The sequence below is a fragment of the Abyssibius alkaniclasticus genome (genome assembly GCF_020447305.1).
GTDB lineage: Bacteria > Pseudomonadota > Alphaproteobacteria > Rhodobacterales > Rhodobacteraceae > Abyssibius > Abyssibius alkaniclasticus.
In genome coordinates this window covers 1247456-1304517 of record NZ_CP095732.1, presented here as the reverse complement: position 1 = coordinate 1304517, position 57062 = coordinate 1247456, and the positions used below count along the sequence as shown (strand labels likewise).

Genomic DNA, 57062 nt, shown 5'->3' with positions numbered 1-57062 from the left:
CGCTTCCGGCGTTCCGGCCATTTCAGCTTCCAGCCGAAGGGCGGAAAACGAGCCATAGCCCAGAAGCTGTGCGCGCTCGGCGCGCAGTTCCAGCATTTCGCGGGCAATGGCGCGATTGTCGGTCGCCCCGCCATTGGCGCCGCGCGCCTCCCAGGCCTCAAAGGCCAGCTTGCGCAAATCACGCCGGTTGGAGAATTGCAAGAACGGCATGATCAATGCGCGTGACAGGGTCAGGCAATGCCCCTTGTGCCCACGCTCGCCCGCCGCTGCGGCCAGGGCCTCAACCAGATCTTCGGGCAGGCCGGCCAGATCATCGGCGGCAAGCGGCATTTCCCAGGCCGCCTCGTCCTTCAGCAGGTTTTGCGTAAACTGCGTGCCAAGGCTGGCCATACGCGCGGCAATTTCCTTGAGCCGCGCAACCTTCTCCGCCGCCAGATGCGCACCCGCCCGGCGGAACATGCGCAGATACTGCTTCAGCACCTCCTCCTGCTCGCCGCTCAGCCCCAGATCGGCGCGCTGCGCATCCAGCACCGACAGACGCGCATAAAGCCGCTTGTCACTTGCAAGTTCGCTGGCAAACCGCGCTTGCTGCGGGGCCAGATCGCGTTCCAGCGCCTGCAATTCGGGGCTGCTATCTGCGCTGGAGATATTGTCGAACACGCCCGAAACCCGGCTGAGCAGCGCATCGGCGCGCTCCAGCGCATCCACCGTATTGGCAAAACCGGGCGCTTCCGGATTTGTGGCAATCGCCTCGATATGCGCCCGCGCTTCGGCAAAGCCTGCCGCAAACGCCTCGGCATAATGTTCGGGCTTGATTTCGGCAAAGGGCGGCATCCCGAAAGGCGCGCTCCAGTCCTGCAACAGCGGGTTCATACGCGGCTCCTATTGGTGGGTGTTCTTGCGCATATGGCGCTCCAGCCGGCGCAGCGCAAGCGACAGGCCGATCGTCATGGCAAGGTAGATGAAGGCGACTATATTATACGCCTCGAAATAGCGGAAACTTCCGGCAGCATAGGTTTTGCCAAGCTGGGTGATGTCGGCCACGCCCAGCACCGACACAAGCGAGCTGTCTTTGACCATTGCCACAAAATCATTGCCCAGGGGCGGCAGCACCGTGCGAATGGCCTGCGGGAACACGATCAGCCGGAAGCGTTGCCAGCCGTTCAGCCCCAAAGCCTCGGCCGCCTCGATTTGCCCCGGGTCGACCGATTGCAGCCCCGCACGAAACACCTCGGCCAGAAAGGCGCCATAGCCTATCATCAGCGCCAGTATTGCGCGCCATTTCATCGACAGATCGCGCGGGCGCATGGCTTCAAACCCCAAGGGCTCGATCAGCGCATTGATGGCCACCACAAAGACCGGCGCGGCCACAAAGGCGATGTAGAACAGCAGCACCAGAATCGGCACGCCGCGCACGACTTCGATGTAGAAGCGCGCGATCTGGCGCAGCACGATGAACCGGCTCAGCGCCGCCACGGCAAGGCCAAGCCCCAGCACCGTGGCCAGCGCAAAGGCCACCAGCGCAACCTCGATGGTCATCGCAATGCCCTGGGAAATGCGCGCATAGACCTGCGCATACAGCTCATCGACCGCCACGCGATAGGCGAGATACAGGCCAATCAGCACCACGGCGACCAGCCAATAGGGAAAATCCTTGGGGGGGTTTTTATTCATGACAAAGCGGCGCGGCAGGCAAACCCACCGCGCCCGGTGGCCTTACTGGCCAATCTCATATTCAAGGAACCACTTGATGTTCAGCGCTTCCAATGTGCCATCGGCGGCCATTGCGGCAATTGCGGCATTCATCGGGCCGACAAGGTCGCTGCCACGTGGAAAGATAAAGCCGAAATCTTCAACGCCCATCGGCGCGCCCACCAGTTTGAACGTGTCGGGGTTGGCGCGCACATAGCCATTGCCCGCCGTGCCATCGGTCAGCACAAGGTCGACATCGCCATTGCGCAAGGCTTCGATGCTCACACCAAAGGTTTCAAACAGCTTGATGCGCGGGTTGGCCTCATCGCCATCCAGCACCTCGTAAACGGCGGTATAGAACGGCGTGGTGCCGGCCTGCGCGCCGACCAGCAGATCGGGGTTGGCGGCAAAGCTTGCGCCATCGCTGAAACGCTCTTCATCGGCGCGCACCAGCATGAACATTTCGCTGCGCATGTAAGGCTCGGAAAAATCGACCATTTCGCGACGGTCATCGCGGATGGTGATGCCGGTCATGCCCATATCGAACTGGCCTTCCGAAACGGCGGGGATCATCGCATCCCAGCTGATGTTCTGGTAGGTCACGGTAATATTCAGCCGCTTGGCAATTTCGGCCATCGCGTCATATTCCCAGCCGATCGCCTCGCCGCTGCTCGGGTCGATGAATTGCAGCGGCGGATAGGCGTTTTCCGTTACCACCACCACTTCGCGGCCCCCTAGGTCGGGCACATCCTGGGCCATCGCGGGCAGGCTGATCGCCGCCATCGCCGCGCCGAGAATCATATGTGAAAGTCGCATAATCCGCACTCCGTTTTGAAAATCCGGCACCAGCTTGCCCCAAGGGCGTGGCTGGGGCAAGTGCATCTCAAAATGCGGCTTTGATTGGCGCGCATGTCGGAAGCAGCCGCCATCTGGTCGGGCGCTCGCAAGTTGCGCGCGCCGTTCTGCATGATAGCTTTACCAAATCATCAGGAATTGGAGCGAGCGATGAAAACCCAGGTCAAAGCATTGGTTGTTGGCGGCGGGGCCGTAGGGGCGGGCATTGCCTATCATCTGGCCAAGGCCGGCTGGGAATGCGTTCTGATCGAGCGTGACGAGCTGACATCCGGTTCCACCTGGCACGCCGCCGGCCTTTTGCCGCTGTTCAACATGGGTTACGCCACCAGCCATATCCACCAGTATTCGGTTGATTTCTACAAAACGCTGGAGGCTGAAACCGGGTTGAATGCAGGCTTTTCGGTGGTGGGCAACCTGCGCATGGCCCAAACGCAAGAGCGTATGGACGAATACATGCTCTATGCCTCTACCGCCGATTCGGTGGGCATCAAGTATGAATTCCTCACGCCGGATGACATCAAGGCCCGCTGGCCGCTGATCCGCACGGATGACCTTAAAGGCGCGCTTTACCACACCGAAGACGGCTATATTAACCCTGCCGATGTCACCCAGGCGATGGCCAAGGGCGCCCGCCAGTTGGGGGCCGAGATTTACCGCAAGCTGCAGGTCGACAGCTATGAATGGACGGGGTCCGAATGGATCGTGCGCGGCACCAAAATGGTGGAGCGCGGCGGCAATCTGGTGGCCGGAGAGGACAGGTTTGAAATCCGCGCCGAACATGTGGTGACAGCCACCGGCAACCACGCCCAGCGCACGGCCAAATTGCTTGGCATCAAGATCCCCGCCATTCCGGTTGAACACCAGTTCATCGTTATGGAGTCCGACCCCGCGCTGGTGGAATGGCGCAAGACCAACCCCGAACACCCCGTCATCCGCGACGCCGATGCGCAATCCTATGTGCGCGAGGAACGCGGCGGCTGGATTTTGGGCGTTTACGAGAAGAACGCCCCCGCCCGGTTTGAATATGGCGTGCCCGACAGTTTCCGCGCCGACCTGTTCCCGCTCGATCTGGAGCGCATTGAGAGCCAGTATATGGCGATGATCCACCGCATCCCCTCATGCGAGAACAGCGGCTTGAAGGATGATTTCAACGGCCCGATCTGCTACACCCCCGATGGCAACCCGCTGGTCGGCCCCGCGCCCGGCCTGCGCAATATGTGGCTGGCCGAGGGCTTTAGCTTTGGCATCACGGCGGCTGGCGGCACCGGCTATTACCTTGCGCAGATGATGGTGAATGGCGAGGCTGAAATCGACATGGCGTCGCTCGACCCCAAGCGTTTTGGCGATTGGATGACGACTGAGTATGCCATGCGCAAGAACGAGGAGTGCTATGACCATGTCTACATCCTCCACCACCCCGATGAGGAACGCCCCGCCGCCCGCCCGCTCCGCACCTCGCCCGCCTATGACCGGCAAGCCGCGCGCGGCGCGCAGTTCGGTCAGGTAAACGGCTGGGAACGCCCGAACTATTACGCCCCCATGGGCTTCAATGATCATGATAGCCGCAGCTTCCGCCGTGGCGGCTGGTGGCAATATGCGGTTGAGGAAGCCAAAGCCATCCGCAACGGCGTCGGGTTGATCGACGCCACGGCGTTTACCAAACATATCGTCAAAGGCCCCGGTGCCACGGCTTTCCTTGATTGGTTCACCACCAACAAGCTACCGAAAGTGGGCCGCATCAACCTCACCTATGCGCTGACACCAACCGGCACGACCCGCACCGAATACACCATCGTGCGGCTTAAGGATGACGAGTATTATCTCGTCTCTGCTGGCGCGTGGACAGCCTATGACGCCGATTATCTGCGCAAATGCGTGGCCGACAAAGAGGCCGCGTTTGGCCGCATCGAGGTGCAGAATGTCACCACACAATGGGGCGTTTTCGCCATTGCGGGGCCGAAATCGCGCGACGTGCTGAAAAAACTCATCCGCGATGCCGACCCAGAAACCGCGCTGTCCAACAAGCGCTTCCCCTGGCTGTCTGCCCGGCAAATCGAGCTTGGCATGTGCCCCGTCAACGCCATCCGTGTGGCCTATACCGGCGAGCTGGGCTGGGAGCTTCACCACCCGATCGAAATGCAGAACTACCTGTTCGACCAGCTTGAGAAGGCCGGGGCGGAATTCGGCATGAAGCTGGTTGGCGCGCGCGCGCAAAACTGGCTGCGCCAAGAAAAATCCTACCGCGCCTTTGGCACCGAGCTTGGCCGCGACGCCACCCCGCTGGAAGCCGACCTGCCCCGCTTTGTCGACCTGTCCAAAGACTTCCAGGGCAAAGCGGCGATGGAGGCCACCGGCATCCGCGCCAAATGCGTCACCCTGCTCATCGACGGCCCCGCCGATTGCGACCCCTGGGGCCGCGAGGCGCTGTTTGATGGAAATACCAAGATCGGCCGCCTCACCTCGGGCGGTTACTCCGTGCATTTCGGCAAATCCATCGGCATGGGCTATGTGCGCCCCGATCTGGCCACGGTCGGCCAGAAGCTGAAGGTCAAGATGCTGAACCAGCTTTGGGATGCCGAAGTGGTCGAAGACAGCCCCTATGACCCGGCGAATGCCACAATCCGGATTGATGGCTAGGCCCTGCCGCGCCCCCTTGGGCTGATCAAAGATCAGCCCGGGGGCTTGGCGGTGGCGGCGCGGCCAGGGCAGCACCAGATTGCCGCTCACGCCCGCGCCGCTTGCCGATGTTGCCCCTGGTTGCAACTCCTTCAGGGTGGCGTTCAGGCCATGCTAGCCGGCGTCACGTGCCACGGTGCAGGGCAGCGCGGGTGCGACATTGCACATTGCGCACCAGTGCCGCGCTGCCACCGCCAAGCCCCATCGCCGATCTTTGATCGGCGGTGCGGCGCGGGAGTATCTGTGCTGCTACAGGCGCGCCAGAGCTTGCGCAAACACATCACCATCCACGTTGCCCCCCGTCACCACCACGGCCACGGCTTCGCCCTCAAGCTGATCGGCCTGAAACAGCGCGGCGGCCAGCGCCACGGCCCCGCCCGGTTCGGCCACGATTTTCAGGCGTTGAAAGGCCAGCGCCACGGCGCGCAGCGCGTCTTCATCCGGCACCGCCAGCCCCGGTCCGCAATGTTCCTGCATGATCGGGAATGTCAGCTTGCCCGGCCCTGGCGTGACGATCGCATCGCAGATCGAGCGCGCCTCCGGTGCATTGCCCTCGATGCGGCCGGACATCAGCGAACGGCGCACATCGTCAAACCCCACAGGTTCGACCGGGCGCACGCGCAACCCCGGCGCGACTTCGGCCAAGGCCAGCGCCACGCCCGAGGTCAGCCCGCCGCCACCACAGCACACCAGAACATCGCCCGATGTCATGCCCGCTTCGGCCAGTTGCGGCCCCAACTCCAGCCCCAGCGTGCCCTGACCGGCAACAACCAAAGGCTCGTCATAGGGGCGGATCAGCGTCAGCCCGCGCGCGGTGGCCAACGACTGGCCAATCGCGTCGCGATCCTCGCCAAACCGGTCATATAACACCACCTCGGCCCCAAGGGCGCGGGTGTTCTCAATCTTCAGCCTGGGTGCGTCAGACGGCATGATAATCACCGCCGCCACCCCGTGCAGCCTTGCGGCCAGCGCCACGCCCTGCGCATGGTTGCCGCTGGAATAGGCGATAACCCCGCCCGCGCGCTGCGCATCGCTCAGCCCCGACAGCGCCGAATAGCCGCCGCGAAACTTGAAGCTGCCGGTATGCTGCAGGCATTCAGCCTTCACCAAAACCCGGCGCCCGGCGATCTCGTCCAGAAACGGAGAGGACAGAACCGGCGTTTGCCGCACATGGTTCGCACTGCGCGCCCGCGCGGCGTGTATCATCTCGATCCTGCTCATACCTGCTCCAACACTGCGTGAATTGCGGCCAGCGCCTGCGGCTCATCCAGAAACGGCACATGGCCACGGTTTGGAACCTCGGCGCTGATCAGCGCCGGGCGGCGGGCCTTCATTCTGGCAACGGTCTCGACGCTCAGCAAATCGGAATTTGCGCCGCGGATGACCGCCAGCGGCGCTGGCAAAAGGTCGAAGAATGGCCAGAGGTCGGGCGCGGGTGTTGCGCTTTGCTCAATCACCGCGTCGCGGATTTTGGGATCATAGGTCAGCCCGATGCCATCATCGCGCACATCAAACCAGCGCCGGGCCAGTGTCTCCCACTTTTCCGCCGAAAGGCCGGGGAAGCCTGCGCCCATCGTGGCGCGCAGCGCGGCTACAAGCTCGGGCAGGCTTTGGGCGCGCGGGGCGATGCCGAGGTAATCCATGATCCGCCCCAGACCATCGGCAGACAGTTCGGGGCCGATATCGTTCAGCACGACGCCAGCCAGCCGCTCGGGCGCGGTTGCAGCCATCACCATCGCCTGCAACCCGCCACGCGAAGTGCCGATGACAACCGCCTTCTCCACCCCCAGAAAGTCGAGAAATGCCAGTGAATCCGCCGATTCCGCGGCTATATTGTAACTTGAAGCATCTTGCGCCCAGTCAGACCCGTGCCGCCCGCGCGGGGTCAGGCGCAGCAGGCGCACGCCGGAAAGCGCGGCGGCAAGTTCGTCGAAATCGCGCAAATCGCGGGTCAGGCCGGGCAGGCACAGCACGGCGGGGCCTTGGCCCTGATCGGTATAATCCAGCCGCAGCCCATCGGCTGTGACAAAGGGCGTCACCGCGCGGCCGCCAGTTCAGGAATGCCGGTCAAATCGCGCATCACATGGTCGGGCGACCAGTCAAACCGGTCAACCGGGTCATTCGCGCGGTTCACCCAGACGGTTTGAAACCCGTAACCCGCCGCGTGCGCCGCATCCCAGCCGTTGGACGAGACAAACAATACCTCGCTGGGCTGGCTGCCGAAATGGCTGCCAACAAGGTCATAAACCCAGCGATGCGGCTTGAAAACGCCCACATCCTCCACGCTCAGCACCACATCAAGCCATTGTGCAATGCCAGCCGATTCAACCGCCGCATCCAGCATGTCGGGCGAACCGTTGGACAGGATGCCCGTGACCATGCCCCGGTCTTTCAACGCGGCCAGCATTGGGGGAACTTCGGGAAAGGCCTTGAGCTTCCAGTAAAGATCGAGCAGGCGCTGGCGCAAAGACTCCGAGGCAAACCCATGCGCTTCAAGCGTGTAGTCGAGCGAATCCTGCGTGACCTGCCAAAAATCCTTATGGGCGTCGGCCACGGCGCGCAGCCATGAATATTGCAACTGCTTGTCGCGCCATGTGCGGGCAATTTCCGGCCATTTGGCGGAAAATTCCTCGTTTCCTGGCTCATCCGCCACTTGCCGCGCGGCGGCCGCAACGTCGAACAGGGTTCCGTAAGCATCAAAAATACAAGTTGTAATCGGCATAAAGCCTCCCCTTTGCGGTGCATTTTGTCACGCAAATCGCATGTGGAAAACCCCTATAAGCCCCTTGCGGGCCCTGCGTGCAAACTCTGGCTTGAGAAACCGGAAAGCTGCCCGGGCCGCGCAAAACAAGTTGGACTCGCCGCACCGGGCGGGCTGGCGCAGCAATGCGCAAATCAGCAACATCCGCCCATGTCACTCATATTGGCTGGCGGCAGATGAGGACAGCCCCCCGCTGGCCAAGCCGGGCCGGGGCAATGTGCCGTCAGGAAAATCATTTTCATTTTTTGGGGTGTCGGGTGTAGTCTGCCCAATATTATTTCAGTTTGGAGCATTTATCATGGCCGTCAGCATTCCTACACATGCACAATGGAAGAAGTTCAAGACAACGCACGGGGTCGGCGCGAACGCTGTCAGCTCTGTAAATGTCGGCAAGTCGCTTGATGCGTTTCACAAGGTCTATGGCCGGGATTTCGCAAAGAACGCCGCCGCCGCCGCCGAATGCTACAAGGCGCTGGCGACCTATCTGGCGAAATTTCCCGACAAGTCGGCAAAGGATGCCAAGAAGTTCAAATCGGAATTCGAGAAGACCTATGTGAACATGGCCTCTGCCGCGAAGGAAGAATTTTCGGCGATGGCGGGTGAGGTGAAGGCCTTTGCCGGGCGCGTGGCGCAATTATTGGCGGCGGCAGGAAAGCTGAAGGCTGGCGGACCGCTGAACGATCTTCAACTGTTCCGCCAAGGGCCGGTGCGCGGGATGCTGGCCGCGGCCACGCAGGTCAAAACCTATGACCCAAAGGATTTCGTGAAGCTCTGGAAGCATATCGACGACACGATCAACAAGCTCGACGCCAAACATTCGCAGGATATTCTGGACAAGGTCGTCAAGCTTTGCCACGTCACCGCCAAGACCTCGATGGACCTTGGCAAGAAAGGCGGTTTGTTCTAGGCGAGGTTTTCCGGCTGCGCCATGCCCATGACATGGTAGCCACCATCGACATAGATCACTTCGCCGGTTGTATGTGCAGACATATCCGAACACAGGAACATGCCCATCGCCCCGCAGCTTTCCAGGCTGGCATTGCTGCGTAGCGGGGCGTTTTCCTCGGTTGCGCGATAAACCTTGCGCGCCCCGCCAATCGCGGCCCCGGCCAGGGTTTTCATCGGGCCGGGGGAGACGGCGTTGACGCGGATACCATCGGGGCCAAGATCATTTGCCAGATAGCGGACCGTGGCTTCAAGCGCCGCCTTGGCCACGCCCATCACATTGTAATTCGGAATAACCCGCTGACTGCCCATATAGGTGAGGGTGACAATGCTGCCGCCCTGCTTCATCAAGGGGGCAGCGCGCCGCGCCACATCGACCAGCGAATAGCAGGAAATATCCATCGAATTGAGGAAATTCGCGCGCGTGGTGTTCAGGAAACGGCCGGTCAGCTCGTCCTTGTCGGAATAGGCGATGGCGTGGATCAGAAAGTCGATGCTGCCCCAGCTTTTGGCCAATGTGCCAAAGGCGCGGTCCAGCGATGCGGAATCCTGCACATCGGCCTCGATCACCATGTTCGAGCCAAGGCTTTGCGCCAAGGGCAGCACGCGCTTGCCAAAACCTTCACCCTGATAGGTGAAGGCAAGCTCCGCCCCTTCGGCCGCAAGCGCCCTTGAAATTCCCCAGGCGATAGAACGGTCATTGGCGACACCCATCACCAGCCCACGTTTGCCGCGCATCAATTCAGCCATGATCATTACCCATGAAATTTAGAGAGCGCGAGCGTCGCGTTCGTGCCGCCGAATCCGAAGGAGTTCGAAAGTAGTGTATCGTGATCCACATTGTCGCGCCGCGCCATCACAATTTCCGAAGGCTTGAGGGCCGGATCGAGAGTCTGGATATTGGCGCTGGCGGCAATGAAATTATGCTGCATCATCAGCAGGCAATAAATGGTTTCCTGCACGCCGGTTGCCCCAAGGCTGTGGCCCGTCAGTGATTTGGTTGAAGATACGGGCGGGGTGGCACCATCGCCAAACACCCGGCGGATGGCGTCGATCTCCGTGATATCGCCAGCCGGGGTGGAGGTGCCGTGGCTGTTGATATAGGAAACCTTGCGGTCCCCAATCGTGCCAAGCGCGAGCTTCATAGATCGCTCGCCCCCCTCGCCCGAAGGCGCGACCATGTCATAACCATCAGAAGTGGCCCCATAGCCCGTGACTTCGGCGTAAATTTTTGCACCGCGCGCCTGTGCGTGCGAAAGCTCTTCCAGCACGACAACCCCGCCACCACCGGCAATGACAAAACCGTCACGGTCGGCATCATAGGCGCGGCTGGCCAGTTCCGGCGTGTCGTTGTATTTGGAGGACATTGCGCCCATCGCATCGAACAGGCAGGACAGGGTCCAATCCAGCTCCTCGCCCCCGCCGGCAAAGACAACATCCTGCTTGCCAAGCTGGATTTGCTCGACCCCGTTGCCAATGCAATGCGCCGAGGTGGAGCAGGCCGAGGTGATGGAATAGTTCACACCCTTGATCTTGAAAGGCGTCGCCAGACAGGCCGAGTTGGTCGAGGACATGCCGCGCGTAACCATGAACGGCCCCATGCGTTTGGGCGCGCCGTTTTTCAGCACAATCTGGTGGGCGTTGAACAGGTTCTTGGTGCTTGGCCCGCCAGAGCCCATGACAAGCCCGGTGCGTTCGTTGGAGACATCGCTGTCTTCCAGCCCGGCATCGGCAATCGCCTGTTCCATAGCGATGAAATTATAGGCCGCGCCATCGCCCATGAAGCGCAGGTTGCGCTTGTCGATATGGGCGCTCACATCGATATTCGGCATACCATGCACGCGCGAGCGAAAGCCGTTTTCAGCGTAACTTTCAGCAAAGCTGATGCCCGAACGACCGGTTTGCAATGAATCAAGCACTTCGGTCGCCGAAACGCCGATTGACGAGACGATTCCCAGCCCTGTGATGACAACGCGACGCATAGCGGATTTCCTTTGCTTTGGTCAGATCAGTCTTGCGACAGGCCAACTTTCATGTCGAGCGCGGTATAAACATGCACATCATCGGCATACATACGCCCATCGGCGCGCCCAATTTTCAATTTACGGTCGATCACCCGCACCATATCCACCTCGTAACGCACGAGCCTAGTTTCGGGGGTGACCATGCCGGTGAATTTCACCTCGCCCACACCCAGCGCCATGCCGCGCCCCTTCATGCCGCGCCAGCCAAGGTTGAAGCCGGTAATCTGCCAAAGCGCATCAAGCCCCAGACAGCCGGGCATGATCGGGTTGCCGACAAAATGGCAGGGGAAGAACCACAGGTCGGGCTTGATATCGAACTCGGCAACAACATGGCCCTGACCGTGCGGGCCGCCATCGGCGGAAATTTCGGTGATGCGGTCCATCATCAGCATGGGCGGCATGGGCAATTGCGCATTGCCGGGGCCGAACATTTCGCCGCGCGCGCATTCTAGCAGCCCGTCATAGTCTATGCTGGTGGGGCGGTGTTGCATCAAGCCCTGCTCCTTAGTTCTTTGCGCCAGTGTTGGCTCTTTCCCTATCACCCGCAAGGGTTGGCGTGCAAGCGTGCCTGCCTGCACAATATCGCCGCATATCGGCGGCTGATAGGCTTTTCGCTGGAACTATATGGGGTTTTTGCGCTAATTAAACAGTAAGGCGGGAAATATTATGCCACATGAGCAAAAAAACCAGCTGCGCCCGCATGAGCGGGCCGCCGATTGGCTAACCGATGCCGGGCTGCGCCCAACCCGGCAACGGCTGGCCTTGGCCACGCTGCTGGTGGGCGACGGGCGCGACCGCCATGTCACCGCCGAAAGCCTGCACGAGGCGGCGGCTTCGGGCGATCAATCGGTCTCGCTGGCCACGGTTTACAACACGCTGCGCGCCTTTTGCGGCGCTGGCCTGCTGCATGAAATTACCGTCGACGGGAACCGCACCTATTTTGACACCCGCACCGACCATCATCCGCATTACTATTGGGAAGATGACGGGCGGCTGTCGGATGCGCCAAATTCGGCCATACAAATTGAAGGCCTGCCAACCCCGCCGGAAAACACAGAAATTTCGCGCGTGGATGTGGTGATTCGTCTGCGCCGACGTTAGCGGGCGCAGACGATCCGATACCTTGAAATGGTTGATGGGGCCAAAGCGCAGCCTTGTGGCCGGGTTTATGGTTCTGTCGGCTCTGTATATTGGCCCTGTGGCAGGTCGGGATAAATCGCATTCGGGTAAATGCAGCCGGACAGGGCGGCTGTTATGACGAACAAACAAATGACGCGCATCGTTAAACTCCTACAAAGATGATGCCCTCTTTTAGCAAAAAAGAAGGCATCATGCATTCATAAAAGTTTAGTATAATTAATTTCGATGCATCCGGTTGGTAATAAGATCGTCAACCACGCCCGGGTCTGCAAGCGTAGATGTATCCCCAAGGCTGCCATACTCGTTTTCGGCGATCTTGCGCAGAATCCGCCGCATGATTTTGCCTGACCGAGTCTTTGGCAGGCCCGGCGCCCATTGGATGAGGTCGGGGCTGGCGATGGGGCCGATTTCCTTGCGCACCCATAGCACCAGCTCGCGCTTCAGCTCGTCGCTGGGCTCAACGCCGTTCATCAGGGTGATATAGGCATAAATCCCCTGCCCCTTGATGGCATGAGGATAGCCGACAACCGCAGCCTCGGCCACTTTTGCGTGCGCGACCAGCGCGCTTTCCACCTCGGCCGTGCCCATCCGGTGGCCCGAGACGTTGATCACGTCATCAACCCGCCCGGTGATCCAGTAATAGCCATCGGCATCGCGCCGACAGCCATCGCCGGTGAAATAATAGCCTTTGTAATCGGCGAAATAGGCCGAAACGAAGCGGTCATGGTCGCCAAATACCGTGCGCATCTGGCCGGGCCAACTGTCTTTAACGCAAAGCACGCCCTCGGCCTCGGTCGCAGTTTGCTCTTCGCCTGTTGTGGCATCAAGAATAACCGGCTGCACGCCGAAGAACGGTTTGGTGGCAGAGCCGGGTTTGGCGGCAATCGCGCCGGGCAGCGGGGTGATCATGTGGCCGCCGGTTTCGGTTTGCCACCATGTATCGACGATGGGCAGCTTTCCCTTGCCGACCACCTCGTTATACCAGTTCCAGGCTTCGGGGTTGATCGGCTCGCCCACCGTGCCCAGCAGTTTCAGGCTGGACAGATCGCAGCCCGACACAAAGCTGTCGCCCTGCCCCATCAGCGCGCGAATGGCGGTGGGGGCGGTGTAGAACTGGTTCACCTTGTGCTTTTCGCACACCTGCCAGAAGCGCGAGGCATCGGGCCAGGTTGGCACGCCTTCGAACATCAGCGTGGTCGCGCCATTGGCCAGCGGGCCATAAACGATATAGCTATGGCCGGTCACCCAGCCGACATCGGCGGTGCACCAGTAGATATCGCCATCATGATAGTCGAACGTGTATTCATGGGTCATCGCGGCATAAAGCAGATAGCCGCCCGAGGAATGGACCACGCCCTTGGGCTTGCCGGTAGAACCGGAGGTATACAGCACGAAAAGCGGGTCTTCGGCATTCATCACTTCGGGCGCGCAATTGCCACTGGCCGCCGCCATTTCGGCGAGCAGGTCGATATCGCGCCCCGCAACCCATGTGGTTTGCCCGCCGGTATGTTTGACAACCAAACAGCGCACGGAATCGCTGCAATGCAGAAGGGCGGCATCGGCATTGGATTTCAGCGGCGTTTTGCGCCCGCCGCGCGGGGCTTCATCGGCGGTGATCAGCACCTTGGCGCCGCTATCGTTGATGCGGTTGCCAAGCGCGTCGGGCGAGAAGCCCGCAAACACCACGGAATGCACGGCACCGATGCGCGCGCAGGCCAGCATGGCATAGGCGGCGGCAGGGATCATCGGCAGGTAAATGACAACGCGGTCGCCCTTGCCCACACCCTGGGCGCGCAGCACATTGGCCAAGCGGCTGACCTGGTCGTGCAATTCGGCATAGGTGATGTGCTTGGCGGGGGTGGCGGGGTCGTCCGCCTCCCAGATGATTGCGGTCTGGTTGCCGCGCGTGGCCAGATGCCGGTCAATGCAATTGGCGGCGACGTTCAATTCGCCATCTTCAAACCATTTGATCGACACATTTTCATAGGCGAATGAGGTGTTCTTGATGGTTTTGGGCGCTTTCACCCAATCCAGCCGCGCCGCCGCCTTGCCCCAGAACGCATCGGGGTCGGCTATTGATTCTGCATACATTTTTTCATAGGTCGCCGCATCAATATGCGCATTCTCCGCAAAATCGGTTGCGGGGGGGAAGCTTGCGTTTGTCATTGTATCCTCATCCGTTTGGGCCGGGCGCCGCGCCCTTGCTGGCGCAAAGCGGGCTAGATGGCCAAATATTCCTGGCGGAGCGCCTCATTGTCCAGCACCTCTTGGGCCGTGCCGTCAAACACCACCTGTCCGGTATCCAGAATGACCGCCCTATCGGCCAGTTTCAACGCTGCAATGGCGTTTTGCTCGACGATAATCGTGGTGATGCCGAGTGATTTGATCTGCGCCAAAGTGCGCTCGATTTCCTGCACGATGACCGGCGCAAGCCCTTCATAAGGCTCATCCAGCAAGAGCAGCTTCACATCGCGGGCCAGTGCGCGGCCAATGGCCAGCATCTGCTGCTCGCCGCCCGACAGGGTTACACCCTCTTGCTTGCGCCGCTCGCCAAGGCGGGGGAACAGCTCGTAAATCCGCTCGGCCGACCAGCCTTTAGGCGGGGCGATTTGCGCCAGCTTGATGTTTTCTTCCACCGTCAGGCCGGGAATGATCCGCCGGTCTTCCGGCACCAGCCCCACGCCGAACTGGCTGGCCTGAAACGATTTCATATCGTGCAGCGGCTTATGGTCGAGCCAGATCTCGCCGCGTTTCAGCGCCGGGTCATCCATGCGGGCAATGGCGCGCAGGGTCGAGGTTTTGCCCGCCCCGTTGCGCCCGAGCAGCGCCAGAATCTCACCTTCATGAATGTTGAAGCTCACGCCCTGCACGATATAGCTTTCGCCGTAATAGGCATGGATGTCGTGGCACTGGAAATAGGCCGGCTCGACCCGCCCAAGGTTTTCAGAGGCCGCGTTGGAATAGTCTGTATCGGTCAGGGTCATACCTGTGCCTCCCCTAGATAGGCTTCTCGCACTTTCGGATGGCCTTTGATATTTTCCGGCGTGTCCTCGACAATGATCGCACCCTGTGCCAGCACCGAAATGCGGCTGGCCAGCGAAAACACGACATGCATGTCATGTTCGATGATCACTTTGGTGATTTTGCGCTTTTCGCTGATCTCGCGCAAAAGCGCGATCGTGTTGTTGGTATCGGCCCGCGCCATGCCGGCGGTCGGCTCGTCAAGCAGCAAGAGCTTGGGTTCCTGCACAAGGCACATGGCCATTTCCAGGCGCCGCTTGTCGCCGCGCGACATTGAAGCCGCGATCATGTTGCGCTTGTCCGACATGCCGACATCGGCCAGAATTTCTTCGGCCTTGGCGCGAATATCGGCATCCTTGGCGACCGATTTCAGCGGGTTCAGCGTGAACGCCCCGTCACGATGCGCAAAGCACGGGATCAGCACGTTTTCCCATACGCTGAGGCTGGAAAAGATTTCCGGCGTCTGGAACACCCGGCTGACGCCGAGCTGGTTGATCTGGTGGGGTTTCTTGCCCAGCACCGACTGGCCGTTGAACAGCACCGTGCCGGTATCGGGTTTCAGCTTGCCGATCAGGCAATTGAGGAAGGTGGATTTGCCCGCCCCGTTCGGCCCGATAATCGCATGGATAGAGCCTTCCTGCACATCGAGGTTGACGTTTGAAAGCGCCTGCAGGCCACCAAAGCGTTTGTTGACGTTCTGAACTTCTAAAATGCCCATCTTCCGCTCCTATTCAGCCGGTGTGGTGGCGGTTTCAGGGCGTTTGCCGACCAATCCCTTGAGCCAGCCGCCCAGCCTTTGCGCTCCTTCAACCAGCCCGCCGGGCAGAAAGATAACCACCAGCATGAACAGCAACCCCAGGGTCAGGCTCCAGCCTTCGCCAAAGAAGGGCGAAAAGACCCAGCTCAATGTGCTGTTCAGCCATTCGGGGAAGATGCTGAACCAGCCATGCAGCACGTTTTCATTGATGGTCGAAAAGATGTTTTCGAAATATTTGATCGCACCCGCGCCCAAGACCGGCCCGATCAGCGTGCCTGCACCGCCCAGAATGGTCATCAAGACCACCTCGCCCGATGCTGTCCATTGCATACGCTCGGCACCGGCCAGCGGTTCCATGCTGGCCAGAAGCGCCCCCGCCAGCCCGGCATACATGCCCGAGATCACAAAGGCCGCAAGCGTATAGGGGCGCGGGTTGATGCCGGTATAGTTCAGCCGTGTGCGGTTGGTCTTGACGGCGCGCAGCATCAGCCCGAAGGGCGAGCGGAAGATGCGCATCGACAGATAGAACCCGCCGATCAGGAAGGCCGCGCAGACATAGAAACCATAGTTGAACTGAATCTGGTAACCCAGCAGCGTCGGGTTCCAGAAGACGGCGTTCATATCCAGCCCGAACAGGTTGGTCAGCGGCAGTTGGTTGGCGTTTTCAACCCTGTCCAGCACGCGCGGATCGCTCAGCGCCAGTTGCAGACCGGTTTCGCCATTGGTCAGCGGGGTCAGCACGGAATAGGCCATGTTATAGCTCATCTGCGCAAAGGCCAGCGTGAGGATCGAAAAGTAGATCCCCGAACGCCGCAAGCTGATATAGCCGATCAGCAGCGCAAACAGCCCGGAAATGACCATCGCCAGCAAGATCGCCGGGATGATGTTCATGGTCAGCAGCTTGAACATCCAGACCGCCGCATAAGAGCCGACGCCCAGAAAGGCCGCATGGCCAAAGGACAGATAGCCGGTAAGGCCGAACAGAATGTTGAAGCCAACGGCAAACAGCCCGTAAATGGCGAAACGCTGCAAAAGCGCGGGGTAGCCTGCGCCAAAGGGCGCAAGGATGATCGGGCCAAGCAGAACCATGATGATGACAATGGTCAACAAAAGCCGGTCATTGGTGCGGGTCGTGTTGAACATGCTATTCCTCCATCACGCCTTTGCGGCCCATAAGGCCACGCGGCCTTGTCAGCAGGATGATCACTGCAACAAGGTAGATTACAATCTGGTCGATACTGGGCAGGCCGATGGATTCAAAGGCGTCCTTGACCTCGACCATCGAGGCGAAGCTTTCAAGAACGCCAAGCAGGAAGCCCGCAGCCACGGCGCCGGGCAGGCTGCCCATGCCGCCAACCACGACCACCACGAAACTCAGCACCAGAAAATCCATGCCCATATGGTAATTGGGGCTGTTGATAGGCGTATACATGACCCCTGCAACCCCGGCGACCGCAGCCGCCACCCCGAACATGATGGTGAAGCGCCGGTCGATATTGATGCCAAGCAGGCCCACGGTTTCACGGTCGGCCATGCCGGCACGCACAACCATGCCAAAGGTGGTGAATTGCAGGAAGGCAAAGACCGCGCCGATGACGATGGCCGCAAAGAAGAAATAGATCAGCCGCCAATAGGGGTAGATCACGGCATTCGGGTCAAACCCCAACATCACACCGATATCGAGCGAGCCTTTGAAGGCCGCAGGGCTGGGTGTGGGAATGGGATTGGCGCCGAAGTAGAATTTGATGACCTCTTGCAGCACGATCGCCAGGCCAAAGGTTACAAGAATCTGGTCGGCATGGGGGCGTTTGTAAAAATGCTTGATCAGCCCGCGTTCCATGATGATGCCGATCAGGATCATTACCGGAATGGCAACGATGATGGCCAGCGGCACGGTGTAATCGATCATCCAACTGCCGAATTCACCAAACCACATTTCTAGATAGGGTGTTTCCACCTTCAGCGGGTTGCCCAGAAAATCGGTGCGCTCCGGATCAAGCGTGACGCTTGCGATATTCAGGATATTGTTGAAGGTCACAGCGCAGAACGCGCCGAGCATGAACAAGGCGCCATGCGCAAAATTGACCACGCCCAAAGTGCCGAAAATCAGCGTAAGCCCCAGCGCGATCAGCGCATAGGCCGAACCTTTGTCCAGACCGTTCAGTAATTGTAGGAAGATGGCGTCCATCGTGTTCCCCGCCCGATGTTACGTTATGCCCGCTTGTGCGGAAAAGCCGGCCGCATCACACAGGATGCGACCGGGAGTGATTCCCGAGGGGGAAACCTATGCGCCCGGGTTACATTCGCCCAAAGCGCCACCGGCGAAGAACTCGTTCTCGGGGTCATATTCGACCTGTGCGCGCGGGGTGATTTCAACCACCTCAAGCACATCATATTCCGAGGTTGGCGCTTCGGTGCCTTTCACAACCAGCACATCCTTGAAGCACTGGTGGTCGGCGGCACGGTATTCGGTCGGGCCATTGCCAAGGCCATCAAAGCTGAAGCCTTCAAGCGCATCCACAATCCCGCAAGGATTGAAGGTGCCGGCGCGTTCAGCCGCATCCGCATATAGCAGCGTCTGGGCATAGGCGGTTTGTGCGGCCTGGCTTGGCGGGAAGCCATATTCCTCACCAAAGGATTTGGTGAAGGCCTGGGTGCCCGGATCGGGCAATTGCCAGTGCCAGTTGCTTGAGCCAAGAATGCCGCGCACGTTTTCACCCGCGCCTTTGGCCATAAGCTCGGAATAGAGCGGCACAACAATCTCGAAGTTCTTGCCGTTGACCTGCTTGTCGCGCAGACCGAACTGCACGGCATTGGTGAGCGAGTTCACCATGTTTCCGCCGTAATGGTTCAGCACGAGAACATCGGCACCCGAGTTCAGAACCGGCGCGATATACGAGCTGAAATCGGTTGCGGTCAGCGGGGTCAGCACGTTGTTGACGGTTTCCCAGCCTTCAGCCTCGGTAAAGGCCTGCATCGATGCCTGCTGTGTCCAGCCCCAGGTATAGTCGGCGGTCAGATGATAGGCGCGACGGTCGCTGCCATAGGTTTTGGCCAGAACCGGCGCAAGTGCCGCACCCGACATATAGGCGTTGAAGAAATGGCGGAAGCCATTGGCCTTCTTGTCCTTGCCGGTCGTGTCGTTGGAATGCGTCAGACAGGCCATGAAGATAACCCCGGCCTCCTGGCAGAGCGCCTGCACGGCAACAGCCACACCCGATGACGAGCCGCCGGTGATCATGATGGCGCCATCGCGCTGGATCATCGACTGGGCCGAAGCGCGCGCGGCGTCGGATTTTGTCTGCGTATCGCCGGTGACATAGGCGACCCGCTTGCCAAGCACACCCTGACCTGTCAGCGCGCTGCCGCTGAAGGTGTTCATCATGCCGCCATCGCCTTCACCGTTCAGGTGTTTGACAGCAAGCTGATAGGCGCGAAGCTCGTCGGCACCTTCGTCGGCATAGGGGCCGGACTGGGGCACGTTAAAGCCAAAGATGACATCGCTGCCGGTAGGTTCGTTTGTATAGGCCGACGCAGCGCCGGTAAAAATTGTGGGCAAAGCAAGCCCCGCGCCTGCAACGGCGCCCGAGCGGATGAGTCCGCGACGGCTGAGGGTTAGTTTTGACATGAATTTCCTCCCATTCCTGTCCTTGCCGGTTATCCGGCGGGGCGCATTGCGCCATAGGTATAATGCCGGGAGGTTTGTGAAGTTCACAATAAATTATTGCTTTCCTTGCATTATTTTGTAAACTTATTTCTATATTGCAGCGCACAATAGTAAATTTATTTACAAGCGTGTCGTTTTTCCGTTGCAAAGCAAGAGGATCGCGCATGGTCGGATACCTGGTTGGAACACGCATTCGTGAAGCCCGGCGCAAAATGGGGCTCACGCAACGTCAACTTGCGGCCGCGGCCGGGCTGTCGGCCTCCTATCTCAACCTGATCGAGCATAACAAACGCAGAATCGCGGGGTTGCGCCTTCAGGCTTTGGCGCGCGCGCTCCACTTGCCGGCTTCGGCATTGAACGAGGGGCCGGATTCGGCACAATTGGCCGAATTGCGCGCCGTGGCCACCGCGCAGGGCGGCATCGATCCGGGCCTGATCGAGGCGTTCATCGCGCAATTTCCCGACTGGGCGCACAGCGTGGCCGCCCTGTCGCGCCAGAACCATGACTTGCGCGAGGCCATTACCGTGCTGAGCGATCGTTTGGGGCATGATCCGTTTTTGGCCGAAACGCTGCATAATATCCTGTCGAACATCACGGCAATCCGCTCGACCGCGGGCATTCTAAGCACGGTTGATGACATTGCCCCCGACCAGCAGCGCCGCTTTGTGCGCAGCATTCACGATGAAAGCCGCCGCCTTTCAGATGCGGCCACGGCGCTGAGCGCCTATCTTGACCGCGCAAGCGAAGGTGCCGCCGCTGCGGCCACGCCGGAAGAGGCGGTGGACAGTTTCCTGCAACGGCACGGCTATCGCTTTCCGGCGCTCGATGCCGGAGGCAGTGTGGCGGCGCTTCTGGCCGACGCCCCCGAACTGGACAGCCCGGCCGCACGCTCTATGGCGCATGACCTGCTGGCGCGTTATGCGGGCGATGCCGCCGCCCTGCCGCTTGCGGAATTTGCCGCCACCGCCGCGCGCCTGGCCTATAACCCCCATGCGCTGGGCCAGCATTTCGGCGGCAGCCAGATCCGCATCTATCGCAGGCTTGCGGCCTTGCGGCGCGAGGATATTGCCGCGCCGCGCTTCGGGCTATTGGTGGTCAATGCCGCAGGCCAGCCCATCTGGCGCCAGCCGCTCGAAAGTTTCGCCCTGCCCCGCCACGGTGCCGCCTGTGCGCTTTGGCCCATCTTTCAGGCCTTCAGCCACCCCGAGCGCAGCGCCATTTCGGCCCTGTCGCTAAGCGATGGCACGGTGATTACCGCATTGTCGTTGGCCGAGCAGACCGCGCCGGCCCCGGTGGGCCAAACCCCCAACTATCAGGCGGCCATGCTGCTGATCCCCGATGACAGCCTGAAGGTGATTTCGGCGTGGCTGCCGCAACCCCAAGGCATTTCGGCGGTTGGCACGGCCTGTGCGATTTGCCCGCGCAAAGGCTGCGACGCGCGCAGCCGCGCCGCCTATCTTACCGATATCCCCCAGGTGGTTGGCTGACAAATCGCTTGGCATTTGACCTTTTGGCCTTTTATCCTGCCCCAAGCGCCGCATGGGCGTCGGGGGGTAATCTGTGCGCAAATCTGTCCTGATTGTTGAGGACGAACCGAATATCGTCGAATCACTGACCTTTTTGCTGGAACGCGCAGGCTTCGCCGTGCAAAGCGAATCTGACGGCAACCGCGCATTGGCCCGCATTGCAGACTCTGCCCCCGATCTGGTGATCCTCGATGTGATGCTGCCCAATCGCAGCGGCTTTGACATTTTGCGCGATCTGCGCCTGAAAGGGCAAATCGCACCGAAAGTGATGATGCTCACCGCCAAGGGCCAGTCGCGTGACCAGCAAATGGCCGAAGATATTGGCGTGGATGTTTTCATGACCAAACCCTTTGCCAATGCCGAACTGGTGGCGCGCGCGCGGCTGCTGGTCGGGCTATGAAACCCAAGCCCGACCTGGCCCAGCGTGCGCTGGAACGGCGGCGCAGGCAGGATTTTGCCGCGCTTTTGCCCATTCTTGGCGGGTTTTTACTGCTTTCGCCCATTATCTGGATTTTTGCGCAGGCCGGCACCATTCTGGGCCTGCCGGCGGCATTCGTCTATGTATTCGGTGTTTGGCTGGGGCTGATCTGGCTGGCGCGCAGGCTGGCGCGCGCCATCATGCGTGACGATCCGGGCTAGGCCATGTTGAATTTCAACACTCTGCTTTTCGTCAGCCTTGCCTATGTCGCCCTGCTTTTTGCGGTTGCTTTCTGGGCGGAGCGGCGCGCGGCGCGCGGCCATTTTTCCTGGCTTCGCTCGCCCATAGTCTACACGCTGTCCATTTCGGTCTATTGCACGGCCTGGACGTTTTATGGCGCCGTTGGCTCGGCGGCGCGCAACGGGCTGGAATATGTGGCCATCTACCTTGGGCCGACACTGGTGTTCATCGGCTGGTGGTGGCTGCTGCGCAAGATACTGCGCATTGGCCGGGCGCAGCGCATCACCTCGATCGCCGATATGATCTCCTCGCGCTATGGCAAAAGCCCAACGCTGGCCGTGGTGGTTACTTTTCTGGCGGTGGTCGGCTCTACCCCTTATATCGCGCTGCAATTGCAATCGATTACCCTGTCATTCTCGGTTTTTGATACCGGCGAAAGCGGCTTTGGCAGTGCGAATGCCACGGCCTTCTGGATTGCGGTTGGCCTTGCGGTATTCACCATTCTGTTCGGCACCCGCAATGTGGATGTGAACGAACGCCACCACGGCGTTGTGACCGCCATCGCGCTGGAAGCGGTGGTAAAGCTGTTTGCACTGCTCGCGGTAGGCATTTTTGTGGTTTGGGGCGTGGCCAATGGCCCGGCTGACATATTTTCGCGCGCGGCACCCAACCTGCTGCACCCCGAAAACATCTTTTCGCCGCGCTGGGCGACGCTGGTGTTCCTGTCGGCCACGGCCATCATCTGCCTGCCGCGCATGTTTCAGGTGACAGTGGTCGAAAATGCCGATGAGCGCCACCTTGCCGTGGCAAGCTGGGCCTTTCCCTTCTACCTTTTCTTGATAAGCCTGTTCGTGCTGCCCATCGCCATTGCGGGCGGGGCAATACTGCCCGAAGGCTCCAACCCCGATCTGTTCGTGTTGTCGGTGCCTTTGGCCGAAGGGCAGAACATGCTTGCACTTTTTGCCTTTCTTGGCGGGTTTTCCTCGGCCACCTCTATGGTGATCGTGGCGGCGATTGCGCTGTCAACGATGATGTCAAACCATATTGTCATGCCGCTTTGGCTGCGCGCCAGCACGGGGCTTTTGCAAACCTCGGGCGATGTGAAGCAGGTGCTTTTGGTCAGTCGCCGTATCAGCATCGGGGTGGTGCTGCTGCTTGGCTATCTCTATTTCCGGCTGACGGGCGGTTCGACCGCGCTGGCCGCCATCGGGCTTGTTTCCTTTGCCGGCATCGCGCAGGTCATGCCCGCGCTGATCGGCGGGCTGTTCTGGCGCGGGGCCACGCGCAAGGGCGCGCTGGTGGGCATGATCGGCGGCTTCATCATCTGGGCCTATACGCTGTTTCTGCCCAGCTTTGACGGTGGTTTCATCCTGAGCGCGCAAACGCTGGCCAATGGCCCGTTCGGTTGGGAAATGCTGCGCCCGCAAACCCTGTTCGGTCTGGATTTTGGCGATGATCTGGTGCATTCGATGTTCTGGGCGATGACGGTGAATACCGGGCTGTTCATTGCCGTATCGCTTGGCAGCACGCCCACCCCGCTGGAGCGGCTGCAATCCACCCAGTTTGTCGATGTGTTTCGCCTGAACGAAGGCTCGGGCGGCTACCTGATTGCGCGTTCAGCCACGGCGGAAGACCTTTACACGCTCGCCCAGCGCATTCTGGGGGCCGATGCGGCCCATGCGCTGTTCACCCGCGTTGCCCGCGCGCAAGGCCGCAGCAGCGGCCTGCCCGAGGCGACCGATGACTTTGTGCAGGTGCTGGAGCGCGAGCTTTCCGGTTCGGTCGGCGGGGCATCGGCCCATGCGATGGTCAGCCAGATCGCCGGGGGCGGTATGGTGTCGGTCGATGAGCTGATGAAAATTGCCGATGAAACCGCGCAGATCATGGAATATTCGCAGCAGGTCGAGGCGCAGTCGCGCGAGTTGGCGGAAACCGCGCAGCAATTGCGCCAGGCCAATGCCAAGCTGACCGAGCTTGGCGCGCAAAAAGACGCGTTTCTCAGCCAGGTCAGCCATGAGCTGCGCACACCGATGACCTCGATCCGCTCGTTTTCCGAAATTCTGCGTGAAACCAAAGACCTGTCAGATGAAAAGGCCCAGCGTTTTGCCGGGATCATCCGCGACGAAAGCGAGCGGCTGACGCGGATTCTGGATGAAATCCTTGACCTGTCGCATCTGGAAAGCGGGCGCGTGAACTGGGTTTTGCAAGATGTGCCCCTGCAAGCGGTCATCGACCGCGCCCTGAACAGCGCCGAGGCACTGATCAGCGCCGCTGGCGTGCGCATCGTGCAAAAAATGCCCGAAACGCCGCTTGTCGTTCATGCCGATTTTGACAGGCTGGCGCAGGTGTTCATCAACCTCATTACCAATGCCGTGAAATATGGCATATCAAACGCGCCCGAAATCATCATTCATGCGCGCAGGGTTGGCAAGCTTGCGCTGATCGGCGTCATCGATAACGGCCCCGGAATCGCCCCGCACGAACATATGCGCGTGTTTGAAAAATTTTCGCGCCTCAGCTCGGAAACCCTGGCCGGAAGCGCCGGGCTTGGCTTGCCGATCAGCCGCGAGATCATGCGCAATCTGCATGGCGATCTGACGCTGGAAGACAATGCCCCCGGTGCGGTGTTTCGCGTAAGCCTGCCGCTTGCAGACTATGCGCCGCGATAGATATCAAGGATCAGCCGCGCGGTCATCAAATCCAGATGCGCGCCACCGCCGTTCTTGAACAGGGTAATGTCTTGCGCCGAGTGCCGCCCGGCCCGGCCCGTGGCCAGATCAGGCAATTCGCCCAGAATCTGCGCTTCGGTTATCGCGCCGCTGGCAAGCGGGATCATCAATTCGCCGATATGACCAACGGTCGTTGCCCGGCTGTCGACAAAAATTTTGGCGCGCTGCAGGGCTGTATCATTGGCTTCGCGCATATCGGCGGTAAAGGCGCCGATCAGGTCGATATGCTGGCCGGGATGCAGCCATTCGCCCCATAGAACGGGCTCTTTGGCCATTGTCGCCGTGGCAATGATATCGGCGCGCGCCACGGCGCGCGGCAAATCTGTGGCCAGGCGCGCGCCCTTGGCATTGGCCAGCGCCTCGGCCTGGGCAGGTTTGCGCGCCCAGACCATGACATCCAGTTCCGGCCAGTGGCTGCGATAGGCGTCGATGACAGACTCCGCCACGCGCCCCGCGCCGATGACCAAAAGCCGCGCTGCATCAGCCCGCGCCAAAAGCCGCGCGCCCGCCAGACTGTCGGCCGCCGTTTTCCATTTGGTGACCAGATCGCTGTCGATCACCGCCTCGATCTGGCCGGTCGCATCGTCAAAAACCAGCATTGCGCCGTGGATGCTGGGCAGGCCATTGGCTGCATTGCCCGGCATCACCGTGACCGATTTAACACCAATCCCCATGCCCGCAATCCAGGCTGCGCGCGACAAAAGCGTATTGTCGCCCTCGCGCAGAAACTGGTCGCCGATTTTGGGTGCCGCGGCTTTGGAGCCTGCAATGATTGCATCGGCCACCGCGCTCCAGCTCAGGCGCGCTTCAACCATATCGGCGGTGATATAGGGGATGGCCATGCGCTACAGCACTTTGGCAATGGCACCTGCCAGCCAATCCAACCGCTCGGCAGGTAGGCCCGCCACGTTGAACCGGCTATCACCCACCATGTAGATGCCATATTCGCTGCGCAGCTTTTGCACCTGCTCGGGCGAAAGGCCAAGGCGCGAGAACATGCCGCGATGATCGGCGATAAAGTCGAACCGGTCGGAATTGGTGGCCTTGCGCAAGGCGGCGGCCAAAGCGTTGCGCAAATCGAGCATTCGCAGGCGCATGGCCTCAAGCTCGGCCTGCCAACTGGCGCGCAGCGCGGTATCGGCCAGCACGGTGGCAACAACCACGGCGCCATGATCGGGCGGGAAAGAATAGTTCAGCCGGTTCAGCGTGGTCAGCGCGCCCTTGGCAAGCTGGGCCTGATCCGCGTCTGCCGCAATGGCCAAAGCCACGCCGACACGGTCACGATACACGCCGAAATTCTTGGAGCAGCTCGCGGCGATCAGCATTTGCGGCACACGTTCGGCAAGCCCGCGCAGCCCTGCCGCATCGGCATCGAGCCCGTCGCCAAAGCCCTGATAGGCGATGTCGATCATCGGGATCAGACCGCGTTCCAGCAGCAAATCGCCCACGGCCTGCCACTGCGCGGCGTCCAGATTTGCGCCGGTCGGGTTGTGGCAGCAGCCATGCAGCAGCACGATATCGCCCGCTTTGGCATGGGCCAGATCCTCCATCATGCCCGCAAAATCCACCGCGCAGGTTGCGCTGTCAAAGTAACGATAGCTCGCACCCTTCAGGCCGACATGCTTGAGAATGGCCGGATGGTTGGGCCATGTCGGATCCGACAGCCAGACCGTTGCATCGGGGCTGGCCATGCGGATCATTTCGAACAATTGCCGGATGGCCCCGGTGCCGCCGGGCGTTTGTGCGCCAACCACGCGCGCGGCTGGCACGGCATCGGCCAGCACCATATCGCGCATGGCGGCCACGAAATTCAGATCGCCCAGCAGCCCGACATAAGACTTGCTGGCCTGTGCCTCCAGCAGGCGCGACTCGGCGGCCTTGATTGCGCCCATGATCGGGGTTTTGCCCGCCTCGTCCTTGTATACGCCGACGCCAAGGTCAAGCTTGTCGGCGCGGGTATCGGCCGCATAAAGCGCGATAAGCTCGATGATCTTATCGGCAGGCTGGGGTTTGAGATGTTCGAGCATTGCAGCATCCTTGGACGGCAGGGTTGATCGGAGTGTAGCGCGGGCGTCGCCCTAGGCCGGGCCGGTGGCGACTTTCAGGTCTTTGTAAGCACCCCATTCCGCCCATGACCCATCATAAAGCGCATGGTTGGAATGGCCCAGCACAACAAGGGCAAGGTTGATGATGGCGGCTGTCACACCCGAACCGCAGCTTGTGACGATCGGGCGGTCAAGATCGACACCAGCCGCCGCGAAAGCCGCGCGCAGCCCGTCCTTGTCCTTCATCTTGCCATCAGCCGTCAGCAGATCCTTGAAGAACAGATTGCGCGCGCCGGGAATATGGCCAGAGCGCAAACCTTCGCGCGGCTCGGGTGCTGTGCCTTCAAAGCGGGCAGGCGCGCGGGCATCGACGATTTGCACATCTCGCAGCTTGGCGCTGGCGGCGACTTGCGTAACATCGCGCACAAGGTCGGCGTTGCGCCGCGCGGTGAAATGCCGGTCGCGCAAAGTTGGTGGAAAATCCAACGTGTCGCGCCGCTCGGCGATCCAGGCCGGCAGGCCGCCATCCAGCACCGAAACATCGGTCTTGCCGAAATGGTTGAACAGCCACCAGACGCGCGCGGCAGAGAATATGCCGGCGCTGTCATACACCACCACGCGATGCCCGTCGCCAATGCCCAGGGCGCGCATCCGTGAAACGAATTTCTCGACAGAAGGCGCCATATGCGGCAGGTCTGATTGCGCATCGGAGATTTCGTCGATGTCAAAGAACCGTGCGCCGGGAATGTGGCATTTGTCATATTCCGCGCGCACATCCCGATTGTCGGCGGGCATATACCAGCTTGCATCGATGATGCGCAGGTCGGGTGCGGTCAGGTGATCAGCCAGCCATGCCGTGCTGACAAGCGGTTGCGGGGACCAGGCCATATCGCCTCCAGTTTCTGCTTAGATTAGACCTAACGCCTTCGCTGTGCCCATACAAGCACAGAGCAGGCGCGTGCAATGGGCAAATGCACTTCCCCTAGGCGGGGGTGTAGGTTTCATCAAAAGCATAGCCCGCCGCACGCACGGTGCGAATGGGGTCAGCAGCACCGCGCAGGTTCAGCGCGCGGCGCAGACGGCCGATATGCACATCAACCGTGCGGATCTCGACATAAATATCCTGCCCCCAGACCCGGTCGAGCAATTGTTCGCGGCTATAAACGCGGCCCGGGCGGCTGATCAGCGCATCGAGCAGGCGAAATTCGGTCGGCCCCAGTTTTACCTCGCGCCCGGCACGATGCACGCGGCAGGCTTCGCGGTCGAGTTCAATATCGCCGAACTTGGTGGCATTGGTGGCAATGCCGGGCGCACGGCGGCGCAGAACGGCCCGCAGCCGCGCCATAAGCTCGGACATGGAGAAGGGCTTGGTCAGGTAATCATCAGCCCCGGTGTTCAGCCCGCGCACGCGGTCTTCTTCCTCGCCGCGCGCGGTGAGCATGATGATCGGCAGGTCTTTGGTAGAACTGCGCGCGCGCAGCTGGCGGCAGATTTCAACGCCCGACAGGCCGGGCAGCATCCAGTCCAGTATCACCAGATCGGGGGTGTTGTCGCCCACCGCTGCCAGCGCCTCGTCGCCATCTTCACACAGCGACACATCATAGCCTTCGCGTGTCAGGTTGTAGCGCAGCAGCGTGCTGATCGCGCTTTCATCCTCGACAATCAGAACCCGTGCGCCCATATCCAGCCCCTATTCAAAATCCAGCCCGATGGGCTCGCCCTTGGGGCGGTCATCGCCCAGTGGCTCGCCCTTGACGATGTAGTAGATCATCTCGGAAACATGGGTCGTATGGTCGCCGATACGCTCGAGGTTCTTGGCCACGAACAAAAGCTGGCTCCCGAGCCCGATCATCCGGCTGTCTTCCATCATATAGGTCACAACCTCGCGGAAGATGGCGTTATACATCTCGTCGATCTTCACATCGCTCTTCCAGATCGCCACGGCCTGTTCGGCATTGCGCGAGCCATGCGCATCCAGCACTTCGGACAGTTGCGCCAGCGTGGCCTGCCCCATATTCACGATGGAATGGGAGATTTTCACCGGGCGGGCATTGGCCAGATAGGCGGCGCGGCGCGCAATGTTCTTGGCCAAGTCGCCGATACGCTCCAGGGTCGAGGCGATTTTGAGCGCCGAGATCAGCACCCGCAAATCCTGGGCCATTGGCTGGCGCAGCGCAATCACGCGGGTGGCCATTGTCTCAAGCTCAAGCTCCAGCGCATCAAGCACCTTGTCGCGCTCGCGCACCTGCGCGGCCATTTCGGCATCGCGGTTTTGCACGGCTTCCAGCGCGTTGCGCAGCAATTCTTCCGCCAGCCCGCCCATTTCCGAAATCTTGCCCTGAACGGCGATCAGGTCATCATCAAATGCCGATACGATATGCGGTCCCATATTGTCCTCCATCAACCGAAACGGCCGGTGATATAATCTTGCGTGCGCTGCTCGCGCGGATTGGTGAAAATCTCGGTCGTATCGCCATATTCCACAAGGTCGCCCATGTGGAAAAACGCGGTTTTCTGGCTGACGCGGGCGGCCTGCTGCATGGAATGGGTCACGATGACCACCGAAAAATCGGTGCGAAGTTCATCTATCAGCTCTTCAATCCGGGCAGTGGCAATCGGGTCGAGCGCGCTTGCCGGCTCGTCCATCAGCAATACCTGCGGCGCCGTGGCAATGGCGCGCGCAATGCACAGGCGCTGCTGCTGGCCACCCGAAAGCCCGGTGCCGGGCTCGTTCAACCTGTCCTTGGCCTCGTTCCACAGGGCTGCGCGGCGCAGCGACGTTTCAACGATCTCGTCCAACTCGGCTTTGGTGTTGGTCAGGCCGTGAATGCGCGGGCCATAGGCAACATTGTCATAGATCGATTTCGGGAAAGGGTTTGGCTTTTGAAAGACCATACCCACCCGGGCACGCAGCTGCACGGGGTCGATATCCTTGTTATAGATATCTTCACCGTCGAGCCGGATATCGCCGGATACACGGCAGATATCAATCGTGTCATTCATGCGGTTCAGACAGCGCAGAAAGGTAGATTTTCCGCAGCCCGAAGGGCCGATAAACGCCGTTACGGTCTTGTCCTCGATATCGATCGAGACATTCGTGATTGCCTGTGTTTTGCCATAAAAGACGTTCACGTCTTTCGTGGTAAACTTCATGCTGGTTTCAGCCACAACGGCCTCCTGACTGGGATTGTCATACATCGCTTGATCCTCTCTTACCATTTGCGCGCAAACTTGCTGCGCAGATAAATGGCAATCGCATTCATTGTAATCAGGAAAGCCAGCAACACCAGAATCGCCGCCGATGTGCGGCTGACAAAGCCGCGCTCGGGGCTGTCTGCCCAGATGAAAATCTGGGTCGGCAGGGCGGTGGCACTGTCAAAAGGGGTTGAGGCGGCAGAGGTGATAAAGGCATTCATGCCGATCAATAGCAGCGGCGCGGTCTCACCCAATGCCTGCGCAAGACCGATGATCGTGCCTGTCAGAATTCCGGGCATGGCCAAAGGCAGCACATGGCCGAACACCACCTGATGTTTGGATGCCCCAACCCCCAACGCCGCCTCGCGAATGGATGGTGGCACAGCCTTGAGCGCGACGCGTGTTGCAATGATGATCGTTGGCATGGTCATCAGCGCCAGCGTCATACCACCAACAAAGGGGGCCGAGCGGGGCATACCGAACCAGCCGATGAACACCGCAAGCGCCAACAAACCGAACACAACCGAGGGCACCGCAGCAAGATTGTTGATATTGACCTCGATGAAGTCGCTGAATTTGTTCTTGGGGGCGAATTCCTCAAGATAGATGGCCGCGCCAATGCCCAGCGGGAAGGCGATAAGAAAGCACACAAGCAAAGCCCAGAACGAACCGACCAGCGCGCCTTTCAAGCCTGCAAGCTCGGGAAACCGCGAGTCGGCATTGGCAACCAGCGCCCAGTTGAGCGGGCGTGAAACAAGGCCAAGTTCGACGAGCCGGTCGAAACGCTCGACCTCGGCATCGTTTATGCGGCGGCGATCTTCGGGCGTGTCGCGCGCGATCAGGCCTTTGTTCAACTGGTCATACGGATCGGAAACCGGCACGCGCAGGCGAACGGTCTGCCCGATGAGTGTCGGGTCGGCGGCAACCATGTCGCGCAACTGGAACTGGGCACCATCCGAGAGTATCGCGGTTAGCGCGCGCGCAGCGGCACGATCGCTCAGGTCCACATCGGGGAAATACTGGCCCATTGCAACCGCCAGCACATCGCGGAACCCGCCGCGTGGCAGCCGCTCTTCGCTGATCTCTTCCGGATCGACAAAGACCGAAATCTCGACATGCGTTTGCGTGAAGGCGTAACGACCGCTTGTAACCAGCGACGCGATCAGGATGCCGAGCATCCCGATGGCGAAAATGATCGCAGCTAGGCCGAGCGCCTGAATCATCACCTGCTTGCGGTTACGGCGTTTGAGACTGGCGCGCACAAGATCGTCGGTTGCACGGGTCGGGCGTTTGCCACTTGGGGCGCTTGTTGTATCGGTCATGGATAAGCCCTAATCGTAGATTTCGCGATACTTGCGGACAATCCGCAAGGCAAAGATGTTGATCATCAGCGTGACAAGAAACAGCACCATTCCAAGTGCAAAGGCTGCGAGCGTCTTGGGATTGTCAAACGATGTATCACCGATCAGCAGTGTCACGATCTGCACCGTCACGGCGGTTACACTATCAAGCGGGTTGATTGTGAGTTTGGCAATCAGACCGGCCGCCATGACCACGATCATCGTTTCGCCAATCGCGCGGCTGACTGCCAGCAGCACACCACCGACGATGCCGGGAATTGCGGCAGGAAACAGAACACCCAGAACCGTTTCGGCGCGCGTTGCACCCAATGCCAGCGCCCCGTCGCGCAGCGACTGGGGAACAGCCGATAGCGCGTCATCGGCAAAAGACGAAATAAACGGGATCAGCATGAGCCCCATCACACCACCGGCTGCAAGCGCGGTATTCGGTGCAACATCCAGCCCGATAGACTGCCCGAAACTGCGCATGGCCGGGGCAACCACCAGAATGGCAAAGAAGCCATAAACAACCGTAGGCACACCCGAAAGGATTTCCATTACCGGTTTGACGATTTCGCGCACCCTGCGCGAGGCAAATTCGTTCAGGTAAATCGCGGTGAGCAGACCAATGGGAAGCGCGATCAGCATGGCAACCGTGGCAATAACGAGCGTTCCCAAAAAGACCGGAACAATCCCGAATGCACCTTCGGCAGCGATCTGGTCTTCACGAATGGGGATCTGCGGCTCCCAGTTCAGCCCGAACAGGAAGTCTGTTAACGGCACCATTGTCAGGAATTTGTAGGTTTCGAAAGTCAGCGCGGCGACAATGCCGATGGTTGTGAAAACCGCGACGACAGAACAGAAGATCATCAGACCGGAGATAATCTTCTCAACACTCTGACGGGCGCGGAAATTCGCGCTGACCTTGCTGCGCGCATAAAGCATCAATGCCAGCGCAGAGGCGACCACGATCACAAGCAACAGCCAGGATGATGTGGCGCGATAACTGACGAGTTGCTCGGCAGCGACGATCTTCCAGTCTTCGGGCGTGCCAAAAACCTGACCGGCTGCAAGTGACTGGATTTCGGCAAACACCAGTTGAAGTTCGCCGGTTCCCATTCCGTCAAGAACACCCTCGGGCAGGCCGGACATGACGAGCGCGTTGATCGCCGGCGCTTTCAGCACAAGCCAGACGACAATCAGCACAAATACCGGGACCAGAACGACCAGCAGCGCATACATGCTGTGGAACCCGGTCAGTGAATGCAGCTTGCCACCGCTTTTACGGATAAGGAACGCCGCACGCCGGTTTATCAGATACCCCAGAATGGCGGCGGTAAAAAGCAAAAGAAAGGCGAGCAGTGTCATAGCTGTTCCCGGTGCGCAGAAGTCGAAACCCGCCCGAGCGTCATGCCCGGGCGGATCGATTGGATTGACCGGATTATTCCGGAGCCATCATGGTTTTGCCAGAAAGAACATTGTCCTGAACTTCGGCGCGCGCCGCATCAGAAAGCGCAACCATGCCACGCTCGGTCAGGTAACCACCCGGCGCCATCGCATCTTCAGACATGTATTCTTCGATGAACTCGTTCAGGCCGGGGATAACACCGCGATGTGCGTTCTTGATGTAGATGAACAGCGGGCGCGAGATCGGATATTCGCCCGAAGCGATGGTATCCGGGTTCGGCTCGGCGCCTTCAACGAGAACCGGCTTGAGCGTGTCGAGGTTTTCATACAGGAACGAGTAGCCGAAAATACCCAATGCATTCGTATCGGAGTTCAGGCGCTGAACGATCAGGTTGTCGTTCTCACCGGCTTCGATGAACGGACCATCGGTGCGCATACGCGAGCAGTTTTCTTCAACCCAGTCACCGTCGAAGCCACCGTTGGCAACATAGTCCAGTTCTTCGCAGCCAGCCCACATTGCAAGCTCGACAAAAGCATCGCGTGTGCCCGAGGTTGGCGGCGGGCCAAGCACGATGATCTCGACTTCGGGCAGGCGCGCGTCGATCTGCGACCACATCGTGTAGGGGTTCGGGCCCCATTCGCCGTCAACCGGAACTTCTGCGGCCAGCGCAAGATAGATCTCTGCACGTGTCAGATCCCATGCGAAATCATTCGCGTTCGAAATCGCGATCGACAGGCCGTCCGAGCCGATATTGGCTTCCGTGATATCGGTTACGCCATTTTCGGCGCAGAGTTCAAATTCCGATGCTTTCATGGCACGCGATGCGCCGGTAATGTCGGGAAACGCTTCACCGATGCCGCCACAGAAAATCTGCATACCGCCACCGGTGCCGGTGCTTTCAACGATCGGCGAGGACATGCCGGTCAGGTTGGCGAATTGTTCAGACACGGCTTGCGTGTAGGGGAACACAGTGGACGAGCCGACGATACGGATTTCGCTCCGTGTCTGCGCCATTGCGGCGGTTGCGGCAACAGCGGCAACGGCTGCGAGTAGAATGCTTTGGGTTTTCACGAGTGATACTCCGTAGATTTGCGTACAGCCGAACCCTTTGTCCGGCGTCGTCACAATCGTGACAAGCTGCGGCAGGAATATAACAAAGCGACAACAGTTTTGTGACAGTCCAAGTGTTTGTTTTCAGGTGCTATTCCGGTTCCGGTTCCGGGTCTCGGTCGGGATATGACGGAACCCAGATGGTAAAAGTGCTTCCTTCGCCCAGGGTCGAATCGATGTCCAGCCGCCCGCCATGCCGGTTGAGAATGTGCTTTACAATCGCAAGGCCAAGCCCGGTGCCGCCCTTGTCGCGGCTTTTGGCGGCGCTGATGCGGTAAAAGCGTTCGGTCAGGCGCGGCAGGTGTTCGCGCGCAATGCCCGGCCCGGTATCCTGCACGCTCAGCCCCCATTGGCCTGGATGGCGCGAACTGGTCATATTGGGCGTGATCGTTACCTTGCCACCCTGGCCGGAATATTTGATGGCGTTGTCAATCAGGTTGGTCAGCACCTGCAAAAGCTGGTCGCGGTCGCCCACAACAAAGCAGGGCGCAGCCGCGCCGGCCATGACAACCTGAACATCTTCCAGCAGCGAGGATGGCGCCAGCGCGCGGATACATTCCGCCGCAAGCTCGGTCAGGTCGCAGCGGCCATCGGGGCGCTGATGCGCGTTCAGCTCGATACGTGACAGGCTCATCAGATCATCGACCAGGCGCTGCATCCGGGCGGCCTGCCGCGCCATGATGCCCAGAAACTCGGCCTGTGCTTCGGGGTCGTCTTGTGCCGGGCCGCGCAGCGTTTCGATATAACCGATGATCGAGGCCAGCGGCGTGCGCAGCTCATGGCTGGCATTGGCAATGAAATCACGGCGCAGGGTTTCCATGCGGCGGGCCTGGGTGCGGTCTTCGATCTGCAGGATCGTATGCGCAGTCACCCCGAAATCATTGCCCTTGGGCAGCGGGCCGATCTGGGCCTCCAATATCCGCTCGGTGCCAAGCCGCGCGGCAAAGGCCACGCTTTGGGGTTGCCCGCTGGCTTGCGCGCGCCCAAGTGCGGCAACAAATTCCGGTGCGCGGAAAATATTGGAAATATGCGCGCCCACCTCGACATGGCTGACCAGGGCTTCGGCGGCAGAGTTGGCGTAAATCACCCGCCCCTTGCGCGACAACACGATCAACGGCGAGGGCAGGCCGCGCAGCATGGCGCGCCCAAAGCCCAGCGGCAGGTCGGTTGAAAGCGGGGCGGGCTGCTCGGGGGGCAGTTCCGGTATTTCGGTCTGCACATCGCGGAACATGCCAAACAGCAGCACCAGCAGAAACGCGGCCACACCCACGATCCAGCCCGAATCGGTAAAGGTTGCAATAAGGCCTGCCAACAGCCCCAAAACGCAGGCCAAAGGCAAATAACTGGCGGTTTTTCTGAACATTGGGTCGAATGTCCCGCGTGGTTGATTGCATTTACATAAGCGCGATATATCTCAATGGTGACGTTAACAAGACAGGCTTTCCATGATCAGGTTCTCGCTTGAATGCGCCAAAGGGCATGTGTTTGACTCGTGGTTCGGCTCCAATGCCGATTACGAGCGGCTGCAAGACCGTGGTTTGGTGGCCTGTTCCGTATGCGGTGATACCGCGGTTTCAAAGGCAATCATGGCGCCCGCCGTCTCGCTTGCCGAGCAGCAAAATGCCCATCCGTTAAGCGCGCCCGCCACCCCTGCCGAGCAGGCCTTGCGCGAATTGCGCAAAAAATTCGAGGCCGAAGCCACCGATGTGGGCAAGAATTTCGCCACACAGGCCCGCAAAATGCACGAGGGCGATTTGCCGTCAAAGCCGATTTACGGCGAAGCGAAGCTCGAGGATGCCCGTGCCCTGCTGGAAGACGGTATTCCCGTCGCCCCGCTGCCCTGGCAAAAGCGCCGCGACAGCTAGCGCCGCTTGCCGCTGCCAAAGCTTTTGGCTAATAGAGCGCGACGCAACCAGCCTGGAGCGGCGTATATGCCCCGTTTGGTCATGAAATTTGGCGGCACTTCGGTGGCCGATATCGACCGCATTCGCAATGCGGCCCTGAAAGTGCAGCGCGAGGTCGAGCGCGGCTATGAGGTGATTGTCATCGTTTCGGCCATGTCGGGTGAAACCAACAAGCTTGTCGGCTATGTGCGCGAGGCTTCGGCGGGCGGGGCGGCGGGCACGCCCGGCTTTTACGATGCGCGCGAATATGATGCGGTTGTCGCCTCGGGCGAGCTGGTCACCTCGGGGCTGATGGCGATTGTCCTGCAGGAAATGGGCATTCAGGCGCGCAGTTGGCAGGGCTGGCAGGTGCCGCTCAAAACCACATCGGCGCATGGGGCGGCGCGCATCGTCGACATTCCGAACGATAATTTCAATGCCAAGTTTGCCGATGGTATGCAGGTGGCCGTGGTGGCCGGCTTTCAGGGTGTGGGCGATGATGGCCGCGTGACAACGCTGGGGCGCGGCGGCTCTGACACCACCGCCGTGGCCTTTGCCGCCGCGTTCAACGCCGAACGCTGCGATATTTATACCGATGTTGACGGGGTCTATACGACCGATCCGCGCATCACCGCCAAGGCCCGCAAGCTGAACCGCGTGGGCTATGAAGAAATGCTCGAACTGGCCTCGCTGGGTGCAAAAGTGCTGCAAACCCGCTCGGTTGAACTGGCAATGCGTTACAAAGTGCGCCTTCAGGTGCTAAGCAGTTTTAGCGACGAGCCGGGAACGCTTGTCTGCGATGAGGAGGAAATTATGGAATCCCGTATCGTTTCAGGCGTCGCCTATTCGCGCGATGAGGCCAAGGTGACATTGATCAGCGTGGCTGACCGCCCCGGCGTGGCGGCCGCCATTTTCGGCCCGCTGGCCGAGGCGGGCGTCAATGTCGACATGATCGTGCAGAACATCTCGGAGGACGGGCGCACCGATATGACATTCTCTTGCCCGCATGATCAGGTGCCCGGCGCCGTGCGCGCCATTGAAGCCGCGCAAAGCGCGGGTGAGATCGAGTTTCGTGCGCTGGATATGGATGAGAATGTCGCCAAGGTTTCCATTGTCGGCATCGGAATGCGCAGCCATGCAGGCGTTGCGCAGAAAATGTTCAGGGCGCTGGCCGAGGATGGCGTCAACATCAAGGTCATCACCACATCCGAGATCAAGGTTTCGGTGCTGGTTGACCGAAAGTATATGGAACTGGCCGTGCAGTCGCTGCATGATGCCTTTGAGTTGCACAAGGTTTCATGACATATCCCCCCAAAAAGGCCGGATAGATGGGTTCATCAAAAGGCGTCGAATCACGCATTCTGTTGCAACGTCTGCGCGCGGTCATGGCCGAGGCCGGCGAAGGGCAGGACCGGCTGAACAGCATTGTGCGGCTGATCGCCGAATCGATGGCTGCCGAGGTGTGTTCGATCTATCTGCGCCGCGACGAGCAAACGCTGGAGCTTTGCGCCACCGAAGGTTTGCGCGCCGAAGCGGTGCATAATACGCGCCTGCGCATTGGCGAAGGGCTTGTCGGGCGGGTCGTGAAATCGGCCAATCCGGTGAACGAGGCCGATGCGCCAAAGGCCAAGGGCTTCAGCTACCGCCCTGAAACCGGCGAAGAGATCTATTCGAGCTTTCTGGGCGTGCCCATTTCGCGCCTTGGTGCCGTGCTGGGTGTGGTTGTTGTGCAAAACACCGCTCCGCGCATCTACACCGATGACGAGATTTACGCGCTGGAAATCGTGGCGATGGTTCTGGCGGAAATGACCGAGCTTGGCGTTTTCGCCGGGCCCGATGACCTTTCCGTGCCTACCCAGCATAGCTGGCCGTTCTTTGCGCGCGGGCTGATCGGCCAGGAAGGTGCCGCCGAAGGCGTGGTTCTGTTGCACGAACAGCAGGTCGTGGTGGCCAACCCCGTGGCCGATGACCCGGATGTGGAAATGGCCAAGCTGGCGGCCGCGATTGAAACGCTGCAATCGGAAGTGGACCGCATGTATGAGGCGGATTTCGCCCATGAGGCGGGCGACCACCGCGATGTTCTGGATACTTATCGCATGTTCGCGCAAGACCGTGGCTGGCGGCGGCGGATGGAAGCCTCGATCGATTCCGGCCTTGCGGCGATTGTGGCGGTGGAGCGCGAGCAGACCAGCACCCGGATGCGCATGGAGCGCGTCGCCGACCCCTATATCCGCGAGCGCCTGCATGATCTGGATGACCTGTCCAACCGGCTTTTGCGCATTCTGTCGGGCGGCGAAGGGGCCAATGGCCGCGATATTCCCGACAATGCCGTGCTGGTGGCGCGCAATATCGGGCCGGGCGAGTTGCTGGATTACGCCGGCAAGATCATCGGTGTTGTGCTGGAAGAGGGCAGCGTTGGCAGCCATGCCGCGATTGTGGCGCGTGCGCTGGCCATTCCGCTGGTCATTCAGGCGGAACATATCAGCCGCGAGGCGCTGAATGGCGACCCGATCCTGGTGGATGGCGATAGCGGCGTGGTGCATCTGCGCCCGGAAGAAAAAATCGTTGCGGCCTTTCGCGAAAAGCTGGCCATGCAGGCCGAGGCCCAGCATGAATATGCCGCCCTGCGCGACCTGCCGGCCGAAACGCGCAACGGCGTGGTGGTCGATCTGCATATGAATGCAGGGCTAATGGCCGACCTGCCCAGCCTGAACACCTGTGGGGCGCAAGGCGTGGGGCTGTATCGCACCGAATTGCAGTTTCTCATTCATGCCCGGATGCCGCGCCGCGATGACCTCGTCTCGCTTTACACCCGCGTGATGGACGCGGCGGGCGATATGCCGGTGACCTTCCGCACGCTCGATATCGGCTCGGACAAGGTGCTGCCCTATCTCAAACGGGTTGAAGAGCCGAACCCCGCCTTGGGCTGGCGCGCCATTCGCGTGGGGCTCGACAGGCCCGGTGTGATGCGGATGCAGCTTCAGGCGCTGATCCGCGCCGCCAAGGGGCGACCCTTGCGCGTGATGTTCCCCTTCGTGGCCGAAACGGATGAATATCTGCAGGCGCGCGATATGGTCCATGCCGAAATTGCCCGCGAAGTGGCGCATAAGCATGTGGTGCCCTCCGATCTGAAGATCGGCGCAATGCTGGAAACCCCCAGCCTTGCCTATGCGCCGGATATGTTCTTCAAGACAACCGATTTTTTGTCGATCGGCGGCAACGACCTCAAGCAGTTCTTCTTTGCGGCCGATCGTGAAAACGAGCTTGTGCGCCGCCGCTATGACACGCTGAACCTCAGTTTTCTGGATTTCATCGAACATATCGTAAAGCGCTGCACCGCAGCCCGCACGCCCGTTTCGTTTTGTGGCGAAGATGCCGGCCGCCCGCTCGAGGCGCTGGCACTGGCGGCAATGGGGTTGCGCAACCTGTCCATGCGCCCCGCTTCGGTTGGCCCGGTCAAACGCATCTTGCGGCTGGTCGATCTTGATGAAGCCCGCGCGGTGATCATCTCTGCCCGCGAGCGCGGCGAAATCTCCGCCCGCCCCGCACTGACCGACTGGATTGCCAAGCTGGTGAGCTAATCCGGCGCGCGGCCCTGCACCAGGTCTGCGCCATCCCATTTGCGCACCATGCCCGAAACCCCGTCAAACGCGCCGGGCTGCAGGGCCTGGGCGAGCAGGCGGTCGGGGTTGGTGGGGGGCGGATAATCCAGCGCCATCGCCGTCGCCCGGTCAAATCCGAAACGTTTGTAATAGGGCTCGTCGCCCACCAGCACCACGCGGCTCCAGCCAAGCGCCCTTGCCCGGTGCAGACTGTCATTGATCAAGAGCGCCCCCAGCCCCTCGCCCTGCCGGGTGGGATGCACGGCCACCGGGCCAAGCAGCAGCGCCGCATGGCCTGCCACGCCAATGCGAATGGGCCAATAGCGGATCGAGCCGCCCAGAACGTCATATTCATCGCGCGCCACCAGCGACAGGCCCGCCAGCGGCGGGATCCCGTCGCGCAGCCGGTAGGATGACAGCGCCGTGCGCCCCGGCGCAAAGCAGGTGTCGAGCAGATACTCGACCTCATACCAGTCGAACGGAGATTCAGGGGTGAATTGGAACATCAGAAAATCCGATACCTGACGGGGGCCGAAAACGGGCGGACGGAATGGGTGGCCTGGCCGTTATCGTCGCGCGCTGCACTGGTTCATCGGATTATGCTCCCCTGGGTCTCGACACTTGGGTAACATGCACATAGTTTCCCCGCAAACAGGAAACCACCATATGTTCTATCGCCCCGGCACCGACGACCCAAAACCACCGCATTCGCCGTTCAAAGCCATCGTCGCACCCCGCCCGATTGGCTGGATTTCCACGCGCAATGCCGATGGCACGGCCAATCTGGCCCCCTACAGCTTTTTCAATGCCATTTCCGATGCGCCACCAATGGTCATGTTCGGCTCGACCGGCAGCAAGCAAGACCGTGCGCGCGGCAAGGATTCGCTGGCCAATATCCGCGCCAGTGGCGAATTTGTGGTCAATATCGTCAGCCGCGAGCTGGTCGATGCCATGAACATCACCTCGGGGCCCTATGATGCCGGGCATGACGAGTTTGAACTGGCGGGGCTGCAAAAAGCCCCCTGCCGCGTGGTGGATGTGCCGCGCGTGGCCGCCAGCCCCGCCGCGCTGGAATGCCGGCTGTGGCGGATCATCGAGCTTCCGGGCGATGAGAACACCATGACCATCGGCGAGGTTGTCGGCATCCATATCCAAGATCGGTTCATGGAAAACGAAATGTTGAACGTGGCGGCCTATCAGCCTGTGGCCCGGCTCGGCTATAGAGATTACTGCGCCGCGGGGGATCTGTTCCAGCTTACCCGCCCCGGCCAGAAATAAAACGAGGGGCATTATGGACACGGTGATCGGCATTATCGGCGGCAGCGGGCTTTACGAGATTGACGGGTTGAAGGACGCAACATGGCAAGACGTTGCCAGCCCCTGGGGCGCACCGTCTGACGCCATTCTGACCGGCACGCTGAACGGTGTGCGCATGGCCTTTTTGCCACGCCACGGCCGCGGGCATGTGCATAGCCCCACCACTATCAACTACCGCGCCAATATCGACGCGCTCAAGCGGCTTGGCGTCACCGATGTATTTTCCGTTTCCGCCTGCGGCTCGTTCCGCGAAAACATGGCGCCGGGTGACTTTGTGGTGGTCGACCAGTTCATCGACCGCAGCTTCGCGCGCGAAAAATCCTTCTTCGGCACGGGCTGCGTTGGCCATGTCTCAATGGCGCATCCGACATGCGCGCGGCTTTCAGCCCATGCGCTGGCGGCGGGCAAGGCGGCAGGTGTAACCATCCATAACGGCGGCACCTATCTGGCAATGGAGGGGCCGCAATTCTCCTCGATCGCCGAAAGCAAAATGTATCGGGAAAGCTGGGGGGCCGATGTGATCGGCATGACCAATATGCCCGAAGCCAAACTCGCCCGCGAAGCCGAGCTTTGCTATGCGTCCGTGGCCATGATCACCGATTTTGACAGTTGGCACCCCGAACATGGCACTGTCGACATCGCCCAGATCATCGGCACGTTGCAGGGCAACTCGGCCAAGGCGCGTGATCTTGTGGCGCGTCTGCCCGCCTTGCTTGGCGCCCGTCGCGCCCCCTGCCCGCATGGCTGCGACCGCGCGCTGGAATTCGGCATCATGACCGCCCCCGAAGCCCGCGACCCGGCGCTGCTGGCCAGGCTCGATGCCGTGGCGGGCCGCGTTCTGAACCGTTAAAAAACCCGCACGCACCCCTGTTCCTTGGCAAATCCAGCCGCTAAGCTGCCAAGGCCCCGCGTAATGAAGGCCAATGGACAAGGGATGGCGCGAATGACAACGACCGGCGTGATCCTCGGCAAATTCATGCCGCCCCATGAAGGCCATGTCGCCCTTGTGCGCACCGCGCAGCACTTGGTGGACCGGCTGACGATCATCCTGTCGGCCAGCGATGCCGACCCGATTCCACCCGCCGTGCGCAAGGGCTGGATGCAGGAACTCTTTCCGCTGGCCGAAGTGATCGTGCAGAACAATGGCGACGAGCCGCTCCCCTCCGACGATCCGGGCTGGGCGCGCATCATCCGTGGCTTTCACCCCGAGCCGATCGATCGTGTCATCGGTTCGGAAGACTACATCGTAACCCTCGCCCGCGCGCTTGGCGCGCAGCATTTCATTCTCGACCCGATGTGGATGGCCTATCCCGCCGATAGCGCCGAAATTCGTGCCAACCCCAATGAACACTGGAAATCGCTGCCGAGTGTCGTGCGGCCCTGGTATCAGAAACGGCTCACGCTTGTCGGGCCGGAAAGCACCGGCAAATCCTATCTGGCCGATGTGCTGGCGCGCGAATTTGGCGGGCCTTACGTGCCGGAATATGGCCGCCCTTACGAAAAATACCGCGCCGAGGGTGATTACCGCGCAGAGGAATTACACTTCATCGTCGATGGCCATGTCGCCCACCGCCGCACGCTGGCCATGATGGCCGGCCCGCTGCTGTTTGAAGATACCGACCCGCTGCTCACCGCCGTCTGGGCCGAAATGCTGCTGGGCCACAGCCTGCCCGACCTCGAAGCACGCATCGAACTGCCCGAACATTACCTGCTGCTCGACCCGGAAATCCCCTGGGAAAACGACCCTATCCGCTATTTCGCCCGCGCCGATCTGCGCCGCCGCTTTTACGAGCTGACCGAGGCGAAATTGCAGGCCCACGGCGCCAGCTACACCATTGTTTCCGGCGATTATGCCGCGCGCCAGGCCAAGGCCATTGCTATTGCCGCCGATATGCTCAAAACCCCGAAAAGGACAGGTTGATGCCCAACAGCAAAACCGTGCGCGACTATATCCGCACCATCCCCGATTTTCCGCATAAGGGCATCATGTTCCGCGATGTCACCACGCTGTTTGCCGATGCACGCGGCTTTCGCATCGCTATCGACCAGCTTTTGCACCCCTATGCCGGCCAGAAAATCGACAAGGTTGCCGGGCTGGAAGCACGCGGCTTCATCCTTGGCGGCGCGGTTGCCCACCAGCTTGGCGTGGGCTTCGTGCCGATCCGCAAGAAGGGCAAGCTGCCGGGGGAAACGGTGGAACAAGCCTATCAGCTTGAATATGGCGAGGCGGTGATGGAGCTTCATACCGACGCGATTGAACCCGGTGAACGTATCTTGATGGTCGATGATCTTTTGGCCACCGGCGGCACCGCCGAAGCGGGCATCCGCCTGATCGAACGGCTCGGCGGCAAGGTCGTCTCCAGCGCCTTTGTCATCGACCTGCCCGACCTTGGCGGCCGCGCAAGGTTGGCCAAAATGGGCATGGATGTGCATAGCCTGTGTGAGTTTGAAGGCGATTAGCCGTGCCCCGACTGGCGTTTTCAACACCACGGTTGCGTGTTCTGCCCATCCAAGACGCGCTTGCAAACCCGCGTGGTTTCAAGGCAGAACTCAGCCAGATTCTAACGCCGCCTGTGCTGGCGCCCCTCCCGCCCTCGCTTCAACTGAAAGGCCGGTCCATCACGGAATGGATCGCAACCCAATCCGCCAATAGCGATGTTCTTGTCATCCGCGACCGGGACAAGACGGCACTCATCGGGCTCATGCTGCTGCATATTGAACCCGCGGCCACGCCTGACTGTCATCTTGGCTATCTGATCGCAGAACCAAACTGGGGGCAGGGTTTTGCGACCGAACTCCTTGAAGGTTTCATCACGTTCTGCCGCGCAAATTTCCCGGCAATAAAGCTATTGGCTGGTGTTGACGCAGACAATCCCGCTTCGGCGCGCGTGCTAAAAAAGGCGGGCTTTACGGCGCGACCCAACCCGCAAAGCCCGACAGGCACGCTGTTCCAGCTGCAATTGCCCTAATCGTCAACCTGCAAAACCCTCATCTTTTGCTTAAAAATATCCCCGCCGGAGGCATCTGCCCGCGCGGCAAGGCTCAGCCCTCGGGCACCAGCGCGCCGGGGTTCAAAATTCCCGCCGGGTCCAGTGCCGCCTTGACTGCGCGCATCATCTCCAGCTTCACCGGGTCGCCATAGCGGCGCAGCTCGTTCAGCTTCAGCCGCCCGATGCCGTGTTCGGCGCTGAAACTGCCGCCATATCTGGCCACAAGGTCATAGACCGCGCGCTTCACGCCATCGGCATGTTCGCGATAATCGCGGCCCTTTTTGCCCTGCGGCGGGAAAATGTTGAAATGCAGGTTGCCATCGCCCAGATGGCCGAAGCAGTTGATGCGCAGCACAGGGTCGATCGCGCCGCGCGCGGCATCAATGAAAGCGGGGATAGCTGCAAGCGGCAGCGCGATATCATGGCTCGACACCGCCCCGATAGCGCGGTTCGCTTCGGGGATTCGTTCGCGCATCTGCCAGAAGCGCGCGCGCTGCGCTTCGGATTGCGACATCAACGCATCCTGGCAAAGCCCGGCTTCAAATGCCGCGCCCAGGGCCGCCTCGATGCGTGCGCCCAGATCTTCGCCCGGCCCTGCACCGCACTCCATCAGCACCACCCACGGGCTATCGGGCAGACCAGCAGGCAGCGCCATCACACCGGCCTCACCCAGAAATTCCAGCCCCGTGCGATCAATCAGTTCATAGGCGGAAATGACATCGCCCAAATCCGCGCGCATCCGGCCAAGCAGCGCCAGCGCCGCTTTGGGGCTGTCCACAGCAATCCACGCGGCCAGCCGCTGGGTCGGTTGCGCAAACAGCCGCAGCACGGCGGCGGTGATCACGCCCAAAGTGCCCTCGGCCCCGATCATCAGATGGCGAAAATCATAGCCGGTATTGTCTTTGTGCAGCCCGCTCAACCCGTGCCAGATGCGCCCGTCGGCCAGCACAACTTCCAGCCCAAGGCACAGGTCGCGCGCATTGCCGTAGCGCAGCACATTCACCCCGCCCGCATTGGTGCTTAGCACGCCACCAATTTGCGCTGACCCCTCCGAGGCGAGGCTAAGCGGGAAAAGCAGCCCCATATCAGCCGCCACATCCTGCACATTCTGCAAAATCGCACCGGCTTCAACCGTCAGGCTTTGGGCGTCGGCATCCTTCCTGCGAATGGTCTTCATCCGGTCGAGCGACAGCAGTATCGGCAGTGCCCCGTCAACCAGGCTGCGCGCGCCTGTCAGCCCCGTGCCGCCGCCCAGCGGAACAACCCCGACCCGCGCCGCGTGGCAAAGCTTGAGAACAGCAGAAACCTCGGTCGTATTCGAGGGGCGCACGGTTGCGGCCGCGCGGCCAACAACCAGCCCGCGTGGCTCGTGCAGGTCATCATGGCTGGGGGGGCGCATTCCGATATCGCCGACAATGGCCTTGATGTCGCGCAAAAGGGCTTCATTGGCGTCGTTCAGCAGCATTTCACCCCCTAGCCCGCATCGGTCTTGCCGCGACGGTCGCGCCGCAAGCTGGCATATAGCACATGTGTGCGCCAGCGCCCGGCAATTTGCAGATAGCTTTGCGCCACACCTTCATATTTGAAGCCGCAGCGTTCCAGAACCGCGCGCGAGGCGGCGTTTTCCGGCAGGCAGGCGGCCTCGACGCGGCTGAGGTTCAGCTGGCTGAAGGCATGGTCAACCACCAGCTTTACGGCCTCGGTCATATAGCCCTGGTTGGTAAATTCCTGCCCCATCCAGTAGCCAAGGCTGCCCGCCATTGCCGGGCCACGGCGGATATTGTCCAGCGTGATGCCGCCCAGCAGGCACCCGTCATCGTTGCGAAAGATCAGAAAGCTCAGCCCTCGGTCCTGCTCGGCGCTGCGCCGCGCCCACCAGACACGGTTGCGAAAGGCGCCGCGCCCCAGAAAATCGCTATCGCGCAGCGGCTCCCAGGGGGCAAGAAAGGCGCTGCTTTTCAAACGCAGCCCGCGCCAGTTGGCATGGTCGGCCATAACGGGCAAACGCAATGTAATGCGCGCGCCGCGCAATTGTTTGGCTTTGCGCGCCCAAAGCACCGCTCAGGCGGCCAGCCGCGCGGAAAGCGCAGCAATGCTGGGGGCGCGGCCAATCGGGCCATAAAGCGCGCCGGCCATCGGCTGGTTGAGCAGCGTTGCGCCAAAATCGCGCACGGTTTGCCGGCTTACCGCATCGATCTTGGCCACGGTTTCGCTGAGCGGAATGATCCGGCCCCAAATGGCGGTAGAGCGCGCAAGCCGTTCGGCCCGTGCGCTGGCGCCTTCCAGCCCCATCAGCATACCGGCTTTCAGCTGCACGCGCGCGCGGTCAATCTCGGCCTGGCTCAGGTCATCGACCGCGCGGCGGATTTCATCAATCGTGACGGTGGAAAGCTCGGCAAGGTCAGCCTCGGATGTGCCTGCGTAAATGGTCAGCAAACCATTATCGTTGCCCGCGCTGGCACTGGCCATGATCGAATAGCAAAGCCCGCGCTTTTCGCGCAATTCCTGAAACAGCCGCGAGGACATGCCGCCACCAAGCGCCAGCGCAAACACCTGCGCATCAAAGAAACTGGCATCCTGATAGGCAGGGGCGGGCAGGCACAGGCTCATATGCGCCTGCTCCAGATCTTTTACTTCGCGCCGCTCGCCACCCTGATATTGCGCCGGGGCAACCTCAGGCGCGGGGCGGTTGGCGGCAGAGGCAAAGATCGCCTCGGCCTGTTTTACAATCGCATCATGATCAACCGCGCCGGCAGCCGCCAGAACCATTCGGTCGGGGCTGTAATGCTGGCCGATGAAGCTGGCCAGATCGTCGCGCTGAAAGCCGCGCACGCGTTCCTCGGTTCCCAAAATCGAACGGCCCATCGGCTGGTTCGGATAGGCGATTTCCTGCAACCAGTCGAAAATGATATCATCGGGCGTATCAAGCGTCTGGCCGATTTCCTGCAAAATCACCCCGCGCTCGATTTCCACCTCGGCATCGGCCAGGGTGGGCTCCAGCAGAATATCGCCCAGCACATCCAGCGCCAGCGGCACATCGCCCGCCAGCACGCGGCTGTAATAGGCGGTGGTATCGCGGCTGGTATAGGCGTTCAGATAGCCGCCAACATCCTCAATCGCCTCGGCGATTTGCAGGGCCGAGCGCCGCTGCGTGCCCTTGAACGCCATATGCTCCATGAAATGCGCAATGCCGTTCTGCGCCAGCGTTTCATGCCGCGTGCCAACCCCGACCCAAAAGCCGAGCGAGGCGGATTCCAGATGGTCCATCGCCTCGGTGACAATGGTCAGCCCTGACTCAAGCACATGGGTTTGCACGCTCATCGGCGGCTCCTTTCGCGCACAATGGCCTTCAGCGCCGCAAGATCATTGGCGACGCGGGTCTGCCGCTCTGCCCGGTCGAACAAATCGGCCATATGCGGTGGCAGGCCGGGGCGCGTGCCTGTCGCCGCCTCAACCGCATCGGGGAATTTGGCGGCATGGGCGGTGGCCAGCACGACCATAGGCACCACGCTATCGCCACGGCAATCCTGCGCCACCTTCACGCCCACGGCGGAATGCGGGCAGATCATCTCGCCGGTTTCTGCGTAAACACGCTTGATCGTCGCGCTGGTTTCAGCCTCGTCACACCGGCCAGAGTCAAACTCGGCGCGCAAGCGTTCGGCGGCACCTTGCGACAGGGTAAAGCTGCCCTTGGCGGATTGATCATCCATAAGCTGCGCCACCGCGCTGCCTTCACGGTCGTAAAGATCAAACAGCAGCCGTTCGAAATTCGATGACACCTGAATATCCATCGACGGGCTGATGGAGGGCGCCACGCCTTCCTTGGCAAACACGCCGCTTTGCAACCCGCGATGCAGAATATCGTTGCGGTTGGTGGCCACAACAAGCCGGTCAATCGGCAGGCCCATGCGTTTGGCCACATAGCCCGCAAAGATATCGCCGAAATTGCCGGTCGGCACGGTGAAGCTGATCTTGCGGTGCGGCGCGCCAAGCGCCACGGCGCTGGTGAAGTAATACACCACCTGCGCCAGAACCCGCGCCCAGTTGATCGAGTTGACGCCGGCAAGGCGCACATCGTCACGAAACGCGAAATCGTTGAACATGTCCTTGAGCCGCGCCTGACATTCATCAAAATCGCCATCAACGGCCAGCGCATGAACATTGGCCTCGGCCGGTGTGGTCATCTGTCGGCGCTGCACGTCGGAAACGCGGCCATGCGGAAACAGGATGAACACATCCACCGCATCGAGCCCGCGAAAGGCTTCAATCGCGGCGCTGCCGGTATCGCCGCTGGTGGCCCCAACAATCGTGACCCGTTCGCCCCTGCGGGCAAGCGCGACTTCAAACATCTGGCCAATGAGCTGCATCGCCACATCCTTGAAGGCCAGCGTCGGGCCGTGATGCAGCTCCATCAGAAATTCGTTGCTGCCGATCTGCACCAGCGGCACGCGGGCCGCATGGCGAAAACGGCCATAGGCGGCCTTGATGATCTTGCGGAACTCGTCATCGCTGAATGTGTCGCCCACAAAGGGGCGCATCACGGCGAATGCCACATCTTCATAGCTTTTGCCTGCCAGCGCGGCAATCTCGTCATGGCTTATCTGCGGCCAGGTTTCAGGCACATACAGCCCGCCGTCGCGCGCCAACCCTGTCAGCATCGCGTCTTCAAAGCTCAGGCTGGGGGCCTGCCCACGGGTCGAGATATAGCGCATTGAAACTCCTATCAGGCTGTCCGGCGCTTGATACGCCAAAGCAGGTAAACTGTCATCCCCGCCCAAACCAGCGCGAGTGAGAACCAGGTAATGACATATTCCAAATGGTTGTTGGGCACATCGGCGGAGCTTACCGGAATAGGCCGCGCGGTAAAGGTGTCAGGGTCAAGCGTTCGTGCAATAATCAGCACAGGCTCGGTGCCAAGCGCGGCCGCCATCGTTGCCACATCGCGCGCGAACCAGCGATTGCGGGCAATATCGGGGGCCGGGGTCCAGGATGAGGTTTCATCGGGCCAGTGCAGATTGCCCGTTATGTCAACCGCAACCGGGCCGGTCACGTCGGAATCCGCCTCGATGGGCAGAAAGCCGCGATCAACCATCAGACGGCGGCCATCTGTCTCGAACACCTGAATGATGCGGTAGCCCGCGCCCTCGTTCGTGCGGCTGGTATAGATGCGCAGCGCCTGATCCTGCAGCAGTCCACTGGCCTGCACGGCAAGATACTTGTCGCGCTTCGCATCGGGCGCCAGCGGCACGGGCACGGGCGGGCTGGAAATACGGCTGTCAATTTCGGCAATCGCGGCCAGCTTCACATTCATGCGCTGCAACTGCCACACGCCCAGCGAGATGAGAATCGCACAGCCGACCAGGCCCAGAACCAGCGCAAAGACATAGCGTTTCATGATAATCCCCAAGGAAAAACGCGGACCCGTTGCCGGACCCGCGTGTGTTTTGTTGCGCTACTGACCCGAATAGCGCCAGTGCGTCAGCTCAGCCGCCCCAGATATAGACAGAGATGAACAGGAACAGCCAGACAACATCAACAAAGTGCCAATACCAAGCGGCGGCTTCAAAGCCGACATGGCGTTCGGGTGTGAAATGCCCTTTGAGCGCACGGATCAGGCAAACGGCCAAAAAGATCGTGCCGACGATGACATGGAAGCCGTGAAACCCGGTCGCCATGAAGAACACGCCACCATAGACGCTTTCGCCGCTGCCAAAGGCAAAGGCGGCTTCGCTATATTCAAAGGCCTGGAAGAAAGTGAAGAGCAGGCCCAGCACAATGGCAAGGATCAGCCCGTTCACAAGGTCTTTGCGGTTGTTTTCATGTGCAATCGCATGGTGGGCCCAGGTTGCCGCAGCCCCCGAACACAGTAGGATGAGCGTGTTGATCAGCGGCAGATGCCAGGGATCGAAGGTTTCAATACCGGCAGGTGGCCAGACACCGTTGACCGCCGGGTAATTGTCGCTCATCGGATAGAGCGCGTTTTTGAAGAACGCCCAGAACCAGGCGAAGAAGAACATCACTTCCGAGGTGATGAACAGAATCACGCCATAGCGCAGACCCAGCACGACAACCGGCGTATGGTCGCCCTCATGGCTTTCCTTCACAACCTCTTTCCACCAGTCGAACATTGTGTAAAGCACACCAATGAGGCCGATGGCAAACATGTAGGGCGCGCTGCCTTTCATCCACAGCACGGCGCCAAAGAACATGATAAAGGCCGAAAGCGCCCCCAGAAACGGCAGGATGCTCGGCTTGAGGATGTGATAGTCGTGGTTCTTCTCATGTGCCATTGATTATGGGTCCTTCATTCACACACGGTCGCCATCAGTTGATGGGGACATTCTCGTCATTCTGGGCGGCTTCGGCAATCCGCAAGCGCATTTCTTCGGTCAATTCGATTTCGCCAAAGGCGTAGGACAGCGTGATTTCACGCACGAACTTGCCTTCGGCATCGGTTACGATTTCCGGATCGACAAAGAACGTTACCGGCATCATGACCCGTTCGCCGGGCATCAGCAACTGTTCGGTGAAGCAGAAACAGTCGATTTTGGTAAAATACCCGCCCGCCGAAAATGGCGTCACGTTATAAACCGCCTGCCCGGCAATGGGGCGGTCGGTGGGGTTATAGGCCTCGTAAAAGGCCAGCCCGGTTTCGCCAATGCGCAGATCCATCGCGCCCTGTGCGGGGCGAAACTCCCAGCCCATCGACGGGTCAATGCTGGCATCAAAGCGGATACTGATGGTTTCGTTCAGGATGACATCGCTGCCCGCATCGGCGGTGGATGTGGTGCCGCCAAAGCCGGTGACCTTGCAAAACAGGTTGTAAAGCGGCACGGCAGCAAAGGACAGGCCGACCATGAAAACCACGATCGCCAAAAGCCGCAGGGCGAGAGCGGAATTTTTGTTCCGCGCCCTCATTCGGCAGCCTCTGCGGCCTCTGCGGCAACCGCGCTCGGGTTGAAGTTCGGCGCGCGCGGATTCTCGGCTTGCGGTTGGCTCATTTTTACAATGGTAACGGAAAACACCACCACGACAAAGGTGCCAAGCACAAGGCCCAGCCCGATATTGCGGCTGGCGCGCCGTTTATGAAGCTCGTGCGGTTCGCGAAATACAGTCATCAGAACACCACCGGCCATGCGGCCCAATTGAGGTTGACGCCACGCAATGCGGCTTCAGCCAACAGCCCTACGAAATGCAGGAACAGATACAGGATTGAAAAGCCGAAAAAACGCTTCTCGGCGCGGTATTTGCTTGCCGCGGCCATTTCGGCTGTCCGGCGGCTCAGCCCGATGGCGCCAGACACGAACATCGCGTTCAGAACAAGCGAAAGGAGGAAATAGACCGGCCCGCCGATCTGGGTAAAGGCCGGTGCAATCGCGATCGGGGCCAGCAGAACGGCATAGGCAAAGATCTGGCGGCGGGTCGATACCTCGCCGCGTGTGACCGGCATCATCGGCACATTGGCGCGCTTGTAATCCTCGTTGCGAAACAGCGCCAGCGCCCAGAAATGCGGCGGCGTCCACATGAAAACCAGCGCGAACATCAGCAGGCTTTCAACGCCCACACCGCCCGTGGCAACGGCCCAGCCGATCATTGGCGGAAAGGCACCTGCAGCGCCGCCAATGACAATATTTTGCGGCGTGATACGCTTGAGCCACATGGAGTAGACCACGACATAAAAGAAGATTGTAAAGGCCAGCAGCCCGGCGGCCAGCAGATTGGCAAACAGGCCAAGCAGCACCACGCTGAAGCCCGTCAGGGCTATCCCGATGGCCAAAGCCTCGCCCGCCGCGACCCGGCCCGAAGGTATGGGGCGCTTTGCGGTCCGTGTCATCAAGCGGTCAATATCGGCATCCCACCACATGTTGAGCGCGCCCGAAGCCCCCGCCCCGACGGCGATGCACAATATGGCGGCCAGAGCAACAACAGGATGCACCGCATTTGGCGCCACCAGCAGACCAACGGCCGCCGTGAAGATCACCAGCCGCATGACACGGGGCTTCAGCAATTCGATATAGTCACCGAATTGCGCCTCGTGTGCTGGGTTCGCTGTCCAACTGGAATCGCTCATCATTGCTTCCTTGGGTGTGTCTGCACCCACTTATTCGGCCGCGGCCAGTTCCACCTGCTCTGCGCCAGCAGTTGCAGCGCCTGCATCGGCGGTTGCCTCGGCAGTTGTGCCGCCCATGCTTTCAAGCCACGCGGCATAGGCTTCGGGGCTGACAACCTTTACGGTGATCGGCATGTAGGAATGGTTCAGCCCGCAAAGCTCGGAACATTGGCCGAAATATACACCCTCGCGGTCGGCCTGGAACCAGGTTTCCTGCAAACGGCCCGGCACGGCATCAAGCTTCACACCAAAGGCGGGCACGGTCCATGAATGGATGACACCTTCCAGCGGCGATGTGATCAGCATTTTTACAACGGCGCCAACCGGAACGACCATCGCATTATCGGTGGCCAGCAGATATTCGTCATCGGCATAGCCATATTCCGCAAGATCCTGGCGCGCCAGCATGATGGCCGCAAAGCTGACCCCGTTTTGCGGATAGTCATATTCCCAATACCATTGCTGCCCGGTGGCCTTGATGGTGATATCGCTTTCAGGAATTTCCATTTGACGAAACAGAACCGGCAGGGACTGCGAACCGATCACGATCAGAATGAGAATCGGCACGATCGTCCAGATCAGCTCGATCGGGGTGTTATGGGTAAAGCGCGCAGGCGTGGGGTTGGCGCGCTTGTTGTAGCGCACGATCACCCAGACCAGCAGCAGCACGACGAAAATGGTAATCGCGGTTACGATCCACATCAGGAAGTTGTGCAGCCAGTGAATGTCCGAGGCCAGTTCGGTTGCGGCGGGCTGGAAAGTATAGCCCTGCGCCTGCGGCTTGCCGACGGTTTCAAGCTCGCCCAGCATGTCCTGTGCCCGGGCGCCCCCAGCCAGCATAACCCCGACAAACACCGACATAAGCCCCGTCGTCAGCCCATTCACAAACTTGCCAATCCGCATGTTTTCATTCCCGTTATCAAAGGCGCCGGGGCGCCGTCTTGCGCCCATGCCGCATAAAGCAGCACAAAGCGCGGTTGTTTGTTGTTCATGATTGACCATATTACGCCACAGATAACAAGCGATCCGTTTGCGGCAATAGGCCGCTTTTTACCTCGCAAATTGTCGCAACCCGCGCCAAGCTTGGCAAATCTGCGACCAGAAAGAGTGACATGCCCGAACAGCTTACCCCCTTCAGCCCTTTTGATTCTCAACTCGAAATCGACTCAGCCCTGTCAGTTTTGCGCGCTGCCACCAATGGTGCCGATGATGGCGAGTTGTTTTTTGAGCGCCGCCGGTCGGAATCTTTGGTTTTTGATGACGGGCGCCTGAAAAACGCAAGCTATGACGCGGCCGAAGGCTTTGGTTTGCGCGCTGTGCGCGGCGAGGCGGCGGGCTATGCGCATTCCACCGAGATTTCCGAATCAGCCCTGAAGCGCGCGGCAGAAACCGCGCGGCTGGCCGTGGGTGCGGGCGGTGGAGTGCTGGCCGACGGCCCGCGCAGCACCAACCGCCACCTTTACGCCGAGATCGACCCGATTGCCGATGCGGATTTTACCAGCAAGGTGAACCTGCTGGCCGCGCTTAACGACTATGCCCGCGCGCTCGACCGCCGCGTGGTTCAGGTGTCAGCCCGGCTGAATGCCAGCCTGCAAGAGGTGGTCATTCTGCGCCCCGAGGGCAGCCAGTTTGCCGATACGCGGCCAATGGCGCAGTTTTACGTTTCGGTCATTGTCGAGCATGACGGGCGGCGCGAAACCGGCATGGCGGCTGGCGGCGGGCGGCACGGGCTGGCGCAATTGATGACGCCGGACACATGGCAAGGTTTGGTGGCCGAGGCATTGCGCATTGCGCTGGTGAACCTGTCGGCAGAAGACGCGCCGGCCGGTATGATGGATGTCGCCCTTGGCAATGGCTGGCCCGGCATCATGCTGCACGAGGCGGTTGGCCACGGGCTGGAGGGTGACTTCAACCGCAAGAAATCGTCGGTATTTTCCGAACTGATGGGTAGCCGCGTGGCCGCCCCCGGCGTGAATGTAATCGATGATGGCACCATCCCCGACCGTCGCGGCTCCATCACCTTTGATGACGAGGGCACGCCAAGCGCGCGCAATGTGCTGATCGAGGATGGCATCCTCGTCGGCTATATGAATGACCGCCAGAATGGCCGCCTGCTGGGCACAGGCTCCTCCGGCAATGGCCGCCGCCAATCCTACGCCCACGCCCCCATGCCGCGCATGACCAACACCATCATGCTGGGTGGCCAGGCCGACCCCGCAGATGTGGTCGCCGAGATCAAGAACGGCATCTATGCCGTGGGCTTTGGCGGCGGACAGGTCGATATTACCAACGGCAAATTCGTGTTCTCCTGCACCGAGGCCTATCGCGTAAAGAACGGCAAGGTCGGCGCGCCGGTCAAGGGTGCCACGCTGATTGGTGACGGTGCCACCGCGCTGCAAAACATCCGCGCGATCGGCAATGACATGGCGATGGACCCGGGCCTTGGTTCCTGCGGGAAAGCCGGCCAATGGGTGCCGGTCGGCGTGGGGCAGCCGACCCTGCTGATTGGCGGGCTGACGGTGGGCGGGTCCGGGGTGTGACGCGCCCGGCATCGTTTACGCGCTGTTAACCATCCCCACCCCACACTCCCCCAAACCACGGGGGCGCGATGGAGACCGAGTATTTCTTTGCCGAAGATGCGCATGACACCGCGCTTATTGCCCCGCCGATGGATGATGCGGCGCGGTTTGACTGGCTGCGCCTGATCCGCTCGCGCCGCGTTGGGCCGACCACCTTTCGCCGCCTTATGGCCGAACATGGCAATGCCAGGGCGGCACTTGCGGCACTGGTCGATGTCGCCGCCGCTGCTGGCGTTGCCAATTATGAACCCTGCCCCGAAGGCGTGATCCGCGCCGAAATGAAGGCTGCGCGCAAGCTTGGCGCGCAGATGCTCTGCATGGGCGAGGCGCATTATCCCGCCGCCCTGTCTGGCCTGCCCAGCGCCCCGCCGCTGCTGTGGTGCAAGGGCCGCACCGATGTGCTGATGCGCCCGCTGGTCGCTATGGTCGGGGCGCGCAATGCCTCATCGCTTGGGATGCGCATGGCGCAGAAACTGGCCGATGAGCTTGGCGAGGCGGGGTTTGTCGTTGTCTCCGGCCTTGCACGCGGCATTGATACGGCGGCGCATATGGGCGCGGTGCCGCATGGCACAGTGGCGGTGATGGCGGGCGGGCTGGATGTGGTTTATCCGCCCGAGAACGCAAAGCTCGCCGCCGATATTCCCGAACGCGGGGTCTGCATGACTGAACTCGCCCCCGGCACACAGCCTCAGGCGCGGCATTTTCCGGCCCGCAACCGCATTGTGGCGGGCATGGTGCAGGCGGTGCTGGTCATCGAGGCCGCCGCCAAATCCGGCAGCCTGATCACCGCACGGCTTGCGCTTGATGCCGGGCGCGAGGTCATGGCCGTGCCCGGCCACCCCTATGATGGCCGCGCAAGCGGCTGCAACATGCTCATCCGCGATGGCGCACCCATGCTACGCGGCATTGATGATGTGATCGAGGCTTTGGGCGCCCCGCCCCCGCGCCGCGCGCCCGCCTTCATCCACGCATCTGCCGCAAGCCCGCCGCAAGCCGCCGAAATGCTGGCCCCGACCGAATTGCCGGCCCGCATCCTGGCCTTGCTCTCCACCACGCCGATTGATGAAGATGCGCTGATCCGCGATCTTGCCCAACCCGCCCCCGAGGTGCTTGGCGCGATGCTGGAGTTGGAAATGCAGGGCGCCATCGCCCGCGCCCCCGGTGGGCGCGTGATGAAAACCGCGTAACGCGGCGCAATCCTGCCCTCAAAATAATGAGCGGTTGACAAGCGCCCCACATGCCCCACATGTTCCGCGCCCAAACCGAACCCAGTTATTTCCGGAGTCTTGCATGGCCGTCGTCGTTGTCGAATCCCCCGCTAAGGCCAAGACAATCAACAAGTATCTGGGCCCGGGCTATACGGTTCTGGCCTCTTATGGCCATGTGCGCGACCTGCCGCCAAAAGACGGCTCGGTCGACCCCGACAACAAGTTCGAGATGCTCTGGGAGGTGGCGACCACCTCGCAAAAGCATGTCAAGGCGATTGCCGATGCGCTGAAGGATGACGACACGCTCATCCTTGCAACCGACCCCGACCGTGAGGGCGAGGCGATTTCATGGCATTTGCAAGAGGCGCTGCTCAAACGCCGCGCCATCAAGAAAACCACCCATGTGGAGCGTGTGGTGTTCAACGCCATCACCAAGGCCGCCGTGACCAAGGCAATGGAAAACCCGCGCGAAATCGATATGCCGCTGGTCAACGCCTATCTGGCGCGCCGTGCGCTGGACTATCTTGTCGGCTTCAAACTCTCACCCGTTCTGTGGCGCAAACTGCCCGGCTCGCGCTCGGCTGGGCGTGTGCAATCGGTCTGTTTGCGGCTGATTGTCGAGCGCGAGATGGAGATCGAAGCCTTCAAACCGCAGGAATATTGGAGCGTGACCGCCGCGCTGACCAACCCGCGCGGCGCTGCCTTTGATGCGCGGCTGATCGAGCTTGCCGGCAAGAAGCTCGACAAATTCGACCTTGCCAATGAAACCGATGCCAGCCTTGCGGTGCAGGCGGTCAAAAGCCGCGACCTTACCGTGCTGAATGTCGAAGCCAAGCCCGCCAGCCGCAACCCCTCGGCCCCTTTCATGACCTCGACGCTGCAACAGGAAGCCAGCCGCAAGCACGGCTTTGGTGCGCAAACCACCATGCGCGCCGCCCAGCGCCTGTATGAGGCCGGGCACATCACCTATATGCGGACCGACGGGATTGACATGGCGCCCGAGGCCGTGATGGCCGCGCGCGATGCGATCCGCGCCCGATTTGGCGAAAGTTTCCTGCCCAAATCGCCGCGCATGTATAAGAACAAGGCCAAGAATGCGCAGGAAGCGCATGAATGTATTCGCCCCACGGAAATGGATAAATCGCCCGAAAAGCTGCGGCTGGATGGTGACGAGCGCAAGCTTTACGACCTGATCTGGAAGCGCACCATCGCCAGCCAGATGGAAGCCGCCCGCATGGAGCGCACGGCCGTTGATATTGGTGCGCAAGATGGCCAGGTGCTGCTGCGCGCCAATGGCCAGGTGGTTGTGTTCGAAGGTTTTCTGAAGGTCTATCAGGAAGGCCGCGACGATGTGGCCGAAGATGATGACGCCCGCCTGCCCCAGCTTGCCGTGGGCGAAAAGCTGCTCAAAGAGGCGGTGACGCCCGAGCAGCATTTCACCCAGCCGCCGCCGCGCTATACCGAGGCGACGCTCGTGAAACGCATGGAAGAACTGGGCATTGGCCGCCCCTCGACCTATGCCAGCGTGATCACCACCATTCAGGACCGTGATTATGTCGCCAAGGACAAGGGCCGCCTCATCCCGCAAGACAAGGGTCGCCTGGTTACCATTTTCCTTGAGAATTACTTCCGCCGCTATGTGGAATATGATTTTACCGCCGCGCTGGAAGACGACCTCGACAAGGTTTCGGCCGGCGATGAGGACTGGCAGGTGCTGCTGGCACGTTTCTGGCGCGATTTTTCGGCCGCGATTGGTGAGACGGCAGAGCTGCGCATCACCGATGTGCTTGAGAAAATCAACGAGGTGCTGGAGCCGCATCTCTT

54 protein-coding genes (2 of these 54 running past the window's edge) are annotated in these 57062 nt (G+C 60.7%); 18 read left to right on the top strand and 36 right to left on the bottom strand.

Features of this window, described 5'->3' with window-relative positions:
- The 3 genes in view from LGT41_RS06625 to LGT41_RS06615 are tightly spaced (at most 42 nt apart) and all read right to left on the bottom strand, a layout consistent with a single transcriptional unit that may run on beyond the window.
- Nucleotides 1-873 carry the 5' end (the start) of a M3 family metallopeptidase gene (locus tag LGT41_RS06625; protein ID WP_274129331.1) on the bottom strand. It extends 1149 nt beyond the left edge of the window, so only the first 873 of its 2022 coding nucleotides appear in the window; it begins with the start codon at nucleotides 871-873; the stop codon falls past the left edge of the window.
- 9 nt (nucleotides 874-882) lie between these two features.
- The gene (locus LGT41_RS06620) at nucleotides 883-1674 is read right to left on the bottom strand and encodes an amino acid ABC transporter permease (RefSeq protein WP_274129330.1); all 792 of its coding nucleotides are present in this window, start codon (nucleotides 1672-1674) and stop codon (nucleotides 883-885) included.
- Between the two features lie 42 nt (nucleotides 1675-1716).
- Nucleotides 1717-2508 (bottom strand): transporter substrate-binding domain-containing protein, encoded by a 792-nt coding sequence (locus LGT41_RS06615; protein ID WP_274129329.1) that lies wholly within the window; start codon nucleotides 2506-2508, stop codon nucleotides 1717-1719.
- A gap of 189 nt (nucleotides 2509-2697) precedes the next feature.
- Here LGT41_RS06615 and LGT41_RS06610 point away from each other — a divergent pair, with 189 nt between their 5' ends.
- Nucleotides 2698-5184, top strand: a complete 2487-nt coding sequence (locus LGT41_RS06610) for a GcvT family protein (RefSeq protein WP_274129328.1) — start codon at nucleotides 2698-2700, stop codon at nucleotides 5182-5184.
- A 288-nt stretch (nucleotides 5185-5472) separates the two neighbouring features.
- On the opposite strand, the gene LGT41_RS06605 is transcribed toward LGT41_RS06610, so the two are convergent.
- From LGT41_RS06605 to LGT41_RS06595, 3 genes are read right to left on the bottom strand one after another with little or no spacing between them, the layout of a single operon-like run.
- Nucleotides 5473-6444, bottom strand: coding sequence for a threonine ammonia-lyase (locus LGT41_RS06605; RefSeq protein WP_274129327.1), 972 nt, complete (start codon nucleotides 6442-6444; stop codon nucleotides 5473-5475).
- Nucleotides 6441-7262 carry an alpha/beta fold hydrolase gene (locus tag LGT41_RS06600; RefSeq protein WP_274129326.1) on the bottom strand — a complete coding sequence of 274 codons (822 nt, stop codon included), beginning with the start codon at nucleotides 7260-7262 and terminating at the stop codon, nucleotides 6441-6443. Before LGT41_RS06600 ends, LGT41_RS06605 begins: the two co-directional genes overlap by 4 nt.
- On the bottom strand, nucleotides 7259-7945 hold the full coding sequence (locus LGT41_RS06595; RefSeq protein WP_274129325.1) for a haloacid dehalogenase type II: 687 nt from the start codon (nucleotides 7943-7945) through the stop codon (nucleotides 7259-7261). The genes LGT41_RS06600 and LGT41_RS06595 overlap by 4 nt, the downstream gene beginning before the upstream one ends.
- Before the next feature lie 337 nt (nucleotides 7946-8282).
- Between LGT41_RS06595 and LGT41_RS06590 the strand changes: the two genes are divergently transcribed.
- The gene (locus tag LGT41_RS06590) at nucleotides 8283-8891 is read left to right on the top strand and encodes a hypothetical protein (protein WP_274129324.1); all 609 of its coding nucleotides are present in this window, start codon (nucleotides 8283-8285) and stop codon (nucleotides 8889-8891) included.
- Here the strand turns inward: LGT41_RS06590 and LGT41_RS06585 are convergent.
- From LGT41_RS06585 to fabA, 3 genes are read right to left on the bottom strand one after another with little or no spacing between them, the layout of a single operon-like run.
- Nucleotides 8888-9679, bottom strand: a complete 792-nt coding sequence (locus tag LGT41_RS06585; RefSeq protein WP_274129323.1) for an enoyl-ACP reductase FabI — start codon at nucleotides 9677-9679, stop codon at nucleotides 8888-8890. The genes LGT41_RS06590 and LGT41_RS06585 overlap by 4 nt on opposite strands.
- 5 nt (nucleotides 9680-9684) lie before the next feature.
- The gene (gene fabB / locus LGT41_RS06580) at nucleotides 9685-10911 is read right to left on the bottom strand and encodes a beta-ketoacyl-ACP synthase I (protein WP_274129322.1); all 1227 of its coding nucleotides are present in this window, start codon (nucleotides 10909-10911) and stop codon (nucleotides 9685-9687) included.
- Nucleotides 10912-10937: 26 nt separating this feature from the next.
- Nucleotides 10938-11444 (bottom strand): bifunctional 3-hydroxydecanoyl-ACP dehydratase/trans-2-decenoyl-ACP isomerase, encoded by a 507-nt coding sequence (fabA, locus tag LGT41_RS06575; RefSeq protein WP_274129320.1) that lies wholly within the window; start codon nucleotides 11442-11444, stop codon nucleotides 10938-10940.
- A 175-nt stretch (nucleotides 11445-11619) separates the two neighbouring features.
- Between fabA and irrA the strand changes: the two genes are divergently transcribed.
- Nucleotides 11620-12054, top strand: coding sequence for an iron response transcriptional regulator IrrA (irrA, locus tag LGT41_RS06570; protein ID WP_274129319.1), 435 nt, complete (start codon nucleotides 11620-11622; stop codon nucleotides 12052-12054).
- 255 nt (nucleotides 12055-12309) lie between these two features.
- Here the strand turns inward: irrA and acs are convergent, their stop codons facing one another.
- The 6 genes from acs to LGT41_RS06540 all read right to left on the bottom strand — a co-directional run bounded on the left by acs (nucleotide 12310) and on the right by LGT41_RS06540 (nucleotide 19499).
- Nucleotides 12310-14259 (bottom strand): acetate--CoA ligase, encoded by a 1950-nt coding sequence (gene acs / locus LGT41_RS06565; protein ID WP_274129318.1) that lies wholly within the window; start codon nucleotides 14257-14259, stop codon nucleotides 12310-12312.
- 53 nt (nucleotides 14260-14312) lie between these two features.
- The gene (locus tag LGT41_RS06560) at nucleotides 14313-15077 is read right to left on the bottom strand and encodes an ABC transporter ATP-binding protein (RefSeq protein ID WP_274129317.1); all 765 of its coding nucleotides are present in this window, start codon (nucleotides 15075-15077) and stop codon (nucleotides 14313-14315) included.
- Nucleotides 15074-15832, bottom strand: a complete 759-nt coding sequence (locus tag LGT41_RS06555) for an ABC transporter ATP-binding protein (protein ID WP_274129316.1) — start codon at nucleotides 15830-15832, stop codon at nucleotides 15074-15076. Before LGT41_RS06555 ends, LGT41_RS06560 begins: the two co-directional genes overlap by 4 nt.
- Before the next feature lie 9 nt (nucleotides 15833-15841).
- Entirely contained in the window at nucleotides 15842-17014 is a 1173-nt protein-coding gene (locus tag LGT41_RS06550) for a branched-chain amino acid ABC transporter permease (protein WP_274129315.1), read from the bottom strand.
- 1 nt (nucleotide 17015) lies between these two features.
- On the bottom strand, nucleotides 17016-18059 hold the full coding sequence (locus LGT41_RS06545) for a branched-chain amino acid ABC transporter permease (protein WP_274129314.1): 1044 nt from the start codon (nucleotides 18057-18059) through the stop codon (nucleotides 17016-17018).
- A gap of 96 nt (nucleotides 18060-18155) precedes the next feature.
- Nucleotides 18156-19499, bottom strand: a complete 1344-nt coding sequence (locus tag LGT41_RS06540; protein WP_274129313.1) for a substrate-binding protein — start codon at nucleotides 19497-19499, stop codon at nucleotides 18156-18158.
- A gap of 203 nt (nucleotides 19500-19702) precedes the next feature.
- On the opposite strand from LGT41_RS06540, the gene LGT41_RS06535 reads away from it, so the two are divergent.
- The 4 genes from LGT41_RS06535 to LGT41_RS06520 all read left to right on the top strand — a co-directional run bounded on the left by LGT41_RS06535 (nucleotide 19703) and on the right by LGT41_RS06520 (nucleotide 24391).
- The gene (locus LGT41_RS06535) at nucleotides 19703-21025 is read left to right on the top strand and encodes a helix-turn-helix transcriptional regulator (protein WP_274129312.1); all 1323 of its coding nucleotides are present in this window, start codon (nucleotides 19703-19705) and stop codon (nucleotides 21023-21025) included.
- Nucleotides 21026-21098: 73 nt separating this feature from the next.
- Nucleotides 21099-21464 carry a response regulator transcription factor gene (locus LGT41_RS06530; RefSeq protein WP_274129311.1) on the top strand — a complete coding sequence of 122 codons (366 nt, stop codon included), beginning with the start codon at nucleotides 21099-21101 and terminating at the stop codon, nucleotides 21462-21464.
- Nucleotides 21461-21703: a hypothetical protein gene (locus LGT41_RS06525; protein WP_274129310.1), complete on the top strand. Its 243-nt coding sequence runs from the start codon at nucleotides 21461-21463 to the stop codon at nucleotides 21701-21703. Before LGT41_RS06530 ends, LGT41_RS06525 begins: the two co-directional genes overlap by 4 nt.
- Nucleotides 21704-21706: 3 nt before the next feature.
- Entirely contained in the window at nucleotides 21707-24391 is a 2685-nt protein-coding gene (locus tag LGT41_RS06520; protein WP_274129309.1) for a sensor histidine kinase, read from the top strand.
- Here LGT41_RS06520 and LGT41_RS06515 read toward each other — a convergent pair.
- The 10 genes from LGT41_RS06515 to LGT41_RS06470 form a co-directional block, all read right to left on the bottom strand.
- On the bottom strand, nucleotides 24376-25293 hold the full coding sequence (locus LGT41_RS06515) for an ornithine cyclodeaminase family protein (protein ID WP_274129308.1): 918 nt from the start codon (nucleotides 25291-25293) through the stop codon (nucleotides 24376-24378). The two genes, LGT41_RS06520 and LGT41_RS06515, sit on opposite strands and share 16 nt — an antisense overlap.
- A gap of 3 nt (nucleotides 25294-25296) precedes the next feature.
- A complete protein-coding gene (locus LGT41_RS06510; RefSeq protein ID WP_274129307.1) occupies nucleotides 25297-26478 on the bottom strand; it encodes an amino acid aminotransferase in 1182 nt (393 codons plus the stop codon).
- Nucleotides 26479-26529: 51 nt separating this feature from the next.
- Complete coding sequence (gene sseA / locus LGT41_RS06505; protein WP_274129306.1) at nucleotides 26530-27384, bottom strand: 3-mercaptopyruvate sulfurtransferase; 855 nt, start codon at nucleotides 27382-27384, stop codon at nucleotides 26530-26532.
- A 94-nt stretch (nucleotides 27385-27478) separates the two neighbouring features.
- The gene (phoB, locus tag LGT41_RS06500; RefSeq protein ID WP_274129305.1) at nucleotides 27479-28177 is read right to left on the bottom strand and encodes a phosphate regulon transcriptional regulator PhoB; all 699 of its coding nucleotides are present in this window, start codon (nucleotides 28175-28177) and stop codon (nucleotides 27479-27481) included.
- Nucleotides 28178-28186: 9 nt separating this feature from the next.
- The gene (gene phoU, locus LGT41_RS06495; RefSeq protein WP_274129304.1) at nucleotides 28187-28885 is read right to left on the bottom strand and encodes a phosphate signaling complex protein PhoU; all 699 of its coding nucleotides are present in this window, start codon (nucleotides 28883-28885) and stop codon (nucleotides 28187-28189) included.
- Nucleotides 28886-28896: 11 nt separating this feature from the next.
- Nucleotides 28897-29694 (bottom strand): phosphate ABC transporter ATP-binding protein PstB, encoded by a 798-nt coding sequence (gene pstB / locus LGT41_RS06490; protein WP_274129303.1) that lies wholly within the window; start codon nucleotides 29692-29694, stop codon nucleotides 28897-28899.
- A 14-nt stretch (nucleotides 29695-29708) separates the two neighbouring features.
- On the bottom strand, nucleotides 29709-31013 hold the full coding sequence (pstA, locus tag LGT41_RS06485; protein WP_274129302.1) for a phosphate ABC transporter permease PstA: 1305 nt from the start codon (nucleotides 31011-31013) through the stop codon (nucleotides 29709-29711).
- A 9-nt stretch (nucleotides 31014-31022) separates the two neighbouring features.
- Complete coding sequence (gene pstC, locus LGT41_RS06480) at nucleotides 31023-32399, bottom strand: phosphate ABC transporter permease subunit PstC (RefSeq protein ID WP_274129301.1); 1377 nt, start codon at nucleotides 32397-32399, stop codon at nucleotides 31023-31025.
- 73 nt (nucleotides 32400-32472) lie between these two features.
- A complete protein-coding gene (locus LGT41_RS06475) occupies nucleotides 32473-33510 on the bottom strand; it encodes a substrate-binding domain-containing protein (RefSeq protein ID WP_274129300.1) in 1038 nt (345 codons plus the stop codon).
- Nucleotides 33511-33640: 130 nt separating this feature from the next.
- Nucleotides 33641-34861, bottom strand: a complete 1221-nt coding sequence (locus LGT41_RS06470; RefSeq protein WP_274129299.1) for an ATP-binding protein — start codon at nucleotides 34859-34861, stop codon at nucleotides 33641-33643.
- Nucleotides 34862-34994: 133 nt separating this feature from the next.
- On the opposite strand from LGT41_RS06470, the gene LGT41_RS06465 reads away from it, so the two are divergent.
- The 3 genes from LGT41_RS06465 (at nucleotide 34995) to ptsP (ending at nucleotide 39013) form a co-directional block, all read left to right on the top strand.
- Nucleotides 34995-35414: a DUF1178 family protein gene (locus LGT41_RS06465; protein WP_274129298.1), complete on the top strand. Its 420-nt coding sequence runs from the start codon at nucleotides 34995-34997 to the stop codon at nucleotides 35412-35414.
- A gap of 66 nt (nucleotides 35415-35480) precedes the next feature.
- Nucleotides 35481-36734, top strand: a complete 1254-nt coding sequence (locus LGT41_RS06460; protein WP_274129297.1) for an aspartate kinase — start codon at nucleotides 35481-35483, stop codon at nucleotides 36732-36734.
- A 26-nt stretch (nucleotides 36735-36760) separates the two neighbouring features.
- Nucleotides 36761-39013: a phosphoenolpyruvate--protein phosphotransferase gene (ptsP, locus tag LGT41_RS06455; protein WP_274129296.1), complete on the top strand. Its 2253-nt coding sequence runs from the start codon at nucleotides 36761-36763 to the stop codon at nucleotides 39011-39013.
- On the opposite strand, the gene LGT41_RS06450 is transcribed toward ptsP, so the two are convergent.
- On the bottom strand, nucleotides 39010-39540 hold the full coding sequence (locus tag LGT41_RS06450; protein WP_274129295.1) for a GNAT family N-acetyltransferase: 531 nt from the start codon (nucleotides 39538-39540) through the stop codon (nucleotides 39010-39012). The genes ptsP and LGT41_RS06450 overlap by 4 nt on opposite strands.
- Nucleotides 39541-39700: 160 nt before the next feature.
- Here LGT41_RS06450 and LGT41_RS06445 point away from each other — a divergent pair, with 160 nt between their 5' ends.
- From LGT41_RS06445 to LGT41_RS06425, 5 genes are all read left to right on the top strand, one after another.
- Nucleotides 39701-40312: a flavin reductase family protein gene (locus LGT41_RS06445; RefSeq protein WP_274129294.1), complete on the top strand. Its 612-nt coding sequence runs from the start codon at nucleotides 39701-39703 to the stop codon at nucleotides 40310-40312.
- Nucleotides 40313-40325: 13 nt separating this feature from the next.
- On the top strand, nucleotides 40326-41201 hold the full coding sequence (locus tag LGT41_RS06440; RefSeq protein ID WP_274129293.1) for an S-methyl-5'-thioadenosine phosphorylase: 876 nt from the start codon (nucleotides 40326-40328) through the stop codon (nucleotides 41199-41201).
- Nucleotides 41202-41294: 93 nt separating this feature from the next.
- Complete coding sequence (locus LGT41_RS06435) at nucleotides 41295-42272, top strand: AAA family ATPase (protein WP_274129292.1); 978 nt, start codon at nucleotides 41295-41297, stop codon at nucleotides 42270-42272.
- The gene (locus LGT41_RS06430; protein ID WP_274129291.1) at nucleotides 42272-42811 is read left to right on the top strand and encodes an adenine phosphoribosyltransferase; all 540 of its coding nucleotides are present in this window, start codon (nucleotides 42272-42274) and stop codon (nucleotides 42809-42811) included. The genes LGT41_RS06435 and LGT41_RS06430 overlap by 1 nt, the downstream gene beginning before the upstream one ends.
- Nucleotides 42812-42813: 2 nt before the next feature.
- Entirely contained in the window at nucleotides 42814-43320 is a 507-nt protein-coding gene (locus LGT41_RS06425) for a GNAT family N-acetyltransferase (protein WP_274129290.1), read from the top strand.
- 73 nt (nucleotides 43321-43393) lie between these two features.
- Here LGT41_RS06425 and LGT41_RS06420 read toward each other — a convergent pair whose 3' ends face one another.
- The 10 genes from LGT41_RS06420 to coxB all read right to left on the bottom strand — a co-directional run bounded on the left by LGT41_RS06420 (nucleotide 43394) and on the right by coxB (nucleotide 52354).
- The gene (locus LGT41_RS06420; protein WP_274129289.1) at nucleotides 43394-44806 is read right to left on the bottom strand and encodes an FAD-binding oxidoreductase; all 1413 of its coding nucleotides are present in this window, start codon (nucleotides 44804-44806) and stop codon (nucleotides 43394-43396) included.
- An 8-nt stretch (nucleotides 44807-44814) separates the two neighbouring features.
- Entirely contained in the window at nucleotides 44815-45399 is a 585-nt protein-coding gene (locus LGT41_RS06415) for a GNAT family N-acetyltransferase (RefSeq protein ID WP_274129288.1), read from the bottom strand.
- Nucleotides 45400-45402: 3 nt separating this feature from the next.
- Complete coding sequence (locus LGT41_RS06410) at nucleotides 45403-46662, bottom strand: M16 family metallopeptidase (protein WP_274129287.1); 1260 nt, start codon at nucleotides 46660-46662, stop codon at nucleotides 45403-45405.
- Entirely contained in the window at nucleotides 46659-48053 is a 1395-nt protein-coding gene (gene thrC / locus LGT41_RS06405) for a threonine synthase (protein WP_274129286.1), read from the bottom strand. Before thrC ends, LGT41_RS06410 begins: the two co-directional genes overlap by 4 nt.
- A gap of 11 nt (nucleotides 48054-48064) precedes the next feature.
- The gene (locus tag LGT41_RS06400; protein WP_337993027.1) at nucleotides 48065-48736 is read right to left on the bottom strand and encodes an SURF1 family protein; all 672 of its coding nucleotides are present in this window, start codon (nucleotides 48734-48736) and stop codon (nucleotides 48065-48067) included.
- 88 nt (nucleotides 48737-48824) lie between these two features.
- The gene (locus LGT41_RS06395) at nucleotides 48825-49631 is read right to left on the bottom strand and encodes a cytochrome c oxidase subunit 3 (RefSeq protein ID WP_274129285.1); all 807 of its coding nucleotides are present in this window, start codon (nucleotides 49629-49631) and stop codon (nucleotides 48825-48827) included.
- 34 nt (nucleotides 49632-49665) lie between these two features.
- Nucleotides 49666-50259: a cytochrome c oxidase assembly protein gene (locus tag LGT41_RS06390; RefSeq protein WP_274129283.1), complete on the bottom strand. Its 594-nt coding sequence runs from the start codon at nucleotides 50257-50259 to the stop codon at nucleotides 49666-49668.
- Nucleotides 50256-50459: a hypothetical protein gene (locus LGT41_RS06385; protein WP_274129282.1), complete on the bottom strand. Its 204-nt coding sequence runs from the start codon at nucleotides 50457-50459 to the stop codon at nucleotides 50256-50258. Before LGT41_RS06385 ends, LGT41_RS06390 begins: the two co-directional genes overlap by 4 nt.
- Nucleotides 50459-51412, bottom strand: a complete 954-nt coding sequence (gene cyoE / locus LGT41_RS06380; RefSeq protein WP_274129281.1) for a heme o synthase — start codon at nucleotides 51410-51412, stop codon at nucleotides 50459-50461. Before cyoE ends, LGT41_RS06385 begins: the two co-directional genes overlap by 1 nt.
- A 30-nt stretch (nucleotides 51413-51442) precedes the next feature.
- The gene (coxB, locus tag LGT41_RS06375; protein WP_274129279.1) at nucleotides 51443-52354 is read right to left on the bottom strand and encodes a cytochrome c oxidase subunit II; all 912 of its coding nucleotides are present in this window, start codon (nucleotides 52352-52354) and stop codon (nucleotides 51443-51445) included.
- Between the two features lie 209 nt (nucleotides 52355-52563).
- On the opposite strand from coxB, the gene LGT41_RS06370 reads away from it, so the two are divergent.
- The 3 genes from LGT41_RS06370 to topA all read left to right on the top strand — a co-directional run.
- Nucleotides 52564-53991, top strand: a complete 1428-nt coding sequence (locus tag LGT41_RS06370; RefSeq protein ID WP_274129278.1) for a TldD/PmbA family protein — start codon at nucleotides 52564-52566, stop codon at nucleotides 53989-53991.
- A 68-nt stretch (nucleotides 53992-54059) separates the two neighbouring features.
- The gene (gene dprA / locus LGT41_RS06365) at nucleotides 54060-55217 is read left to right on the top strand and encodes a DNA-processing protein DprA (RefSeq protein WP_274129277.1); all 1158 of its coding nucleotides are present in this window, start codon (nucleotides 54060-54062) and stop codon (nucleotides 55215-55217) included.
- A gap of 103 nt (nucleotides 55218-55320) precedes the next feature.
- Nucleotides 55321-57062, top strand: the 5' portion of a protein-coding gene (gene topA / locus LGT41_RS06360) for a type I DNA topoisomerase (RefSeq protein ID WP_274129276.1). 868 nt of this gene lie beyond the right edge of the window; only the first 1742 of its 2610 coding nucleotides appear in the window; the start codon lies at nucleotides 55321-55323; its stop codon lies beyond the right edge, outside the window.

Bases quoted from the DNA above. Each gene is read 5' to 3' on its own strand.
- LGT41_RS06620 (WP_274129330.1), bottom strand. From the start codon at position 1,674: ATGAATAAAAACCCCCCCAAGGATTTTCCCTATTGGCTGGTCGCCGTG.
- LGT41_RS06615 (WP_274129329.1), bottom strand. From the start codon at position 2,508: ATGCGACTTTCACATATGATTCTCGGCGCGGCGATGGCGGCGATCAGC.
- LGT41_RS06610 (WP_274129328.1), top strand. From the start codon at position 2,698: ATGAAAACCCAGGTCAAAGCATTGGTTGTTGGCGGCGGGGCCGTAGGG.
- LGT41_RS06605 (WP_274129327.1), bottom strand. From the start codon at position 6,444: ATGAGCAGGATCGAGATGATACACGCCGCGCGGGCGCGCAGTGCGAAC.
- LGT41_RS06595 (WP_274129325.1), bottom strand. From the start codon at position 7,945: ATGCCGATTACAACTTGTATTTTTGATGCTTACGGAACCCTGTTCGAC.
- LGT41_RS06590 (WP_274129324.1), top strand. From the start codon at position 8,283: ATGGCCGTCAGCATTCCTACACATGCACAATGGAAGAAGTTCAAGACA.
- LGT41_RS06585 (WP_274129323.1), bottom strand. From the start codon at position 9,679: ATGGCTGAATTGATGCGCGGCAAACGTGGGCTGGTGATGGGTGTCGCC.
- fabB (WP_274129322.1), bottom strand. From the start codon at position 10,911: ATGCGTCGCGTTGTCATCACAGGGCTGGGAATCGTCTCGTCAATCGGC.
- fabA (WP_274129320.1), bottom strand. From the start codon at position 11,444: ATGCAACACCGCCCCACCAGCATAGACTATGACGGGCTGCTAGAATGC.
- irrA (WP_274129319.1), top strand. From the start codon at position 11,620: ATGCCACATGAGCAAAAAAACCAGCTGCGCCCGCATGAGCGGGCCGCC.
- acs (WP_274129318.1), bottom strand. From the start codon at position 14,259: ATGACAAACGCAAGCTTCCCCCCCGCAACCGATTTTGCGGAGAATGCG.
- LGT41_RS06560 (WP_274129317.1), bottom strand. From the start codon at position 15,077: ATGACCCTGACCGATACAGACTATTCCAACGCGGCCTCTGAAAACCTT.
- LGT41_RS06555 (WP_274129316.1), bottom strand. From the start codon at position 15,832: ATGGGCATTTTAGAAGTTCAGAACGTCAACAAACGCTTTGGTGGCCTG.
- LGT41_RS06550 (WP_274129315.1), bottom strand. From the start codon at position 17,014: ATGTTCAACACGACCCGCACCAATGACCGGCTTTTGTTGACCATTGTC.
- LGT41_RS06545 (WP_274129314.1), bottom strand. From the start codon at position 18,059: ATGGACGCCATCTTCCTACAATTACTGAACGGTCTGGACAAAGGTTCG.
- LGT41_RS06540 (WP_274129313.1), bottom strand. From the start codon at position 19,499: ATGTCAAAACTAACCCTCAGCCGTCGCGGACTCATCCGCTCGGGCGCC.
- LGT41_RS06535 (WP_274129312.1), top strand. From the start codon at position 19,703: ATGGTCGGATACCTGGTTGGAACACGCATTCGTGAAGCCCGGCGCAAA.
- LGT41_RS06525 (WP_274129310.1), top strand. From the start codon at position 21,461: ATGAAACCCAAGCCCGACCTGGCCCAGCGTGCGCTGGAACGGCGGCGC.
- LGT41_RS06520 (WP_274129309.1), top strand. From the start codon at position 21,707: ATGTTGAATTTCAACACTCTGCTTTTCGTCAGCCTTGCCTATGTCGCC.
- LGT41_RS06515 (WP_274129308.1), bottom strand. From the start codon at position 25,293: ATGGCCATCCCCTATATCACCGCCGATATGGTTGAAGCGCGCCTGAGC.
- LGT41_RS06510 (WP_274129307.1), bottom strand. From the start codon at position 26,478: ATGCTCGAACATCTCAAACCCCAGCCTGCCGATAAGATCATCGAGCTT.
- sseA (WP_274129306.1), bottom strand. From the start codon at position 27,384: ATGGCCTGGTCCCCGCAACCGCTTGTCAGCACGGCATGGCTGGCTGAT.
- phoB (WP_274129305.1), bottom strand. From the start codon at position 28,177: ATGGGCGCACGGGTTCTGATTGTCGAGGATGAAAGCGCGATCAGCACG.
- phoU (WP_274129304.1), bottom strand. From the start codon at position 28,885: ATGGGACCGCATATCGTATCGGCATTTGATGATGACCTGATCGCCGTT.
- pstB (WP_274129303.1), bottom strand. From the start codon at position 29,694: ATGTATGACAATCCCAGTCAGGAGGCCGTTGTGGCTGAAACCAGCATG.
- pstA (WP_274129302.1), bottom strand. From the start codon at position 31,013: ATGACCGATACAACAAGCGCCCCAAGTGGCAAACGCCCGACCCGTGCA.
- pstC (WP_274129301.1), bottom strand. From the start codon at position 32,399: ATGACACTGCTCGCCTTTCTTTTGCTTTTTACCGCCGCCATTCTGGGG.
- LGT41_RS06465 (WP_274129298.1), top strand. From the start codon at position 34,995: ATGATCAGGTTCTCGCTTGAATGCGCCAAAGGGCATGTGTTTGACTCG.
- LGT41_RS06460 (WP_274129297.1), top strand. From the start codon at position 35,481: ATGCCCCGTTTGGTCATGAAATTTGGCGGCACTTCGGTGGCCGATATC.
- ptsP (WP_274129296.1), top strand. From the start codon at position 36,761: ATGGGTTCATCAAAAGGCGTCGAATCACGCATTCTGTTGCAACGTCTG.
- LGT41_RS06450 (WP_274129295.1), bottom strand. From the start codon at position 39,540: ATGTTCCAATTCACCCCTGAATCTCCGTTCGACTGGTATGAGGTCGAG.
- LGT41_RS06445 (WP_274129294.1), top strand. From the start codon at position 39,701: ATGTTCTATCGCCCCGGCACCGACGACCCAAAACCACCGCATTCGCCG.
- LGT41_RS06440 (WP_274129293.1), top strand. From the start codon at position 40,326: ATGGACACGGTGATCGGCATTATCGGCGGCAGCGGGCTTTACGAGATT.
- LGT41_RS06435 (WP_274129292.1), top strand. From the start codon at position 41,295: ATGACAACGACCGGCGTGATCCTCGGCAAATTCATGCCGCCCCATGAA.
- LGT41_RS06430 (WP_274129291.1), top strand. From the start codon at position 42,272: ATGCCCAACAGCAAAACCGTGCGCGACTATATCCGCACCATCCCCGAT.
- LGT41_RS06420 (WP_274129289.1), bottom strand. From the start codon at position 44,806: ATGCTGCTGAACGACGCCAATGAAGCCCTTTTGCGCGACATCAAGGCC.
- LGT41_RS06410 (WP_274129287.1), bottom strand. From the start codon at position 46,662: ATGAGCGTGCAAACCCATGTGCTTGAGTCAGGGCTGACCATTGTCACC.
- thrC (WP_274129286.1), bottom strand. From the start codon at position 48,053: ATGCGCTATATCTCGACCCGTGGGCAGGCCCCCAGCCTGAGCTTTGAA.
- LGT41_RS06400 (WP_337993027.1), bottom strand. From the start codon at position 48,736: ATGAAACGCTATGTCTTTGCGCTGGTTCTGGGCCTGGTCGGCTGTGCG.
- LGT41_RS06395 (WP_274129285.1), bottom strand. From the start codon at position 49,631: ATGGCACATGAGAAGAACCACGACTATCACATCCTCAAGCCGAGCATC.
- LGT41_RS06390 (WP_274129283.1), bottom strand. From the start codon at position 50,259: ATGAGGGCGCGGAACAAAAATTCCGCTCTCGCCCTGCGGCTTTTGGCG.
- LGT41_RS06385 (WP_274129282.1), bottom strand. From the start codon at position 50,459: ATGACTGTATTTCGCGAACCGCACGAGCTTCATAAACGGCGCGCCAGC.
- cyoE (WP_274129281.1), bottom strand. From the start codon at position 51,412: ATGAGCGATTCCAGTTGGACAGCGAACCCAGCACACGAGGCGCAATTC.
- coxB (WP_274129279.1), bottom strand. From the start codon at position 52,354: ATGCGGATTGGCAAGTTTGTGAATGGGCTGACGACGGGGCTTATGTCG.
- LGT41_RS06370 (WP_274129278.1), top strand. From the start codon at position 52,564: ATGCCCGAACAGCTTACCCCCTTCAGCCCTTTTGATTCTCAACTCGAA.
- dprA (WP_274129277.1), top strand. From the start codon at position 54,060: ATGGAGACCGAGTATTTCTTTGCCGAAGATGCGCATGACACCGCGCTT.